52 protein-coding genes, 1 tRNA gene and 1 pseudogene (2 of these 54 only partly in view) are annotated in these 57,117 nt (G+C 62.4%); 32 read left to right on the top strand and 22 right to left on the bottom strand.

The genetic code is table 11. The features are described from left to right. From MB84_RS21265 to MB84_RS31485, 6 genes are all read right to left on the bottom strand, one after another. On the bottom strand, positions 1–16 hold the 5' portion of the coding sequence (locus MB84_RS21265) for a PhoH family protein (RefSeq protein WP_046293110.1). The gene continues 1,052 nt to the left of window position 1, outside the view; the window shows 16 of its 1,068 coding nt (coding positions 1–16); it begins with the start codon at positions 14–16; the stop codon falls past the left edge of the window. A 134-nt stretch (positions 17–150) separates the two neighbouring features. Continuing rightward, the gene (gene miaB / locus MB84_RS21260; protein WP_046289795.1) at positions 151–1,494 is read right to left on the bottom strand and encodes a tRNA (N6-isopentenyl adenosine(37)-C2)-methylthiotransferase MiaB; all 1,344 of its coding nucleotides are present in this window, start codon (positions 1,492–1,494) and stop codon (positions 151–153) included. 224 nt (positions 1,495–1,718) lie between these two features. Beyond that, the gene (locus MB84_RS21255; RefSeq protein ID WP_052652651.1) at positions 1,719–2,672 is read right to left on the bottom strand and encodes a metal ABC transporter solute-binding protein, Zn/Mn family; all 954 of its coding nucleotides are present in this window, start codon (positions 2,670–2,672) and stop codon (positions 1,719–1,721) included. 11 nt (positions 2,673–2,683) lie between these two features. Next, the gene (locus tag MB84_RS21250; protein WP_157122809.1) at positions 2,684–3,547 is read right to left on the bottom strand and encodes a metal ABC transporter permease; all 864 of its coding nucleotides are present in this window, start codon (positions 3,545–3,547) and stop codon (positions 2,684–2,686) included. Continuing rightward, positions 3,544–4,323 (bottom strand): metal ABC transporter ATP-binding protein, encoded by a 780-nt coding sequence (locus MB84_RS21245; RefSeq protein ID WP_052652648.1) that lies wholly within the window; start codon positions 4,321–4,323, stop codon positions 3,544–3,546. The genes MB84_RS21250 and MB84_RS21245 overlap by 4 nt, the downstream gene beginning before the upstream one ends. After that, positions 4,320–4,442 (bottom strand): hypothetical protein, encoded by a 123-nt coding sequence (locus MB84_RS31485; protein WP_281192310.1) that lies wholly within the window; start codon positions 4,440–4,442, stop codon positions 4,320–4,322. Before MB84_RS31485 ends, MB84_RS21245 begins: the two co-directional genes overlap by 4 nt. Before the next feature lie 953 nt (positions 4,443–5,395). On the opposite strand from MB84_RS31485, the gene MB84_RS21240 reads away from it, so the two are divergent. From MB84_RS21240 to MB84_RS21225, 4 genes are read left to right on the top strand one after another with little or no spacing between them, the layout of a single operon-like run. Next, positions 5,396–7,318 (top strand): PrkA family serine protein kinase, encoded by a 1,923-nt coding sequence (locus MB84_RS21240; RefSeq protein WP_046289794.1) that lies wholly within the window; start codon positions 5,396–5,398, stop codon positions 7,316–7,318. Positions 7,319–7,336: 18 nt separating this feature from the next. Then, positions 7,337–8,599: a YeaH/YhbH family protein gene (locus tag MB84_RS21235; protein ID WP_046289793.1), complete on the top strand. Its 1,263-nt coding sequence runs from the start codon at positions 7,337–7,339 to the stop codon at positions 8,597–8,599. A gap of 59 nt (positions 8,600–8,658) precedes the next feature. Continuing rightward, complete coding sequence (locus MB84_RS21230; protein ID WP_046289792.1) at positions 8,659–10,203, top strand: SpoVR family protein; 1,545 nt, start codon at positions 8,659–8,661, stop codon at positions 10,201–10,203. Between the two features lie 10 nt (positions 10,204–10,213). After that, positions 10,214–10,642, top strand: coding sequence for a VOC family protein (locus MB84_RS21225; RefSeq protein ID WP_046289791.1), 429 nt, complete (start codon positions 10,214–10,216; stop codon positions 10,640–10,642). A gap of 61 nt (positions 10,643–10,703) precedes the next feature. Here the strand turns inward: MB84_RS21225 and MB84_RS21220 are convergent, their stop codons facing one another. Further along, positions 10,704–12,071, bottom strand: coding sequence for a GGDEF domain-containing protein (locus tag MB84_RS21220; RefSeq protein WP_046289790.1), 1,368 nt, complete (start codon positions 12,069–12,071; stop codon positions 10,704–10,706). Positions 12,072–12,972: 901 nt separating this feature from the next. On the opposite strand from MB84_RS21220, the gene MB84_RS21215 reads away from it, so the two are divergent. From MB84_RS21215 to MB84_RS29130, 7 genes are all read left to right on the top strand, one after another. Next, positions 12,973–13,707 carry an ABC transporter permease gene (locus MB84_RS21215; protein ID WP_046289789.1) on the top strand — a complete coding sequence of 245 codons (735 nt, stop codon included), beginning with the start codon at positions 12,973–12,975 and terminating at the stop codon, positions 13,705–13,707. Positions 13,708–13,727: 20 nt separating this feature from the next. Beyond that, on the top strand, positions 13,728–14,651 hold the full coding sequence (locus MB84_RS21210; RefSeq protein ID WP_046289788.1) for a glycine betaine ABC transporter substrate-binding protein: 924 nt from the start codon (positions 13,728–13,730) through the stop codon (positions 14,649–14,651). A 49-nt stretch (positions 14,652–14,700) separates the two neighbouring features. Continuing rightward, positions 14,701–15,348 carry an ABC transporter permease gene (locus MB84_RS21205; protein WP_046289787.1) on the top strand — a complete coding sequence of 216 codons (648 nt, stop codon included), beginning with the start codon at positions 14,701–14,703 and terminating at the stop codon, positions 15,346–15,348. Next, the gene (locus MB84_RS21200; RefSeq protein ID WP_046289786.1) at positions 15,345–16,544 is read left to right on the top strand and encodes an osmoprotectant ABC transporter ATP-binding protein OsmV; all 1,200 of its coding nucleotides are present in this window, start codon (positions 15,345–15,347) and stop codon (positions 16,542–16,544) included. The genes MB84_RS21205 and MB84_RS21200 overlap by 4 nt, the downstream gene beginning before the upstream one ends. A gap of 235 nt (positions 16,545–16,779) precedes the next feature. After that, the gene (locus tag MB84_RS21195) at positions 16,780–18,015 is read left to right on the top strand and encodes a mechanosensitive ion channel family protein (protein ID WP_046289785.1); all 1,236 of its coding nucleotides are present in this window, start codon (positions 16,780–16,782) and stop codon (positions 18,013–18,015) included. Positions 18,016–18,147: 132 nt separating this feature from the next. Further along, on the top strand, positions 18,148–18,300 hold the full coding sequence (locus MB84_RS30045; RefSeq protein ID WP_157122808.1) for a hypothetical protein: 153 nt from the start codon (positions 18,148–18,150) through the stop codon (positions 18,298–18,300). Further along, positions 18,288–18,407, top strand: a complete 120-nt coding sequence (locus MB84_RS29130; RefSeq protein WP_425415874.1) for a type II toxin-antitoxin system PemK/MazF family toxin — start codon at positions 18,288–18,290, stop codon at positions 18,405–18,407. The genes MB84_RS30045 and MB84_RS29130 overlap by 13 nt, the downstream gene beginning before the upstream one ends. 125 nt (positions 18,408–18,532) lie before the next feature. Here the strand turns inward: MB84_RS29130 and MB84_RS21190 are convergent, their stop codons facing one another. Beyond that, positions 18,533–19,657 carry an alkene reductase gene (locus MB84_RS21190; RefSeq protein WP_046289784.1) on the bottom strand — a complete coding sequence of 375 codons (1,125 nt, stop codon included), beginning with the start codon at positions 19,655–19,657 and terminating at the stop codon, positions 18,533–18,535. Between the two features lie 265 nt (positions 19,658–19,922). After that, positions 19,923–21,209 carry an MFS transporter gene (locus MB84_RS21185; protein ID WP_046289783.1) on the bottom strand — a complete coding sequence of 429 codons (1,287 nt, stop codon included), beginning with the start codon at positions 21,207–21,209 and terminating at the stop codon, positions 19,923–19,925. Between the two features lie 246 nt (positions 21,210–21,455). On the opposite strand from MB84_RS21185, the gene MB84_RS21180 reads away from it, so the two are divergent. Beyond that, entirely contained in the window at positions 21,456–22,226 is a 771-nt protein-coding gene (locus MB84_RS21180) for a TetR/AcrR family transcriptional regulator (RefSeq protein WP_084009912.1), read from the top strand. Positions 22,227–22,314: 88 nt separating this feature from the next. Here MB84_RS21180 and MB84_RS21175 read toward each other — a convergent pair whose 3' ends face one another. After that, the gene (locus MB84_RS21175; RefSeq protein ID WP_046289781.1) at positions 22,315–23,949 is read right to left on the bottom strand and encodes a methyl-accepting chemotaxis protein; all 1,635 of its coding nucleotides are present in this window, start codon (positions 23,947–23,949) and stop codon (positions 22,315–22,317) included. A 240-nt stretch (positions 23,950–24,189) separates the two neighbouring features. Beyond that, a complete protein-coding gene (locus MB84_RS21170; protein ID WP_046289780.1) occupies positions 24,190–24,780 on the bottom strand; it encodes a helix-turn-helix domain-containing protein in 591 nt (196 codons plus the stop codon). A 154-nt stretch (positions 24,781–24,934) separates the two neighbouring features. Here MB84_RS21170 and kbl point away from each other — a divergent pair, with 154 nt between their 5' ends. Together kbl and MB84_RS21160 are read left to right on the top strand one after the other, a co-directional pair. Continuing rightward, positions 24,935–26,152: a glycine C-acetyltransferase gene (gene kbl, locus MB84_RS21165; RefSeq protein WP_046293106.1), complete on the top strand. Its 1,218-nt coding sequence runs from the start codon at positions 24,935–24,937 to the stop codon at positions 26,150–26,152. A gap of 2 nt (positions 26,153–26,154) precedes the next feature. Continuing rightward, a complete protein-coding gene (locus MB84_RS21160; protein ID WP_046289779.1) occupies positions 26,155–27,132 on the top strand; it encodes an NAD-dependent epimerase/dehydratase family protein in 978 nt (325 codons plus the stop codon). Positions 27,133–27,229: 97 nt separating this feature from the next. Here the strand turns inward: MB84_RS21160 and MB84_RS30040 are convergent, their stop codons facing one another. Beyond that, positions 27,230–27,373 (bottom strand): hypothetical protein, encoded by a 144-nt coding sequence (locus tag MB84_RS30040; protein WP_157122807.1) that lies wholly within the window; start codon positions 27,371–27,373, stop codon positions 27,230–27,232. A 466-nt stretch (positions 27,374–27,839) separates the two neighbouring features. On the opposite strand from MB84_RS30040, the gene MB84_RS21155 reads away from it, so the two are divergent. Then, complete coding sequence (locus MB84_RS21155; protein WP_157122806.1) at positions 27,840–28,733, top strand: hypothetical protein; 894 nt, start codon at positions 27,840–27,842, stop codon at positions 28,731–28,733. A 94-nt stretch (positions 28,734–28,827) separates the two neighbouring features. Here the strand turns inward: MB84_RS21155 and MB84_RS21150 are convergent, their stop codons facing one another. Both MB84_RS21150 and MB84_RS21145 read right to left on the bottom strand, forming a co-directional pair. After that, a complete protein-coding gene (locus tag MB84_RS21150) occupies positions 28,828–30,144 on the bottom strand; it encodes an ABC transporter ATP-binding protein (RefSeq protein ID WP_046289777.1) in 1,317 nt (438 codons plus the stop codon). Between the two features lie 10 nt (positions 30,145–30,154). Further along, positions 30,155–31,894, bottom strand: a complete 1,740-nt coding sequence (locus tag MB84_RS21145) for an ABC transporter permease (protein WP_046289776.1) — start codon at positions 31,892–31,894, stop codon at positions 30,155–30,157. Between the two features lie 534 nt (positions 31,895–32,428). Between MB84_RS21145 and MB84_RS21140 the strand changes: the two genes are divergently transcribed. After that, positions 32,429–33,991, top strand: a complete 1,563-nt coding sequence (locus MB84_RS21140) for a tetratricopeptide repeat protein (RefSeq protein WP_046293105.1) — start codon at positions 32,429–32,431, stop codon at positions 33,989–33,991. A gap of 17 nt (positions 33,992–34,008) precedes the next feature. On the opposite strand, the gene MB84_RS21135 is transcribed toward MB84_RS21140, so the two are convergent. Together MB84_RS21135 and MB84_RS21130 are read right to left on the bottom strand one after the other, a co-directional pair. Then, positions 34,009–35,079 carry an AI-2E family transporter gene (locus tag MB84_RS21135; protein ID WP_046289775.1) on the bottom strand — a complete coding sequence of 357 codons (1,071 nt, stop codon included), beginning with the start codon at positions 35,077–35,079 and terminating at the stop codon, positions 34,009–34,011. Beyond that, positions 35,066–36,040, bottom strand: coding sequence for a LysR family transcriptional regulator (locus tag MB84_RS21130; protein ID WP_046289774.1), 975 nt, complete (start codon positions 36,038–36,040; stop codon positions 35,066–35,068). Before MB84_RS21130 ends, MB84_RS21135 begins: the two co-directional genes overlap by 14 nt. 184 nt (positions 36,041–36,224) lie before the next feature. Here MB84_RS21130 and MB84_RS21125 point away from each other — a divergent pair, with 184 nt between their 5' ends. Beyond that, on the top strand, positions 36,225–36,995 hold the full coding sequence (locus tag MB84_RS21125; RefSeq protein ID WP_046289773.1) for a TerC family protein: 771 nt from the start codon (positions 36,225–36,227) through the stop codon (positions 36,993–36,995). Positions 36,996–37,177: 182 nt separating this feature from the next. Then, the gene (locus tag MB84_RS21120) at positions 37,178–37,552 is read left to right on the top strand and encodes a TFIIB-type zinc ribbon-containing protein (protein ID WP_046289772.1); all 375 of its coding nucleotides are present in this window, start codon (positions 37,178–37,180) and stop codon (positions 37,550–37,552) included. Positions 37,553–37,681: 129 nt separating this feature from the next. On the opposite strand, the gene MB84_RS21115 is transcribed toward MB84_RS21120, so the two are convergent. Next, the gene (locus tag MB84_RS21115) at positions 37,682–38,062 is read right to left on the bottom strand and encodes a tautomerase family protein (protein ID WP_046289771.1); all 381 of its coding nucleotides are present in this window, start codon (positions 38,060–38,062) and stop codon (positions 37,682–37,684) included. Positions 38,063–38,146: 84 nt separating this feature from the next. Between MB84_RS21115 and MB84_RS21110 the strand changes: the two genes are divergently transcribed. After that, positions 38,147–39,004 (top strand): LysR family transcriptional regulator, encoded by an 858-nt coding sequence (locus tag MB84_RS21110; protein ID WP_046289770.1) that lies wholly within the window; start codon positions 38,147–38,149, stop codon positions 39,002–39,004. A gap of 66 nt (positions 39,005–39,070) precedes the next feature. On the opposite strand, the gene MB84_RS21105 is transcribed toward MB84_RS21110, so the two are convergent. The 4 genes from MB84_RS21105 to MB84_RS21090 all read right to left on the bottom strand — a co-directional run bounded on the left by MB84_RS21105 (position 39,071) and on the right by MB84_RS21090 (position 43,492). After that, a tRNA-Met gene (locus MB84_RS21105) sits at positions 39,071–39,147 on the bottom strand. Positions 39,148–39,345: 198 nt separating this feature from the next. Then, positions 39,346–41,004, bottom strand: coding sequence for an MFS transporter (locus tag MB84_RS21100; protein WP_046289769.1), 1,659 nt, complete (start codon positions 41,002–41,004; stop codon positions 39,346–39,348). Between the two features lie 171 nt (positions 41,005–41,175). Then, complete coding sequence (locus tag MB84_RS21095; RefSeq protein WP_157122805.1) at positions 41,176–42,789, bottom strand: sensor histidine kinase; 1,614 nt, start codon at positions 42,787–42,789, stop codon at positions 41,176–41,178. A gap of 13 nt (positions 42,790–42,802) precedes the next feature. After that, the gene (locus tag MB84_RS21090; RefSeq protein ID WP_039393077.1) at positions 42,803–43,492 is read right to left on the bottom strand and encodes a response regulator transcription factor; all 690 of its coding nucleotides are present in this window, start codon (positions 43,490–43,492) and stop codon (positions 42,803–42,805) included. 202 nt (positions 43,493–43,694) lie between these two features. On the opposite strand from MB84_RS21090, the gene recA reads away from it, so the two are divergent. From recA to MB84_RS21050, 8 genes are all read left to right on the top strand, one after another. Beyond that, positions 43,695–44,759, top strand: coding sequence for a recombinase RecA (gene recA / locus MB84_RS21085; protein ID WP_046289768.1), 1,065 nt, complete (start codon positions 43,695–43,697; stop codon positions 44,757–44,759). Between the two features lie 104 nt (positions 44,760–44,863). Then, entirely contained in the window at positions 44,864–45,409 is a 546-nt protein-coding gene (gene recX, locus MB84_RS21080) for a recombination regulator RecX (RefSeq protein WP_046289767.1), read from the top strand. A 308-nt stretch (positions 45,410–45,717) separates the two neighbouring features. Further along, the gene (locus tag MB84_RS21075) at positions 45,718–46,398 is read left to right on the top strand and encodes a DUF2889 domain-containing protein (RefSeq protein ID WP_046293103.1); all 681 of its coding nucleotides are present in this window, start codon (positions 45,718–45,720) and stop codon (positions 46,396–46,398) included. Continuing rightward, complete coding sequence (gene sucC / locus MB84_RS21070) at positions 46,395–47,561, top strand: ADP-forming succinate--CoA ligase subunit beta (protein WP_046289766.1); 1,167 nt, start codon at positions 46,395–46,397, stop codon at positions 47,559–47,561. The genes MB84_RS21075 and sucC overlap by 4 nt, the downstream gene beginning before the upstream one ends. Before the next feature lie 85 nt (positions 47,562–47,646). Further along, positions 47,647–48,528 (top strand): succinate--CoA ligase subunit alpha, encoded by an 882-nt coding sequence (gene sucD / locus MB84_RS21065; RefSeq protein WP_039393073.1) that lies wholly within the window; start codon positions 47,647–47,649, stop codon positions 48,526–48,528. Between the two features lie 162 nt (positions 48,529–48,690). Beyond that, positions 48,691–49,419 (top strand): TerC family protein, encoded by a 729-nt coding sequence (locus MB84_RS21060; RefSeq protein ID WP_046289765.1) that lies wholly within the window; start codon positions 48,691–48,693, stop codon positions 49,417–49,419. Positions 49,420–49,691: 272 nt separating this feature from the next. Next, positions 49,692–50,213, top strand: a complete 522-nt coding sequence (locus tag MB84_RS21055) for a pilin (protein WP_046289764.1) — start codon at positions 49,692–49,694, stop codon at positions 50,211–50,213. A gap of 204 nt (positions 50,214–50,417) precedes the next feature. Then, positions 50,418–52,214, top strand: a complete 1,797-nt coding sequence (locus MB84_RS21050) for a Wzy polymerase domain-containing protein (protein ID WP_157122804.1) — start codon at positions 50,418–50,420, stop codon at positions 52,212–52,214. A 38-nt stretch (positions 52,215–52,252) separates the two neighbouring features. Here the strand turns inward: MB84_RS21050 and thiD are convergent, their stop codons facing one another. Next, a complete protein-coding gene (gene thiD, locus MB84_RS21045) occupies positions 52,253–53,083 on the bottom strand; it encodes a bifunctional hydroxymethylpyrimidine kinase/phosphomethylpyrimidine kinase (protein WP_046293101.1) in 831 nt (276 codons plus the stop codon). A 213-nt stretch (positions 53,084–53,296) separates the two neighbouring features. On the opposite strand from thiD, the gene MB84_RS21040 reads away from it, so the two are divergent. The 5 genes and pseudogenes from MB84_RS21040 to MB84_RS21020 all read left to right on the top strand — a co-directional run. Then, the gene (locus MB84_RS21040) at positions 53,297–53,467 is read left to right on the top strand and encodes a rubredoxin (protein WP_006400971.1); all 171 of its coding nucleotides are present in this window, start codon (positions 53,297–53,299) and stop codon (positions 53,465–53,467) included. A gap of 24 nt (positions 53,468–53,491) precedes the next feature. Then, a complete protein-coding gene (locus MB84_RS21035) occupies positions 53,492–54,958 on the top strand; it encodes a hypothetical protein (RefSeq protein WP_046289763.1) in 1,467 nt (488 codons plus the stop codon). A 211-nt stretch (positions 54,959–55,169) separates the two neighbouring features. Next, complete coding sequence (locus tag MB84_RS21030; protein WP_039393068.1) at positions 55,170–55,739, top strand: YqgE/AlgH family protein; 570 nt, start codon at positions 55,170–55,172, stop codon at positions 55,737–55,739. Next, on the top strand, positions 55,736–56,176 hold the full coding sequence (gene ruvX / locus MB84_RS21025; protein WP_046289762.1) for a Holliday junction resolvase RuvX: 441 nt from the start codon (positions 55,736–55,738) through the stop codon (positions 56,174–56,176). Before MB84_RS21030 ends, ruvX begins: the two co-directional genes overlap by 4 nt. 98 nt (positions 56,177–56,274) lie before the next feature. Beyond that, a pseudogene (locus MB84_RS21020) lies at positions 56,275–57,117 on the top strand (aspartate carbamoyltransferase catalytic subunit) (its annotated part continues 120 nt past the right edge of the window); the annotation flags it as partial.

Raw genomic sequence — 57,117 nt, 5'->3', positions numbered from 1 at the left:
GGACGGGTGCTTTCAAGATAATCCGGTCGGTTGCCTGTTCAGGTCGTTCGATGTTCGATGGCTTACCCATGACGGCGAAACGAGGAAACGGCGGGACGGGGGTGTCATCCGTTGTGCCCCCCGCCAGGTCGTGCCTGTTCGCTGCGTCGTTCAGTGCGTGGTGACCAGCTCGCCGCGCAACGAGTGCGGATAAGCGAAAGTGATCACAACGTCGGTCATCTGCCCGATCAGCGCTGCGCGCTGTGCTTCGGGGGCCGGGAAGTTGACCACGCGGTTGTTCTCGGTGCGGCCTTGCAGCTCGTTCGGGTCCTTGCGCGACACGCCTTCGACAAGAATACGCTGACGTGAGCCGACCATGCGCTGGCTGATGCGTGCGGCGTTCTCTTCGATCACGGCCTGCAAGTGTTGCAGACGGCGCAGCTTCACTTCGCGCGGCGTGTCGTCCTGCAAGTTCGCGGCTGGCGTGCCGGGGCGCGGGCTGTAGATGAACGAGAAGCTGGTGTCGTAGCCGATTTCGTGAATCATCGCCATGAGCTTGTCGAAGTCTTCTTCCGTCTCGCCGGGGAAGCCGACGATGAAGTCCGACGACATCGACATCTCGGGGCGCACCTGACGCAGGCGACGAATGATCGACTTGTACTCCAGCACCGTGTAGCCGCGCTTCATGGCCGACAGCACGCGGTCGGCGCCGTGTTGTACCGGCAAGTGCAGATGGCTCACCAGCTTTGGCACCTTGGCGTAGGTGTCGATCAGACGCTGCGTGAATTCCTTCGGATGGCTCGTGGTGTAACGAATGCGTTCGATGCCCGGCACTTCGGCCACATACTCGATGAGCAGCGCGAAGTCGGCGATCTCGCCGTCGGCCATCAGACCGCGATAGGCGTTCACGTTCTGGCCCAGCAGCGTGATTTCACGCACGCCTTGTTCGGCCAGTCCGGCGATTTCGGTGAGCACGTCTTCAAACGGACGCGAGACTTCGTCGCCGCGCGTGTACGGCACCACGCAGTAGCTGCAGTACTTCGAGCAGCCTTCCATGATCGAGACGAACGCCGTCGCACCCTCGACCTTGGCGGGCGGCAAGTGGTCGAACTTTTCGATCTCGGGGAAGGAAATGTCGACTTGCGAACGGCCGGTCGAGCGGCGCGCTTCGAGCATCTGCGGCAGGCGGTGCAGCGTTTGCGGGCCGAACACCACGTCCACGTACGGGGCGCGTTGCACGATGGCCGCGCCTTCCTGACTGGCGACGCAACCGCCGACACCGATCACCAGATCCGGCTTGATTTCCTTGAGGGCGCGCATGCGGCCCAGATCCGAGAACACTTTTTCCTGTGCCTTTTCGCGCACGGAGCAGGTGTTGAAGAGGATGACGTCGGCGTCTTCGGGGGTGTCGGTCTTCTCGAGACCTTCGGCCGCGCCGAGTACGTCCGCCATCTTGTCGGAGTCGTACTCGTTCATCTGACAGCCGAACGTCTTGATGTAAATCTTCTTTGCCATTGAGTGTGCGCCGTTCGCAGTGATTAACCTGGGGGCGTCCGTATTTGTCCGTTGCCGGATGTTTCAGGGGTTCAGAGGGCCAGTCTTCGGTCGTGCGAGAAATGTGACGACCCAAACGCAAAAGCCGGCATGGCCGACCTGTCCGGACCTCCGTAGCGGGGCCGGTGTGTGGTGCACGCATTATACCGCGTGCACCGGGGGGGAGCGTGGCGGTGCCGGGGGGATTACCGGTTGTCCTTCATCGCTGCGGCGAGCGCCCGGATGTTGTACTGGAACAACTGCAGGTAGGTCGTCGCTTCCGGGTTCTTCGATAAGGCGTCGGAGTACAGCTTGCCGTCCACGGTGACCTTCGCGTCGTGCGCAATGCGTTGCACCAGACGCGGATTGGAGATGTTCTCCATGAAGACGGCCTTGATACCCGTGCGGCGGATCACGCGGATCAGGTTGGCGACGTCCTTGGCGCTGGCTTCGCTTTCCGTCGACACGCCTTCCGGCGCGAGGAACTTGATGCCGAATCGCTGGCCGAGATAGCCGAAGGCGTCATGCGAGGTCAGCACCACGCGGCGCGCCGGCGCAATCGGAGCGAGTTGCTTGTTGGCCCAGACGATCAGGTCGTCGAGCGCGCCGCGATAGTTTCTGGCGCGGTCCGCATAGTAGTTCGCACCTGCCGGGTCGGCCTTCGAGAGGGCGGCGGCAATGTTGTCCGCCATCGTCTTCACGCGCTCGGGATCCTGAAACATGTGCGGATCGGTCACCGTCTTGCCGTCGTCGACCATCGTGCGGGCCTTGAGGCCCTTCGTGACCGTGACCAGCTCACCGGGGTAGTGGCTCGACTTCATCAGACGAGGCAACCAGCCTTCGAAACCCAGACCGTTCACGAAGAACAGCTTGGTGCCTGAGAGTTTGGCGACGTCCGCCGGGGTCGGCTCATAGGTGTGCGTGTCCTGATCGGGACCGACGAGCGTGATGACGTCGACGCGGTCGCCGCCGACGGCCTTCACGATGTCGGACAGAATGCTGAAGCTGGCACTGACGGGCAGGCGCGTGTCCTGCGCGTGCGCCGGGCTGGCGAAGGCGAGGACCAGCGCAAAAATCACGGCGAAAACCGCCAAGGGACCCGCGCCGAGCCACGAATTACCGCGCGACGCGTTGCTGCCCCCAAGACCCAATCCGAACATGTTTTCCTCTCTTAAAGCGCAGACGCCCTGGCCGTGCCGGCACCGCCAGGCGAAACTAGCAGCGCGCCGAGATAGGCGACGCCTGCCGTCAGAACGATGGCCGGCCCGGAGGGGCAAGCCAGATAGTACGAAAGCAGCAACCCGATCACGCTCGACGCGCTGGCGACCAGCCACGCGGTGAGCAGCATGCCGGGGAGCGTGCGCGAGACGAGCCGGGCGGTGGCCGCCGGCAGCATCATCAGTCCCACGGCCATGAGCGTGCCCATCGCCTGGAAACCGGAAACGAGGTTCATGACCGTCAGCACGGTAAAGCCCAGGTGGTAGCGCATCACGCTCTTGCCCTGACCCTGGCCGAGAAAAGTCGGATCCGCGCTGTCGAGCACCAGACCGCGATAGTGCCAGCCAAACCACAGCAGCGTGACGGTCGTGATGGCCGCCACGAGTATCAGCGACGGGTCGTCCACCGCCAGCACCGAGCCGAACAGCAGATTCATCAGATCGACGCTGTTGCCCCACTTCGACACGATGACCACACCGCCCGCGAGCGCCAGCAAATAGAAGCCCGCGAACGACGCGCCTTCATCCAGCCGTGTACGGCGGCTCGACAGACCGGCGAGCAATGCCACGAGCAGACCTGCGATCATGCCACCGCCCGCCATCCACGGCAGCGACAACCCACCGATCAGATAGCCGACCGCCGCGCCCGGCAGCACCGCATGCGACAGCGAATCGCCCATCAGGCTCATGCGGCGCAGCAGCAAAAATACACCCACGGGCGTGCAACCCAGCGACAGGGCCAGACTGCCGACCAGCGCGTGGCGCATGAAGTCGAATTCCGCGAACGGGCCAATGACGAGATCGAGCAGCGCGCTCACCGACGGCCTCCGGGGAAGGGGGCCGGCGCAGCCGTGATCGACGGCGGCGTCGCGGCAAACGCGGTATAGCCGCCTGCTGCGGACAGGCCCGGATGGACGCCACCGCCCGCGCCGTCTGTCGACGGGAACCCGCCCTGAAGGCAGGACGCCGGCGTGCCCGACGTCACCAGACGTCCGGCCATCACGGCCACGTGGGCGAAGCGTTCGAGCACCAACGGCAAATCGTGTAGCACGGTCACAACGGTGCGTCCCTCGTTGCGCCATTGATCCAGCAATGCCAGCAACAGTTCCGCCGACGGCACATCGATGCCGGTCAGCGGTTCGTCCAATAAAACAATCGGGGCGTCTTCGACGATCAGGCGCGCGAAGCGGGCGCGCTGCCATTGTCCGCCGGACAAGGCTTCCAGCGCTTGTGTGCGCTTGTCGGCGAGCCCCACGCGGGCGAGGGCGTCGAGGGCGCGGTCGAACTCGTCGCGGCCGAGACGACGGGCATCGCCCGTGCGACGCCACGTACCGGTCAGCACGTATTCTTCGACGCACATCGGAAAACGATGATCGGTCTCTGGGCGTTGCGACAGGTAGGCCACCGGGCCGTCGCTGACGATCTTGCCCGTCGTGGCCTTTTGCAGACCGGCAAGCGCGCGCAGCAAAGTGGTTTTGCCGCCGCCGTTGGGGCCGACGACTGCGGACAGCACGCCGGACGCGAAGGCGGCGCTCACGTCTTCCAGCGCGACGTTCGGTCCGAACCGGACCGAGAGATTCTGGCAACCGATCACGGGGCGACCCCTTTCAGCGCCCAGCAAACGAGCGCCCAAAGCGGGACGAGCACCAGCAGCGTGAGCGCCGTGCGTTCCCAGCCTGCGAGACGGTAGAGCCAAACGGAGAAACGAATCATGGACAGATGGGACGACGCCCGCACACAGTTTGCAACTGTGTAATAAATGCAACAAAGTTGCATTATTGCACGAATCGTTCCTGGCGCGGTGACGCCCTGCGCTCGGGCGCAAACGCGATGCGCCGGGGTGGGGTCACATCGCGTTACATATCCGCGCAGCAGATTTTGGCGAACGGGCGTAACATGGTTTTCAAGCGCGGTCGTCTGGCACGTTGTTCGCTTCATTCCAGAGATCGCCAATTTGCAAGGAGGAGGTGAGTCCGTCAAGACATCCGTCCGTAGTCGACTTTCCATCTGCGACACGCGTGCTCCAGGGCAGGCACGTCGTACGACCTTCGCGACTTCGCGCAGCCGCGACGCTTCGACAGGAAAGCCTCCCGTTCGCGCCCACGTCTTCGCTGTCGTAGACGTCGCTGCGCCGCCCACTTTTTTTCCCAAAAACATTGCACGAAACGAATCTCGTCGGTGTGTGTAATTCGACAAAATAAATAGGAATACTGAATAAATAAACGAACGTCTCAAACGTTTTTCGATGCAGGCAAACCCGAGTGCGCAATGCGTGGGTGGTGGCTCCAAAGGTCGCTCGAAATTCGACCTATCTCATACGACATGCGCATTGCGTAGAGTGTGTGCGTAACGCGCGGAAACCCTTGTGGCATGCAGGTTATCGAGAATGCTTAGCGCTGCGGCAAATATCTAGCGACAGTTTTTTTGTTTGTGCATATGATGAGTTAACGGTTGCAATTTTCACTGACAAGTTTAAAGTCAACCTAAACCGATTTTGAGTCGTTCATGTGAGGGAGGGGACAGTGCGGAAGGTTTCGCGTCAGTCGCTCCGGCATGCAGTGAGCCAGGTCGAAACCAACGTGCAGTCATCCGGGTCTTAAGCAACAGAGCGGGCATCGTATCGCGGTGTTTTCCGCGGTGTATTCCGATGAGGCGGGGTGAGGCATATGGATATTTTCAGCCACTACACGACACGTTTCGAAGCACGCAGGGAAGAGGAGTACAGCATCCAGGAATATCTGGAGATTTGTAAGAAGGACTCGACTGCGTATGCGACGGCAGCCGAGCGGATGTTGCGCGCCATCGGTGAGCCGGAGCTTATCGATACGCATCACGACCCGCGACTCTCGCGGTTGTTCTCCAACAAGATCATCAAGATCTATCCGGCCTTCCGTGACTTCTACGGCATGGAAGATACGATCGAGCAAATCGTCTCGTTCTTCAAACACGCGGCGCAGGGCCTCGAAGAGCGCAAACAGATTCTGTATCTGCTCGGGCCTCCGGGCGGCGGCAAGTCGTCGCTGGCCGAGAAACTGAAGGTGTTGATGGAGGATGTCCCCATCTACTGCCTGAAGGGATCGCCGGTGCACGAGTCGCCTCTGGGCCTGTTCTCCTCAGAGGAAGACGGCAAAATTCTCGAAGAGGACTTCGGCATTCCGGTGCGGTATCTCAATACGATTCCGTCGCCGTGGGCCACCAAGCGTCTTAACGAATTCAACGGCGACATCACCAAGTTCCGTGTCGTGAAGGTGCGGCCGTCGGTGTTGCAGCAGATCGCGATTGCGAAGACCGAGCCGGGCGACGAAAACAACCAGGACATCTCGTCGCTGGTCGGTAAGGTCGACATCCGTAAGCTCGAAGAATTTCCGCAGGACGATCCGGACGCTTACTCATACTCCGGCGGTCTGTGCCTGGCCAACCGCGGCCTGCTCGAATTCGTCGAAATGTTCAAGGCGCCGATCAAGGTGCTCCACCCGCTGCTGACTGCCACGCAGGAGGGCAATTACAAGGGTACGGAAGGGTTCGGTGCAATTCCGTTCGACGGGATCGTGCTTGCTCACTCGAACGAAGCGGAGTGGCAGAGCTTCAAGGGCAACCGCAACAACGAAGCTTTCCTCGACCGTATCTATATCGTGAAGGTGCCGTACTGCCTGCGCGTGACCGACGAGGTGAAGATTTACGAGAAGCTCGTAAAGAACAGCTCGCTTGCGAACGCCCCGCGCGCGCCGAACGTGCTCAAGATGCTCGCCCAGTTCGCGGTGCTCACGCGTCTGAAAGAGCCCGAGAATTCCAACATCTTCTCCAAGGTTCGTGTCTACGACGGTGAGAACCTCAAGGACATCGACCCGAAGGCCAAGTCGTATCAGGAATACCGCGACTACGCCGGGGTGGACGAAGGGATGACGGGCATGTCCACGCGTTTCGCCTTCAAGGTGCTCTCGAAGGTCTTCAATTTCGACAACACGGAAGTCGCTGCGAACCCGGTGCACATGCTGTACGTGCTCGAACAACAGATCGAGCGCGAGCAGTATGCGGGCGAAGTGGAGAAGCGCTATCTCGCCTACATCAAGGAATATCTGACGGCACCGTTCGTCGAGTTCATCGGCAAGGAGATTCAGACCGCGTACCTGGAGTCGTACTCGGAGTACGGTCAGAACATCTTCGATCGCTACGTGAACTTTGCGGACCTGTGGATTCAGGATCAGGAGTATCGCGATCCGAACACCGGCGAAATTCTCGACCGCACCGCGCTCAACGACGAACTGGAGAAAGTCGAAAAGCCGGCCGGAATTACCAATCCGAAGGACTTCCGCAACGAGATCGTCAACTTCGTACTGCGGGCGCGCGCTAACAACGCAGGCAAGAATCCGCTCTGGACGAGTTACGAAAAGCTGCGCGCGGTGATCGAGAAACGCATGTTCTCGACGACCGAGGATCTGCTGCCGGTGATCTCGTTCAATGCGAAGTCGTCCAAGGAGGATCAGGAAAAGCACGCCAACTTCGTCAACCGGATGGTGGAAAAGGGCTATACCCCGAAGCAGGTTCGCCTGCTTGTGGAATGGTATCTGCGCGTGCGCAAATCCTCGTAGCAAACAATCGGGGCCACTATGTCAGCAATCATCGACAGACGGCAAAACGGCAAGAACAAAAGCGCCATCAATCAGCAGCGTTTCATCAAACGCTATCGCGATCAGATTCGTCGTGCGGTTGCGAAAGCGGTGTCTGGGCGCAAGATCACCGATATCGATGGCAGCGGACAGGTCTCGATCCCGGTCAAGGACATTTCGGAGCCGTTGTTTCACCACGGACCCGGCGGGCGGCGGGAGATGATTCATCCCGGCAACCGCGAGTTCGTGGTGGGCGACAACTTCGAGCGTCCGCCATCGGGCGCAGGGGGCGGCGGCAGCCGCGCCAGCGACTCGGGAGAGGGGGAGGACGATTTCGTCTTCAACCTCTCGCGAGAGGAGTTCCTGAAATTCTTCTTCGAGGACATGGCGCTGCCGGATCTCGCGAAACGTCGGCTTGCGCAGATTCCGGAGTTTCGCAAGGTGCGTGCGGGCTATTCCATCGACGGTACGCCGTCGAACCTCAACGTCATTCGCACGATGCGCAGCTCGCTGGGCCGACGCATCGCACTCACCGCGCCGTATCGCAAGCAGCTGCGTGAACTCGAAGCCGAGTACGCGGACATCGTCTCGCGCGAGGGGGATACGTCGCCCCGGGCCCTGGCGCTCGCGCACGAAATCACGCATCTCCGTACGCGCGTCGAGGCGATTCCTTACATCGAAAAACTCGATCTGCGGTATTCGAACCGGGTCATGCAGCCGCGCCCGCAAGCGCAGGCCGTCATGTTCTGTCTGATGGACGTCTCCGGCTCGATGGACCAGAGCCGCAAGGACCTCGCCAAGCGCTTCTTCATGCTGCTGTATCTCTTCTTGCGGCACAACTACGAGCGCATCGATCTCGTGCTCATCCGTCACCACACCACGGCGAAGGAAGTGAACGAGGACGATTTCTTCTACGCGCGCGAGTCGGGCGGGACGGTGGTGTCCAGCGCACTCAAGCTGATGAACGAGGTCATCGCGGACCGGTATTCGCCGAGTGACTGGAACATCTACGGTGCACAGGTCTCCGACGGCGATAACTGGGACGGCGACTCGCCCATCTGCCGCGACATCCTGATGCAGTCGATCATGCCGGCCGTGCAGTACTTCGCCTACGTGGAGGTGGCGAGCGCCGAGCCGCAGAACCTGTGGAACGAGTACCTGTCGGTCAAGCAGCAGCACTCGAACTTCGCGATGCAACGCATCATGGAGGCGGCCGAAATCTATCCGGTGCTGCACGACTTGTTCAAGAAGAAGGCGGCCTGAAAGCCGTCTCTTAGCGGTACCGCTACCGGTTCGAGCCGGTAACGTAACGAGGGCGCGTTATGGCGTATATATCCACCGGGTCGGAATGGACATTCGAACTGATTCAGCGATACGAGCACGAGATCGCGCGTATCGCCGCAGGCTTCAAGCTCGACACGTACCCGAATCAGATCGAGATCATTACCGCCGAGCAGATGCTCGATGCCTATGCGACCGTGGGCTTGCCCATCGGCTATCACCACTGGTCGTATGGCAAGCATTTCCTGTCGTCCGAGCGCGGCTACAAACGCGGACAGATGGGACTGGCGTACGAGATCGTCATCAATTCGAATCCCTGCATCGCGTATCTGATGGAGGAGAACAGCATGACCATGCAGGCGCTGACCATCGCGCATGCCAGCTACGGTCATAATTCGTTCTTCAAGGGTAATTACCTCTTTCGCACGTGGACCAGCGCCGACGCCATCGTCGATTACCTGCTGTTCGCGCGCAACTACATCACCGAGTGCGAACAGCGCTACGGCGAACAGTCCGTGGAGTTGCTCCTCGACTCGTGCCACGCCTTGATGAACTACGGCGTGGACCGGTACAAGCGACCGAAACGTCTGTCGCTCGCGCAGGAGCAGGCGCGGCAAAAGGAGCGCGAGAACTATCTGCAAATGCAGATCAACGATCTGTGGCGCACGCTGCCCAATCACGCGCTGCACGACGACGATGAAGACGACGGCCTCGATCCCACCGAATCGGACGAGCCGCCATTCCCCGGCGAACCTCAGGAAAACCTGCTGTATTTCTTCGAGAAGAATGCGCCGAAACTGGCGCCCTGGCAGCGGGAGATCGTGCGCATCGTGCGCAAGCTCGCGCAGTACTTCTATCCGCAGCGTCAGACGAAAGTCATGAACGAAGGCTGGGCGACGTTCTGGCATTACACGATCCTTCAGCAGCTCTACAAGGAAAAGCTCGTCAACGACGCCTTCATGATGGAGTTCCTGCACGCGCATACGAACGTCGTCTATCAGCCCTCGTTCGACAGCCCGTACTACAGCGGTCTGAATCCGTATGCGCTGGGCTTCGCGATGTTCCAGGACATCCGTCGCATGTGCGAAGAGCCGACCGAAGAGGACCGTCTGTGGGCGCCGGATATCGCGGGCTCCGACTGGCTGACGACGCTCGACTTCGCCATGCGCAACTTCAAGGACGAGAGCTTCATCCAGCAGTTCCTCTCGCCCAAGGTGATTCGCGATCTGAAGTTGTTCTCCGTGCTCGACGACGATCGTGACAGCCGCTTGCGCGTGACGGCTATCCACAACGATTCGGGCTATCGCGAGATTCGCGAGATGCTGGCGCAGCAGTACAACCTCAGTCAGCTCGAACCGAATATTCAGGTGGCGCACGTCGATCTGCACGGCGACCGGTCGCTGACGTTGCGGCACGTGCAAAGCGAACGCAAACCGCTCGACGACAGTTTCGAAGAGGTGCTCAAGCACGTGGCGCGTCTGTGGGGCTTTACCGTGCGGCTGGAGACGGTGTTCGAAGACGGCCGCAGCGAAATGACGCACGAGACGAAGGTCGAGAAGCGACGGCGCTACGCGCTGAGCGCCTGACGGGGGCGCGATGAAGATTCCGTTCGTCGCGCTCGATCACGTGGTGTTGCGGACCAGCGACGTGGCACGCTTGCAGCACTTCTACATCGAGGTGCTGGGCTGCACGCTGGAGAAGGTGCAGGATGACATCGGACTCGTACAGCTGCGTGCGGGCGACGCGTTGATCGACCTGGTCGACGTCGCTGGGAAGATCGGCCGGCAGGGCGGTGTCGCACCCGGTCCCGAAGGACACAATCTCGATCACTTTTGTCTGCGCGTCGAACCGTTCGATGTCGATGCCATTCGCAAAGGACTGGCGTCGCACGGCGTGACCCTGGGCGACGTGATGCAACGCTATGGTGCGCATGGGGAAGGGCCGTCCTGCTATCTCAGCGATCCGGACGGCAACACCGTGGAGCTCAAGGGACCCGCGACGTCGCCACCGGTCGGCGGGCACTGACGTCATTCGCGACGTCCGGCAGTCTTGCGCAGCGCCCGACGTCTCGCCACCCGTACCCGCATCACGCTGCCATCTGCCCCATCACGCTCTGATCCCGCCCCTTGTGTTTCGCCTGATAGAGCGCCTTGTCCGCCTGATCGAGCATCGCGCTGATCACGAGCGGTTCGCCCGGTTGCCATGAGGCAATGCCGACGCTGATCGTGATCGCCTCGCCGTCGTCGCGCGCCGCTTGCGGCAGCAGATCCGTACTCGCGCGCTTGACGGATTCGCGAATCCGGTCGGCCACGCGTAACGCGGCGTGCTGGTCGATCTCGGGCAAGACCACCGCAAATTCCTCGCCTCCCAGACGGACCGCAAAGTCGCTCGGCAGCCGGATGCAATGCTGGATGGTCGTGGCGATGCGTTGCAGGACGGCGTCGCCGAACGGGTGTCCGTAGCGGTCGTTGACCTGCTTGAAGAAATCGATGTCGATCAGCAGCACGGACAGCGGAATCGCGCGCTGTTGCACGCGTTCGGCGACAAGCCGGATGCGGTTGTCGAAATAGCGGCGGTTATAGATGTGGGTGAGCGGATCGATGAAAACCTTCTCGACCAGATCCGTATTGGTGAGCGCGAGCGATTGGTACTGCCGTGTGATTTCCCACACGAGGGCGAGCGTCGCGACACCCGGCGAGGCTAGTGCAAGCAGACGCGCCGCATACCACTGGTACGACGCTTCGCTCGGCGCCGTGAGCGAGAGCAGCAACTGGCACAGCGAGATCGAGACCACAACCCACACGAGCAGGAACAGCTTATGCGACAGGCGCGTGACGGCCGCGATACGCCACCACAGGGCGATGTAGGCGACGAAGAGCGCGGCGAGCGCAATCGTCTCGATGTCGACGCCGCCGGTCAGATGTGGCGTGACGAGTGTGTGTCCCGCGCCCACGATCGACAATGAAACCGTCACCCAGATGATGAGGACCGTCGCGCCGTAACGCGCCGCTTCGGAGTAGCCGGGGCGCGTGTGCGGATCCGTGCGCGTGCGCGAGAAACTGCGCACGCTGAGCATCACGTACGCGGCGAAGCTCGCTTCGGCGACGAGCCAGAGCCAGAAGGGCGCGCGAGTGACGTGTGCCGAGATGCCGGCAAGCTGATTCGCGAGCAACACGCCTTCGGTAAACATGAACAGTCCGCGCAGCAGAAACGCGCATCCGAACTGCGCAAAGTAGCGCTTGCCGTTGTAGAGATATTGAACGCCCAGCAGACACGCCGTCGACAGATTGAGAATGCCGCCTGCCGAGACGAGAAAGAAGGTCAGCAAAGGATTGACTGCACCTTCGAGTGCGCGCGCGAGGAATCCGGCAAGCGTGAGTGCGGCGCACGCGGCCAAAATGGTGGTCGCGGCGACGCGATTGCCCTGTTCGGTACGGCTGATGGTACTTTTCATAGTTGTTATTCGCCATTCAACGACCTCGTGCCCGCGCACGATCGCTTTCCTACCGTTCAATCACCGCGCCCGCAAACTGTCCCAAGGTCATTGCCTCGCGTTCCCGTTGCGTTTCCCCGATTTTGCGCTAAATGATTGAAAACTAAGATAAACCTCGGAGAATACACGAGTTTTTCCTGGTTGGCACTGGTTTCCGGAGCGGCCCGCTAATTTCCCTTCTGAGGCCAGATAACATGCGGATTACGGACGGTCGGCACGTCGCTCACAGCACCTGAATTCGCTCGTTTCGCGTCCCGGAAAATAAATCGCTGCGACACATCGATCCGCTATGCGAAACATCGGAATTGCAGATTTCGGGACGCCGTAAAACTGCATTTCCTTTGCAACTTTACGATTCGCCGCAACGCCAGTGATGGCGGTGGATTCGAGCGCACGCAATTAGTCTGGACTACGATTCATATGAGAAATGTGTCGTGTAATTGCATGTAAATACGCCGGATTCATGACCCAAAACGTGCTATGAGTTGGCATCGACGCACTATCTGTACTAGAATAAAAAAAGCCAATCGCTGCGGTTGGCCCATAGAAACAAAAGCGTTGCCGGTGTTCCTCGTTGCGCCGGCGTCCGTTACATCACGCAATGAGTCTGTGCAGTAAAACTTTCGCGCGCTTTCAATAAGCGTGTATCGAGAGGCCCAGGCGCCCACGGCGTCGAAAGCTCGTCTCTCATGTCGCATTTCGCGACGCCTCGTTCGTCACCGTTGTCTTTCACAGACCTTCGGACCGAACACACCACAATTCGCAAGGCAGCTAACAGTTGTCATGCTTGTTTGACCGCGTTGTCACGTGGGGCGATAGCTATTGCCGCGCGTGCAGCGCTGCCAACCCATTCAAAGGGAGCATGAACGTGGCGAAGCAGTATCGCATTCTCTATCTGGCCGGTTTCGGACTGCTCGGTGTTGCCGCCGCAGTCACTGGTCTGGTGTATTGGCTGGGCGTGGATTCGCTCGTCAAGTACCGGGGCGACCTGGTGTACTACACCCAGCAGCACCTCAAGCTCGTGGCGATCTCGATGACGTTGGCCATTCTGGTCGGCGTGCCTGCGGGTGTGCTGATCTCGCGTCCGATGTTCGCGAAACATGCCGAGCGCGCGGTGCAGATCTTCAATATCGGCAACACGCTGCCGTCGCTCGCCGTGCTGGCGTTGTCGATGGCGGTACTCGGCATCGGCGACCGCCCGGCCATTCTGGCGCTGTGGCTGGCTTCGCTGCTGCCCATCGTGCGCAACGCGTACGAAGGCCTTCGGCAGGTGCCGCCCGCATTGCGGGAGTCGGCGCGCGGCATGGGCATGACGCCGGCGCAAGTGCTGTTTCGCGTCGATCTGCCCAACGCTATGCCGGTCATCATCGGCGGCGTTCGCACCGCGCTCGCGATCAACGTCGGCACTGCGCCCCTCGCTTTCCTGATCGGCGCGGACAGTCTGGGACAACTGATCTTCCCCGGCATTTATCTGAACGACCAGACCAAGCTGCTGCTCGGCGCGGCCGGCACTGCGCTGCTCGCGCTGGTGCTCGACGGCATCGTCGCCTTCGCCAGCGGGCTCTGGTTCGCGCGACACGGCACGCCGGCGCGCTGAAACATAGGAGACCCCTACGTATGCAAGTTTCTTTTTCTCGTACGCTCGCGGCGCGCGCGCTTCGTCTTCTGAGCGTTGTTGCCGTCACGCTGGGCGTCATGGCGACGACCGCTACCGCGCAGGCCGCCACCCTCACCATCGGCGGCAAGAATTTCACCGAACAGCTGATTCTCTCGGAGATGACGGCGCAGTACCTGCGCAGCAAAGGGTATGACGTCGAACTGAAGAACGGGCTCGGCAGTGTCGTGATGCGTCAGGGCATGGAGAGCAATCAGCTCGACGTGGTCTGGGAGTACACCGGCACCTCGCTCATCGTCTACAACAAGGTCACCGAGAAGCTCGATCCGCAACAGACTTACGAGCGGGTCAGGGAACTCGACGGCAAGATCGGCCTCGTCTGGCTGAATCCGGCCGCGCTGAACAACACGTATGCGTTCGCCATGCCGGGCAAGATGGCGCGTGAAGAAGGCATCGAGACGGTATCGCAGCTCATCGAAAAGTTCCGTGCGAATCCGGACATGCAGTTCGCGTTCGACATGGAGTTCGTCGGTCGCTCGGACGGGCTTGAACCGATGGAGCAGCTCTACGATTTCCATCTTGCACGGCGCAACATCAAGCAAATGGACCCGGGCCTCGTCTACACCGCGTTGAAGAACGAACAGATCGACGCCGGTCTCGTCTACACCAGCGATGGCCGCAACAAGGGTTTCGATCTGAAGGTGCTGGCCGACGACAAGGGCTTCTTCCCGGCTTACGCGGCCACGCCCGTAGTGCGCAAGGAAGTGCTCGATGCGAACCCGAAGCTCGCCGATGAACTCAACGTGCTCAGCGCGAAGATCAACGACGAAAACATGCGCGACATGAACGCCAAGGTCGATATCGACCATCGTGCGGTGTCGCGTGTGGCGAGCGACTTCCTCAAGCAGGAAGGATTGGTGCAGTAAGCGCATATTGCGCGTTGCTGCTCCCGATAGTTACCGATTAAGGAGTCCCATGATTGAATTTTTGACGCACAACTGGCACCGCATTCTGACCCTGACCGGTCAGCATGCGTGGCTGGTGGCCGCCTCGGTGGGCGCAGCCATTGTGGTCGGCGTGCCACTCGGCGTGCTGGTCACGCGATTTCGCTGGCTGTCCGGCGCCGTGCTGGGTCTGGCGACGGTCGTGCTCACGATCCCGTCGATTGCCCTGTTCGGCGTGATGATCCCCGCATTGTCCGTCTACGGCATGGGGATCGGCCCTGCGCCGGCGGTGGCCGCCGTCTTCCTGTATTCGCTGCTGCCGATCATGCGCAACACCAGCCTCGCGCTGCGTCAGATCGATCCTAGCATTCGGGAAGCGGGGATCGGCATCGGTATGACGTTCTGGCAGCGTCTGCGCCTGGTCGAACTGCCGCTGGCCGTGCCGGTGGTGCTGGGTGGCGTGCGCACTGCCGTCGTGATGAATATTGGCGTGATGGCCATTGGCGCCATCGTCGGGGCCGGCGGTCTCGGGGTGTTGATCACCCAGGGCATCAGCCAGAGCGATACCCGGCAGCTTGTCGTGGGTGCGGTCATGGTGAGTTTGCTTGCCATCGTCGCCGACACCCTGTTGCACCGCCTGCAGCGCGTGCTGACACCGAAAGGAATCCGAACCGTATGATCAAACTCCACAACCTCACCAAAAGCTTCGTCCAGAAGGACGGTACGCGTGTGACCGCCGTGAACTCGGTCAGCCTCGAAGTGCCGCCGGGCGAAATCTGCGTCTTCCTCGGCCCATCGGGCTGCGGCAAGACGACCACGCTCAAGATGATCAACCGGCTCATCAAGCCGACCTCCGGGCACATCCTGCTCAACGGCGAAGACACCGGCAAGATCAACGAAATCGAACTGCGCCGCCACATCGGCTACGTCATCCAGCAGATCGGTCTGTTCCCGAACATGACCATCGAGGAGAACATTACCGTGGTGCCGCGGCTGCTCGGATGGGACAAGAAGCGCTGCCGCGAGCGGGCCACCGAACTGATGGCCATGGTCGCGCTCGATCCGAAGCGCTACCTGTCGCGCTATCCGCGCGAACTCTCGGGTGGCCAGCAGCAACGTATCGGTGTGATCCGGGCGCTGGCGGCAGATCCGCCCGTGCTGCTGATGGACGAACCGTTCGGCGCGGTCGATCCGATCAATCGCGAATCGATCCAGAACGAGTTTCTGCAAATGCAGCGTCAGTTGGGCAAGACCGTCATCATGGTCAGCCACGATATCGACGAGGCGATCAAGCTGGCGGACCGCATTGCGATCTTCCGTCAGGGGCGTCTCGTGCAGTACGCGCAGCCGGATGCGCTGCTGGCGCGACCGGTCGACGAATTCGTCGCAAGCTTCGTGGGACATGACCGAATTCTCAAGCGCCTGTTGCTCGTGCGCGCCGAAGACGCCGCTACGCCGCAACCGACCGTCAAGCCGCAGACGACGCTCGCCGAAGCCTACGGCATGATGGACGAACTCGATACGCGTTCGCTGGTGGTGGTCGACGAGAGCGCGCGTGCATTGGGTTACATTGCGCGTCGGGATACGCGACACGCACAGGGCACGTGTGGCGAGCGTGTGCGGGACTTCAAGGCGTCGGCGGTGGCCGGCGACAACCTGCGGGTGCTGCTCTCGCGCATGTACGAACACAATCTGGCATCCCTGCCGGTGCTGGGCGACGACAATCAGTATCTCGGCGAGGTCACGCAGGACTCCATCGCCGACTATCTGAGTTCGGGCAAGACGCGTGGCAACGGTGGCGGCACGATCATTACGCCGTCGCTGCCGGGCGCGCCCAATGTGGTGGCAAGCGTGCCGTTCGGCGCGTCGGTGTAGCGCGCTGCGCGCGGTGCGATGTCGCTGAATGTTCCTGAATAAGGGTGATAGCGCATGAGTTTCGGTGGCGCACGGGAACGACCGCCGCCTGATGCATCCAAGGATGACGGCCCAAGCGGCCGTCATTTTTGCGTTTGCCGGTTGCGTGTTTCGCGCAAGGCGAGGGCGATGCCGACAAATCGGCAAACGGCACCATCGAACAAGCAAAGAAAACAGCAAGACAAGGAGTTGCAGGATGACGTGGGAAGCAGTGATAGCGTGGTTCGACAATGCGCCGTGGGCGCGCATGGCCGGATCGTTGGCGATGCTGATTGCGGCGGCCGCGCTGGTGCAGGGGGTGGCGCAGTTCGTGATCGTGCGCGTCGTACGCCTCGTGGTGCAGAGAACGGCGAATCGCTGGGACGATGCGTTGCTCGCGCATCGCGTCTTCCACCGGGCGGCGCGCATTTTGCCGTACCTCGTGATTCAGTTCGGCATCGGGTGGGTGCCGGATCTACCGGCGAAGGCGGTGATCGTCATCGGCAATGTGGCCCTCGCCACGACGCTGCTCTACGCCACGCTCGCGATCGCGGGCATTCTCGACGCCGCGCAGACCGTCTACGCGATGTCGGAGCACGCGCGCACGCGCTCGATCAAGGGGTATGTCCAGCTCGGCAAGATCGCGCTTTACGTGGTGGCGTCGATTGGCATCGTCGCGACGATCGTCGACCGTTCGCCGTGGCTCCTGCTCTCCGGCCTGGGCGCGATGTCGGCGGTGCTGTTGCTGGTGTTCAAGGACACGATCATGTCGTTCGTCGCAAGCGTGCAACTCACGTCGAACGACATGCTGCGCGTGGGTGACTGGATCGAGATGCCGCAGGTCGGGGCCGATGGCGACGTGGTGGATATCGCGTTGCATACGGTGAAGGTGCAGAACTGGGACAAAACGATCACGACGATTCCGACGTGGCGTCTGATTTCGGAGAGCTTCCGTAACTGGCGCGGCATGCAGCAGGCCGGCGGGCGACGCATCAAACGTACGCTGTGCATCGATGCCGGCAGTGTCGGATTTCTGGATGCGGACGAGATCGGGCGTTTGTCGAAGCTACATTTGCTGGGCGACTATCTGTCGGAGAAACAGCGTTCGATAGCGGATGCCAATGCAGCGCTCGGTGTTGCGGCGGGTGTGCTGGCGAACACGCGGCGTCTGACGAACATCGGCACATTCCGAGCGTATGCGCTGGCCTATTTGAAGGCACATCCGCACATTCACGACGGCATGACGTGCATGGTGCGCTCGCTCGAGCCGTCGGCAACGGGCATCCCGATCGAGCTGTACTGCTTCACGAACACGATCGTGTGGGCGGAGTACGAGCGCGTGCAGGGCGACGTTTTCGACCATCTGCTGGCTATCCTTCCCGAGTTCGGCTTGCGCATGTACCAGAACCCCGCCGGTGCGGATTTGATGCGCTGGGGGCAGCGCGACGCCTGATCGCATTGCCGTCCCAGGGCTTCAGGAAAATTCCGGAAAGCTTTGGCATCTGTTTACTTCGATGTGTCGCGCTGCGACGATATCCAGGAATTCACGCAAGAGGGATGACGGGGTAATGATTCGGAGTGTGAGATGGAAAAGCAGGAAACGGTTTATCAGATTGCCGATATCCCTAGCGATCTGATGAACATCCAGCTTTGGAATTTTGATAGCGAAGAGGACAGGGCGTTATGGGACAGCGTGCACGACGACGTTGATGACGACGAGGAGGCGTGGACGTGGTGAAGCGCGGTGAGGTCTGGGTCGCCTCCTTCGATCCCGCGATCGGGGCAGAAATCAAGAAGACGCGACCATGCGTTGTCTTGTCTCCGTCGGCGATGCATAAGCGGTAGATTGATCCTGTCGATGCGAGTCTAGTTGGCGCAAATGAAAAAAGGGCTCCGCTGGGAGCCCCTTCCGATCTGATTACGGGTGCATCAGCACAGCGCCGCTGTTCTCCTACACCCTAAATTCCACCTCAAACCGCCGACTCGTCCAACGTCGGATAGTCGACATAACCCCGTGCATCGCCACCATAAAGCGTGTCGCGATCCAGGGCGTTAAACGGGCCGCCGCGCTTGAGGCGTTCGACCAGATCCGGGTTCGCGATGAACGGTTTGCCGAAGGCGATCAGATCGGCGAGGTTTTCCTTGCGGGCCTTGAGCGCCAGTGCGAGGTCATAGCCGTTGTTCGCCATGAACGTGCCCGTGAAGAGGCGGTGCAGCTTCTGAAGATCGAAGCCGCCTTCCACTTCGCGCGGGCCACCCGTCGCGCCTTCGACGACGTGCAGATACACAAGGCCGAAACGATTGAGTTGCTCGACGGCGTACGTGAAGACCGGCTCCGGGTTGCTGTCGCCGCAATCGTTCGCCGGGCTGATCGGCGAGAGGCGAATGCCTACGCGATCGGCACCCCAGACGTCGACAACTGCCTGCGTGACTTCCAGCACGATGCGTACGCGGTTCTCGATGCTGCCGCCGTACTGGTCCGTGCGATGGTTCGTCTTGTCGCGCATGAACTGGTCGAGCAGATAACCGTTCGCCGCATGAATTTCCACGCCATCGAAACCGGCGCGCTTCGCGCACTCGGCCGCATGACGATACTGTTCGACGATGCCCGGGATCTCGGACGTCTCCAGTGCGCGCGGGACCGGATGCGGCTCGAAGCCATGCTCCGTGAACGCCTGACCGGCCGGTTGAATCGCCGACGGAGCGACTGGCAGCGCGCCCGCAGGTTGTAGCGACGGGTGCGAGATGCGGCCGACGTGCCAGAGCTGGCAGAAGATCTTGCCGCCCTTGGCGTGCAGCGCGTCCGTGACCTGCTTCCAGCCGGCAACCTGTTCGTCGGTGTAAATGCCCGGCGTAAAGGCGTAGCCCTTGCCTTGCTGCGAGATGTTGGTGGCTTCACTGATGATGAGCCCGGCCGATGCACGCTGCGCGTAGTACTCGGCGACCATCGGGCCGGGCACGTCGCCCTGGCCGGCGCGGCTGCGCGTAAGCGGGGCCATGACGATGCGGTTGCTCAGTTCGAGCGGTCCGAGCTTGTACGACGAGAACAGGTCGGTATCGAGCGCGGCGAGTGGGGTGTGTTGCGAGTCCGTCATTGCTGAAGGTCCTGTGAAAGTGGGAGTTTGCTGTGCTGCACAAAACTCGTACAGGTTACGTCAATTTTTCTGGCCTTGCTGAGGACGCAATCGTCGCAACGGCCAACGTGCCGCCATGAAAAAACTCGCCGGTCTGCCTGCACCAAAACAGGGAGACGCGGCGAGTTGTCGTGGTGTTTCGATGCAGGCGGGTTTTTGATCGATTCGTCGTAAATTTCGCGACTAACAGGCCTAAACGTACCGAAACGTGCCGAAATCAACCGATTCAGGCTTTCGCGCCCACCGGACGCTTCGGCGCATGCGGGGCGATTCGCAACACCATGAATGCGCCGATGATGCACACGCCGCCCGAGAGCATCGACGCCATCGTGTAATTGCCGAGCGTTGCACGCAGCGAACCGGCGACCAGGGCTGCCGTCGCAGCGCCAAGCTGATGGCCTGCCACGATCCAGCCGAACACGATCGGGGCCATCGTCTTGCCGAACACGTCGGTCGTCAGACGCACCGTAGGCGGCACCGTCGCGATCCAGTCCAGACCGTAGAACAGCGCGAAGAGCGGAATGCCGAAGAAGTCGAAACCGAAAGCATAAGGCAGATAAATCAGCGACAGCCCACGCAATCCGTAGTACCAGAACAGCAGCACACGGCTGTTGTAGCGGTCGGAGAGCCAGCCCGACGCCGTGGTGCCGATAAGATCGAGAATGCCCATCGCCGCCAGAATGCCCGCGCCCTTCACTTCTGAGATGCCATAGTCGCCGCACATCGCGATGAAGTGCGTGCCGATGTAGCCGTTCGTGCTCGCGCCGCAGATGAAGAAGCTGAAGAACAGCAGCCAGAAGTCGCGCTTGCCGGCGGCCATGCGCAGTGCCGAGAGCGCCGCCGTGAGCGGATTGCCGTGCGCGAGTTGCACGTCGGGGGCGTCTTCCGGTGCGCCGACTGGACGCAGGCCGACCGACCCCGGACGTTCCGGGACAAGGATCGCGACCAGCGGCAGAACGATCGCGGCCACCGCTGCCACGATCAGTACCACCGGACGCCAGCCGTAGTTTTCCGTGATCGCGGCCATGATCGGCAGAAACACCATCTGTCCGGTCGCCGAGCTTGCCGTGAGAATGCCCATCGCCAGACCACGATGCGTGTGGAACCAGCGGTTCGAGACCGTGGCGGCGAGCGTCACGGCTGCGACGCCGGTGCCGCCGCCCACCATCACGCCCCAGATCAGCACCATCTGCCACGGTGCGGTCATCAGCGACGAGAGCGCCGTGCCCGACGCGAGCAGCAGTAGCGCGACCATCACCGTGGGACGGATGCCGAACCGTTGCATGGCGGCCGCCGCGAACGGGCCGGTCAGCCCGTACAAGGCCAGGTTGACGGAGATCGCCAGCGAAATCGTGGCGCGGCTCCAGCCGAAGTCGTGTTCGAGCGGCACCATCATGACGCTGGGCGTCGCGCGAATGCCCGCCGAAGCGAGCAGGACCAGGAAAATCACGCCGACGACGATCCACCCGTAGTGGAAGCGTCCATCGATGCGCCTTGCAAGTGCAGCCTTCATGACGGAGATCCTTGCTGTGATTCGGTCTGGTCCGTTTCAAGGGGGATCAGACGGTTATAAAGACCGAACCGGGAACGTTTGCGGGAACCGCACGGTCTACGTTCATCGATAGACTTGTGACTGAGCGGTAACATGAGGTTGCCATGTTATGAACCGATCGGTAACATGTCAAGTATTCCTTTTTGACGGCAGGGCTTTTGCAACGCTCGCGTCAATGGCAAACCATAGTTCAGGGAGCGCCGGATCATGGCCAAATCGTCAACATCTTCCGTACCCGTCGACGTTGTCTCGCCGACCGGTGGGGCAGACGCGGTGACAGCGGGTGCCGAAGCGGCGGGCGAGCGCGTAAGCGCGCCGTCCAATGCGGCCCCGGCGGCGACCCGCCGCCGCAGTGCTGCGTCTCGTGCGGCCAAGCCGGGGCGGCACGTCACGCCTGCGCCGATTGCGCAGCAGCATCTGCTCGACGCGGCCGTCGAGTTGTTCCATTCGGAGGGGGTGCGCGCCGTGGGCGTTGACGCCGTCGTCAAGCGCGCGGGCGTCAACAAGATGAGCCTGTATCGCCAGTTTGCGTCGAAGGACGATCTGATTCTGGCGTATCTCGACCATATGCAGACGGCGAGTCTTGCGCGCATCGACGAGAGCATCGCGAAGCGCCCGGGCGAGCCGCGTGCGCAGATTTTGCAGATTTTCGTGGATCTGGCGCAGCGGGCGAGCCGTCCCGGCTATCGCGGGTGCCCGTTCGTCAATGTGGCGGCGGAATTTCCCGATCCGGACCACGCGGCGCGTCATTCGGTCGTGAATTACAAGGCGGAAGTGGTGAAGCGTTTCACCGCGCTGGTGACGGCGGCCGGGCTCGCCGAACCGGCACCGCTGGTCGATGCGCTGTCGCTGATTCTCGAAGGCGCGTATGCCGCCAGTCAGACCTTTGGGCCGGGCTCGGCACCGCTACGTATCTTGCCGACGGTGGCGCGTCAGATCATCGACGCGGGCATGGCAGGCGCGCTTGGCGCCGCCTGACCACGGTGGCCAACGTCAATGGAAACGACGGCGAGCAGCGGACGGCGGTCGCCGACACGCGACGACCGTCGTCACAATGCCGCCGACCTCAGGCCGCCAGGCGCTGCATCGCCACTGCAGCGGTGCCGCGTGTCATCGGCGCATTCATCCCTTCCGACGTCGCTGCACCGTTCGTGCTCCCACTCATGCGGAAAGCGGCAACCGCCTGATCGAGCGCACGCGCCTGATCTTCCATGGACGCCGCCGCTGCGGCCGCCTGTTCCACGAGTGCGGCGTTCTGCTGTGTGACTTCATCCATCTGCGTCACGGCACGGCCGACTTGCTCGATGCCGTGACTCTGTTCTTCCGACGCCGCCGAGATCTCGCCCATGATGTCGGTGACGCGTCGCACCGCCTGCACGACGTCGTGCATCGTCTGGCCTGCCTGCGCCACGAGCACCGAGCCGTCCTGCACGCGGCCATTCGAGGACTCGATCAGTTCCTTGATTTCCTTCGCGGCGGCGGCGCTGCGCTGGGCCAGCGTGCGCACCTCGCCAGCGACGACGGCGAAGCCACGTCCTTGCTCGCCAGCTCGTGCGGCTTCCACCGCTGCGTTCAGCGCAAGAATGTTCGTCTGGAAGGCGATGCCGTCGATCACACCGATGATGTCGACCACCTTGCCCGAGCTTTGCGAGATGCCTTCCATCGTAGCCACCACGCGATCCACGACCTGTCCGCCGCGCACCGCGATGGCGGACGCGTTCTCCGCAAGCTGACTCGCCTGACGCGCATTGTCGGCGTTCTGACGCACGGTCGACGTCAGTTGCTCCATCGACGACGCCGTCTCCTCCAGCGCGGCCGCCTGCTGCTCCGTACGCGCCGACAGGTCCGTGTTGCCTTCGGCGATCTCGCGCGCGGCAAGCGTGATGGCGCTGGTGCCGCCGCGAATGCGTCCGATCATCTGCTGAAGATTGCCCTGCATGCGCTGCATCGCATGGAGCAGGCTGGCACTGTCGCCCTGACGCAGGCGGACTTGCGTGAGCAGATCGCCGTCGGCAATGCGCGTGGCGATATCGGCCGCGTACTCCGGTTCGCCGCCAAGACTTTGCTGAACGTTACGGATGATGAGCAGCATGACGCCCGACACCGCAAGACCGATGACGGCGAGCATAGCCCCCCAGCGCAGCAGCGCGCCGACGAAGGCGGCATTGATGTCGTCGACGTAGACGCCGGTCGTCAGATACCAGTCCCAGGGCTGGTACACGCCCACGCGGCTGATCTTTTCGACGGGCTTGTCCGAGCCGGGCTTGGGCCAGAGATAGGAGACGAACGGGTCGTTAGTGCGTGCGGCAGCGACGATGTCCGAAAACATGAGCTTGCCCGAAGGATCTCGGAACTGGCTCATATCTTTGCCTTCGAGCTTCGGATTGACCGCGTTCAGCACGATCACGCGCTGCGAGTTCAAGATACCGAAATAGTTTTCGCCGTCGTAGCGGATCGCGCCGATTTGCTCGCGGGCGGCCTTTTGCGCGTCCGCGACGCTCATTTCGCCGCGCTCGGCGCGCGCGGCGTAGTGCTTGGCCAGACTCAGCCCGGCATCGACCACGTGGGTCAGTCCCGCCCGGCGCTCGGCCAGCATGGTGTCGCGCTGCGCCCATGCGCCCCAGATCGCCATCGCCAGCAAGCTGACCCACATCAACGCGACGGCAGACCACAACTTCGCTTTCAGACTTAATCGCTGCATTACTTCGTCATCCCCACTGATTCCGCTTTGGTGTTGCACATGCGGTGGCTGTACGTGTCGGGGGTTTCCCGTCCGTGCAGTCCGATTGTCGACCGGTTGTCGGCACCCTCGCAAGAAGGTGCGGACCGAACGTGTGCTAACGGCAGTCCCGGGAAGGACTTGAGCTTTGCGGGGGCACGCGAACGCTTGCCAACCCTTGCAGCGAACGGCGAAGAGCGGAGATGAGCGGTGTCAGCCGTGTCAGCCGTGGATGACGACCATCAGGCCACGCGCGACCGATTTGCCGACGTTGCGAATCGCGTGGGCGCGGTCGGCGGGGTAACGGGCCGTCTCGCCCGGTTTGGCGCGGCGCGCGACGTGTTCGACCTCGATGTCGACCTGCCCGTCGAACACGGTGAAGTGCTCGCGCGTGCCCGGATCGTGCGGCTCGGAGACGAGCGCCGCGCCGGGTTGCAGCGTCAGTTCGTACCACTCGAATTTGCCCGCCAGTTCCATCGGCCCGAGGATCTTCAGCTGATAGGCCTGCTCTGCGCCCGCGAGCGTCGGCGTCTCATGCTTGCCGAAGATGCGCACCGGCTCCGGGTCGCCGGACGGCGCACCCAGCAACTGGTCGAGACGCACACCCAGCGCGTTGGCGAGCCGCCAGGCCACGGCGATGGTCGGATTGGCCTTGTCGCGCTCGATCTGGGAGAGCATCGACTTGGAGACGCCGGACGCGCGCGAGAGCGTCTCCAGCGTCATGCCACGTTCCTTGCGCAACTGCTGAATCATGTCGCCCACGGGCGGCGGGGCGATCGGAGGCGCCGCAGAGGCTGCGGGAGTACTTGCCATATGAATTCCGGGATATTAGAATGTTTCAATATATTGAAACTAGTTCAATATAAAGTATAGTTTCCGATAAGTTGGATGCCGTGATGGCTGCATGGTAGCAGAGCGCGTTCGCCCTGCACCGCTGAAACCGCTGAACGCATAGGAGATGCGCACGATGACCGCACAAACCCCGGAAGCCCGCGAGGGCTTCTACCGTCAACTGACCGAACGACTCGAAGACACGCGCCGTCAGGGGCTTTTCAAGCAGGAACGCGTGCTCATGTCGCGGCAGGGGCCGGAGGTCATGTGCGACGACGGTCAGACGCGCATCAACCTGTGCGCCAACAACTATCTGGGACTCTCGGGCAGCGAATCGCTGGTCAAGGCGGGGCAAAAAGCGCTGGAAGACTTCGGCTTCGGACTGTCGTCGGTGCGCTTCATTTGCGGCACGCAAGGCCCGCATAAGGAACTCGAAGCCCGCATCGCCGCGTTCCTCGGCACGGAAGACGCGATCCTCTACGCTGCGGCGTTCGACGCCAACGGCGGCGTGTTCGAGCCGCTCTTCGACGAGCAGGACGCCATCATCTCCGATGCCCTGAACCACGCCTCTATCATCGACGGCGTGCGGCTTTGCAAGGCGCAGCGTCTGCGCTACGCGCACAACGACATGGACGACCTGGAGCGCCAGTTGCAGGCGGCTGCCGGGGCGCGTCACCGCATCATCGTCACGGACGGTGTGTTTTCGATGGACGGCACGATTGCGCAACTCGACCGCATCGTGGCGCTGGCCGAGCAGTACGGCGCGCTCATCATGATCGACGAGTGTCACGCGTCCGGCTTCATGGGGCCGACGGGACGCGGCACGCACGAGCATCATGGCGTGCTGGGCAAGATCGACATCATCACCGGCACGCTGGGCAAGGCGCTCGGTGGGGCGATGGGGGGCTTCACGGCGGGGCGTCGCGAAGTGATCGAGACGCTGCGTCAGCGCTCGCGCCCGTATCTGTTTTCCAATAGCCTCGCACCGGCCATCGTCGGCACGTCGCTGGCGGTCTTCGACGAACTCGAACACTCGTCGTCGCGCCGCGAACAACTCCATGCGAACACGGCCTTTTTCCGTCAGGAAGTCGCTGCGCTGGGCTTCACGATCAAGCCGGGCACGCATCCGATCGTCCCCGTGATGCTGTTCGACGCCACGCTCGCCCAGCATTTCGCGCAGCGGCTGTACGAACTGGGCGTGATCGCCACGGGCTTCTTCTACCCGGTGGTGCCGCAAGGTCAGGCGCGTGTGCGCGTGCAGCTTTCGGCGGCGCATACCCGCGAACACCTCACCCGTGCGCTGGCGGCGTTCGCTCAGGCCGGTAACGAACTCGGCATTCTCAAGCAAGGTTGATCATGGAACGAATTCTCATCATCGGCGCCAACGGGCAGATCGGCAGCGAACTCGTCGAAGCGCTGGCCGCGCAGTATGGCAACGAGAATGTCGTTGCCACCGACATCGCCCCGGGGCCGTCGCGTCATCCGGTGCATTACGAAACGCTCGACGTACTCGACGCGGCGCGTCTGGCCGCGCTGGTCGAGCGCTTCGGCATCACTCAGATCTTCCATCTGGCGGCGCTGCTCTCGGCCACGGGCGAAACCCGTCCGCTGCAAGCCTGGACGCTCAACATGAACGGCCTGCTCAACGTGCTCGAACTCGCACGTGAGCATCAGAGCAACGGGAGGAGCCTGCGCGTGTTCTGGCCGTCGTCGATTGCGGCGTTCGGGCCGCACACACCGGCTGTGGAAACCCCGCAGCTCGCCATCATGGACCCGACCACGATGTACGGCATCAGCAAGCAGGCGGGCGAGCGGCTGTGCGAGTACTACTTCACGAAGTTCGGGGTGGACGTACGCAGTCTGCGCTATCCGGGCGTGATCAGCTTCAAGACGCCGCCCGGCGGCGGCACGACCGATTACGCCATCGACATTTTCCAGGCGGCCCGCCGTGGCGAGGCCTACACGTGCTTCCTGAAGGAAGACGCTACGCTGCCGATGATCCATATGCCGGATGCCGTGCGCGCCACACTGGAGTTGATGAACGCCGACGCCTCGCGCCTGCGCGTGCGTTCGTCGTACAACGTGGCCGGGGTGAGTTTCGACCCGAAGACGCTTGCGGCTGCGATTGCGCGCCGCGTGCCGGGGTTCACGGTGAAGTACGCGCCGGACTTCCGTCAGGCGATCGCCGAGACGTGGCCGCACACGCTCGACGACACGCATGCCCGCTACGACTGGGGCTGGAAGCCTGCCTTCGATCTGGACGCCATGGTGGACGACATGCTCGCCAACGTGCCGCTCGACTGGCACGCGCCCGCGTTGGGAAACGCGGCCTGAGCGAGTGAGGAGCCGACGGGACGGGGCGTGCGAGAAACGGCGCTACGCCCTGCCGTGACGTTGCGATGCCGTGACGCTTACTTCGACTGACTTCGGCTTACTTCGGGTGATGCACCGCGTAGTAAGCGAGCGCGGCAAGCACCGCACAGGTCACGGCGAACATGCGACGGCGCCAGCGGTAGGCGGGGGTGAAGCTGATAGCGCGTGCGCGGCCTTCTTCTTTGGAGTGGTAGTAGCTCATATTGCACCTTCTCGTATCTGGTACACGGTCTTCGCCGCAAAGAGAACCTGCTCCAGCCCTTGTCCATGCGCCCCCCGGCACACGACACGCAGGTTCTGAGTCGATTATGCGACCGCACAAAAACGACCGCTAATCAGTATCTATACCGATAGGTGTGGCCTTTTTGACACGGTCTCCCATCGGACGATTCGTTTCGACGAAGACCTCGAAAGCGGACGCCCGCGTCGGTTTCGTGCCTTTCCCCGCCTTGATCGTCAATCGCCACGGCCTGCTGGCCGGGGTCCCGCCTGCCAGTGCCGAGGCATTGGCTCGACGAACGTATCTCTCGAAAATCGAGGTACGCAAAGAATCCACATTTCCCCGCTTGCGCCCCACGAGGTGCGCTGAAACAATGCCTGAAAACGGTGGCCACGCCGATGGCCGCTTCCAAATCGTCGTTGCGATCACGCCTGGGGAGGGTCGTGCCATGACGTCGAACACGCGCCGCACCATCGTTTGCGGCCTTGGCGGTCGCGTCTTCGGACGCACTGCATTCGTCGTTACCGCTGCTGGCCTCGCCAGTCTTTTCGCGGTGAGCGTCCATGCGCAGGAAGCCATGCTGCGCGCCAACAATCAGGTCTGGGTCGGTGTCGGTGCCCAGCGCCTGAACTACTGGGAAACGATCGCCCCCGGCAAGAGCGACTCCGAGAGCGGCACGACCGCAGCCTTTGCGTTGACGGCGTCTACCCAGCGGCAGTTGTTCGGCATCTCCAATCTGTACTTCGGCGCTCAGGTGCGGGTGGCGCACGGCAACGTGAACTATGGCGGTTACTTACAGGACGTCGCCGGTCGCGTGATCCAGCCGAATTACGGAATGACCACGCGCTCGACGGCAACGGACGTCACGCTCAAAGCCGGTAAGGCCGTCCCGTTCCATCTCGGGACGTGGAATGCGCAGGTGATTCCGTACGTCGGCTACAGCTATCGAGACTGGATTCGCGACAGTAGCCGCGATCCTTACGGGTTCTACGAGCGCTATCGTCATCACGTGGTCGGGGGCGGCATCATGGGGCAACTCGAACTGACGCCGAAGCTCGTGGCGACGGCAGATATTCGCGCCGGTGCGATGGTCGGCTCGTCGATGACACTCGCTGGCTCGCAGAACACCTTCAATCTCGGCAACAAGCCGGTCGTGGTAGCGGGCTTCGGACTGGATTACGCGGTGGCGCGCAACTTCCACGTGAATGCGAGCTACGAGTGGTCGCGCTTCCAGTACGGACGTTCCAGCGTCACGCAAGTCAGCCCCGGCGTGAATGCCTATGAGCCCGATTCGAAGACGATCAACCAGACGTGGATGATCGGCGCAGGCTACGCATTCTGAGGCGAACTAGCGCTCACGACAGCGACCGTGGAAACAGCAACGCCGCGCAGTCAGTGGGACTCGCGCGGCGTTGTGTTTTCAGGGCTGGCGGTACTCAGGTCGCGCCTTCCACGTCCTCAAGACTGAACGTTTCCGTGTGGTCGTTGTACGAGAAGATCTCGGCGTAACGGCCCCAGTTGATCGCGGTGTCGAGCGTTTCCTGCGCGAGATCGTCCGACATCGAGTCTTCCAGCTCCTGCTCGAAACGCACGCGCGGCGCGCGCTGTCCGCGACGCTCCTGCAACACCGCACGAATCTTTGCGGCGAGCGGCACGTGGCGCAGCAGGTGTTCGGCGAACAGCACCTTACGCTCCTGCGTGCTGACGTCCACGAATCGCTTGCCTGCGGCCGTGAGCAGAATGTCGCCTTCCTTGAGTTCGGCAAAGCCCAGCTGATCGAGAATTTCGGCGACGGGGAAGAGATCGTCGACCTCCAACAACAGCGTCTGCGCGATATCGGGCAAGTCGGCACGTCCGTTGTACGGCGGCACCGCCAGCGCCTCGAGCAGACCGGCCATCAGGTTGGTCGACACTTCGTGCAGCGGGCTGGAGAGCTCCAGCGGCATCTTCTGCGTGGTGTGCGCGTTACGACGCGAGGTCATCAGCGCGTAGATGTCGTCCACCATCTTGCGGAAGGCGGGATCGAGGCGGTTGCGGCGATGCGGGAACGGCACCTTGATCTCGGCGACCACGCGGCCCGGATTCGACGACAGCACCAGAATCCGGTCGCACATGAACACGGCTTCCTCGATGTTGTGCGTGACGATCAGGATCGACTTGATCGGCAACTGACGCTGGCTCCACAAATCGAGCAGGTCGGTGCGCAGCGTTTCGGCCGTGAGCACGTCGAGCGCGGAGAACGGCTCGTCCATGAGCAGGAGCGTGGGGTTGACGACCAGTGCCCGGGCGAATCCCACGCGCTGGCGCATGCCGCCGGACAGTTCGCGCGGATAGGCATTCTCGAAGCCGTCCAGACCGATCAGGTCGATGGCGGCCAGCGCGCGCTTGCGGCGCTCCTTCGGCTCGACGCCGAGCGCTTCCAGTCCGGCTTCCACGTTTTGCAGCACGGTGAGCCACGGGAACAGCGCGAAGGTCTGGAACACCATTGCCACGCCTTCCGGCGGGCTCTCGAGCGGTTCGCCCATGTAGCGGATGTCACCCGAGCTGGGCTGAATCAGGCCCGCGATGATGCGCAGCAGCGTCGATTTGCCCGAGCCGGAGCGGCCCAGCAGGCCGACGATCTCGCCTTCATGCAGTTGCAGGTTCACGCCGTCGAGGACCTGACGCTCGTCACTGCCCTTGCGGAAGCCGCGACTGACGTTGGCGAGCGAGAAGATCTCTTTTCCGGACATCGTTTGAGTATCGTTCGGCATCACGGTCCCTTCAATTCAGACGAAGCTTGTTTTCAGCGATGGCGTACATCGGACGCCACAGCAAACGGTTGAACAGCACGACGAACAGCGCCATGACCGCGATACCGAGCAGAATGCGCGGATAGTCGCCGGCGGCCGTCGTTTGTGCGATGTAGGCGCCCAGACCGTGCGCGGCGACCTTGTCGTCGCCCCACTGCACGTATTCCGACACGATGGACGCGTTCCACGCGCCGCCCGACGCCGTGATCGCCCCCGTCACGTAATAGGGGAAGATGCCTGGCAGCATGACCTGACGCCACCACTGCCAGCCGCGAATGCGGAAGTTGGTGGCGGCTTCCTTGAAGTCGTTCGGGAACGCGGTCGCACCGGCGATGACGTTGAACAGGATGTACCACTGCGTGCCCAGCACGATCAGCGGCGAGAGCCAGATGTCCGCATTCAGATGGAAGTGGACGATCAGCACCACGAAGATCGGGAACAGCAGGTTGGCCGGGAACGCCGCGAGGAACTGGGCGAGCGGCTGAATGCGCTCGGCGAGCTTCGGACGCAGTCCGATCAGCACCCCCAGCGGCACCCAGACCACCGACGCAATCGCGATGAGCACGACGACGCGCACCAGTGTGATCAGGCCGAGGCCGAACACGCGCAGAATCTCCGGGCCGCCGACTTCGCTCAGCACGAACGTGACGATCTTCCACGCGGCGAACACACCGAGCACCACGAGCAGCGCGGCCCACAGCCAGTCGATCACGCGCGAGAGCGACGACTTCGACTCCGAGTGGATCGCGGCGGGCAGCGAGATCGGCATACGCATGCGGGCGATGGTGCGCAGCAGCTTGCCCAGCGGACGCAGCAGCAACTGAATGGCGCGCGTGCGTTGAATGACGTTAAGCACCCACGATTCGGGCGCGGCCTGCGAGACCGTGTCTTCCAGGCGGAACTTGTCCGACCAGGCGACCATCGGGCGGAACAGGAACTGGTCGTAAATGACGATGACCACGACCATCGCCAGAATCACCCAGCCGACTGCACCCAGATCGCGCTGGAGGATGGCGGTGGCGAGATACGCCCCGATGCCCGGCAGCGTGACCGTCTTGTCGCCCACGGTGATCGCCTCGGACGCCACCACGAAGAACCATCCGCCCGACATGCTCATCATCATGTTCCAGATGAGGCCCGGCATGGAATAGGGGACATCGAGCTTCCAGAAGCGCTGCCACGGCGAAAGACGCAGATTGACTGCGACTTCGGACAGATCGCGCGGCTGGGTACGCATCGACTGGTAGAACGAGAATGTCATGTTCCACGCCTGACTCGTGAAGATCGCGAAGATGGCGGCGCATTCGGCGCCAAGCACGCGTCCCGGGAACAGGGCGAGGAAGAAAGTGACGGTAAATGAGATATAGCCCAGCACCGGCACCGACTGAAGAATGTCGAGCATCGGCACCAGCAGCTTTTCCGCGCGGCGGCTCTTGGCCGCGAGCGTGCCATAGACCAGCGTGAAGATCAGCGAAGCGATCATCGCCGCGAGCATACGCAAGGTGGTGCGTAGTGCGTACTCGGGCAGATTGGTCGGGTCCAGCGAGATGACTTCGGTATGCAGATCGGCCAGCGGGGCCCAGGTCTGTCGGATGCCCGACGAGCTGACCATCAGAAAGCCGATGATGATCGGGAAAGCGATGAAATCCCAGCGGTTGGGCAGCAGGCGTCGCGCGGTGGCGGGGATGAACGGACGGGCTACGCGCGTCATCAGGACCTCGTTCGGAGGAGGGTTCGGACGGACAACAGGGCTGAAGCGTCGTAGTGCAGCACGGCAGCGACGTTGCGCGTGTGCAGGGACGGCAGCGGATGCTACCAGATCGCCCCGTAAAAAGATGTTAAAGCGGGCGTCATACGTTGGCAAACGTCGTCGCCGACAGGCGACTGTGGTATTTATGCTGCACTGCGGGAAGTCTGGGTTTCGTCAGTCGATACCGATTGGAGGCGGCACTTTTGCGCTTCTAAAAAATGCGCTTTCAAAGGCGTTTTGTTCGACGGCGCATGCTGCTGCCCGAACCCGGTCGCACAAGGCAGATCGCGACAATTGGTTACGTTTAAGTTGTGAACTTATGAGAGGTTGTGCGGACCAATCCGCGCGGCTTGCTTCGCGCCGTGCGGTCGTGTAGTGTGCACCGCTTGCTCGGGCCACGGCGCCAGTCGCTGCGGGCGGTTTCCCCGCTTGCGGCGTTCGTATGGCTTGCCGGCCCCTCTCCCTCCCATTCCAAGACAAGCAAGGATGCGCCGCATGACGACGCCATTAGACGCGCGTTGCGAGCGTGCACGACAACTCAGTGCCGCCGGCTGGCTCGACGAGGCGATCGCCGAGTTACGACAAGTTCTGAAACAATCCCCCGAATTTCTTCCCGCGCTCGAAGGGCTCGCCTATGTCTCGTTGCGCACAGGCGCTTTCGAGGGCGCGGCCGATGCCTTCGACCGTCTGCTCGCGCTCGTGCCGCGTCCGGGGGCGCAAGCGACGTTTGACGCTGCGATGGCCAGCCTGCAGGCCGGGCGTCCGATGCGCGCCGAAGCGCTGTTCGAAGCGACGGTACAGCAATCGCCCGACGTCATCGGCACGATGCACACGGTCGGTCTGACGTGGGCGCAGGCGGGCGACAACGCGCGTGCGCTCGTCTGGTTCGAACGTACCTCGGCCAAAGCGCCTGCACTGTGGCAGGCGCATTTCAACCGCGGTCGAGCGCTCGGTGCGCTGGGTCGCTTCGACGAAGAGATCGCTGCCTACCGGCTCGCCAATGCCATTGCGCCGCAGCAGCCGGACCCGCTGGTGAATCTGGGCGTGGCGCTGCGCGAGCAGCATGCCTTCGCCGATGCGCTCCAATGCCTGCGCGATGCCGTCAAGCTGTCGCCGGATCACGCGGGCGCGCGGACCAACCGGGCGCAAACCAATTTGCTGCTGGGCGACTTCGAGCACGGCTGGCACGACTACGAATGGCGCTGGCAGGACGGTGGCCAAAAGCGACGTTTCAACGATCGTTTGTGGGACGGCAAAGCGCCGCTCGCGGGTAAGACGGTGTTCGTCTACAGCGAGCAGGGCTTCGGCGACACGTTGCAGTTCGTGCGCTTCGTGCCGCGTCTGGTGGCGATGGGGGCGACGGTGGTGCTCTCCGTGCAGGCACCGCTGGTCACGCTGCTGGGCGGCTTCGCGCGCGGCGTGACAGTGCTCGGCGAGCACATGCCCGTGCCGTCGTTCGACTGGCAATTGCCGCTGCTTAGCCTGCCGCATCTGCTCAAGGTCGCGGGAGATGTGGCGGTGCATACGCCCTATCTGCGCTCCAGCGCCGGACGCGAGATGGTCTGGCGTTCCGCCCTCGGGGCAAAGCCGGAAGGGGCAGTGCGTGTTGGATTTGTGTGGCGCACGCGTGCGTTCCCGCCGCATCGGGACATCGCACTGAAGCACTGGGCCCCGCTGTTTGCCACGAACGCCCAATTCTATTCGTTACAGGTCGACGCCACGGATGAGGAGCACGCCGAACTCGCGAGCTACCGAAGCGCGCACGGCAACGTGCACGACATCGGCGCGAAGCTCAGCGACTTCGCGGAGACGGCGGCCGTCATCGCGCAAATGGATCTGGTGATTGCCGCCGACACGGCGGTGGTGCATCTGGCCGGTGCGCTGGGCAAACCGGTGTGGGTACTGCTGAACTACACGCCGGACTGGCGCTGGCAACTGACACGGCGCGACAGCGACTGGTATCCGTCGGTTTCGTTGTACCGGCAGCCGTCGCGCGGGGACTGGGACGGCCTGATGGCACAAGTCGCGACGGACGTCGAAGGTATCCTGCAGCAGTAATGCAGCGCTGATTCCCATCAGCCTGCATCGACCGCCTCATCGTCATCGCGCAGACGCGTGTAGATGTTCCAGCTCGCGATGAAAAGCGCGGCGATGAGCGGCCCGATCACGAAACCCGTCAGGCCGAAGAGCGACATGCCGCCGAGCGTGGAGATCAGCACGACCCAGTCGGGCAGCTTGGTGTCCTTGCCCACGAGGATCGGGCGCAGCACGTTATCGACCAGGCTGACGATGGTGCCGCAGAACGCGAACAGGATCACCGCCTTCCAGATATGCCCGGCGAGCAGCAGCCAGATGCCCACGGGCACCCACACCACGGCAGCGCCCACGGCCGGAAGCAGCGACAGAAAGGCCATCACCACGGCCGCCAGCACGTAGCCCTGAATGCCGAGCACGGCGAAGATGAAGCCGCCGAGCGCGCCTTGCGCCACCGCTACCGCGATGTTGCCTTTGACCGTCGCGCGGACCACGGTGGTGAATTGCCGGATCAACTGCCCCTTGTGACGCTCGTCGAGCGGCAGGGCGCGTCGAATCATCGCGCCGAGCGCTGTCCCGTCGCGCAGCAGGAAGAACAGCAAATAGAGCATCACGCCGAAGCTCATCAGCAACTGCGCGGTGTTCTGCCCAATGCTCACGAGGTACACCGCAACCAGACGCCCGATCTGTGCGGCCCCGTCGCCCAGTTTTTGCTGAATGGCGTTGACGTCCTGCACACCGGCCAGATCCATGATCCGGTGAACGCTGGCGGGCAGGCGATCGAGCAATTGCTGGAAGGACACCGTCAGTTGCGGCAGATCGGTGCGAAAGCGTACGAGCGCCGTGCTGATTTCCTGCGTGAGCATGCCCACGACGAGCGTGAGCGGCAGAATCACGATGAGCAGAATCAGCGCGAGCGTGGTGAGGGCGGCGAGATTGGGGCGTGCGCGCATACGAACCAGAATGCGGCGCTGCACCGGCTGGAACAGCACGGCGAGAATCGTCCCCCAGAACACTGCGCCGAACAGCGGAAACAGAATCCACCCGAACACGATCGTCACGACGAACAGCATGAGGTGGAAGAACTTGCGCTGGTCGCTACGACTCGACATGAGGTTTCCTTACAGATGACGACGGCCCGGATGGCGCGTCAGTCCTTCTTATATCAGAACCGGACGGCACCCCGTTCGTGGTGACTCGCATACCCTCGACGATGCGGGTGACGAGCGGGTGGCCTTCGCCGCGTCGCGAGCGGATCGCGTGAATGTCCTCGTGGACGTCGTCCGGACGGCCCAGCCAGCGCAGACCGCGCAGCAGCGAGACGTCGCCGGCCCCGGCTTCGCTCAGCGGGAACACACCCATGCCGCGCGTGGCGAACACCGCCATCAGCGCGCTGTCTTCAAATTCGCCCACAATGTTCGGACGAATGCCCTGTGTCTCGAACCACTGGTCGAGGCGGGCGCGCAGGGCCGAGTGTCCCGTCGGCAATAATACGGGCAGGGACGCAAGGCATTGTGGGAACGTGTCGCGCGAGACGTTGCGCACGCGCGATGCCGGTCCGTACCAGTCGACAGGCGACTCCACCAGACGCTCGCTCGCAAGCCGCAAGGTCGGGTTGTACGGCGCGGGCTGGCTGGCAAGCACCAGATCGAGCTCGTGCAGGGCGAGTTCGGCGAGCAACTGTTCGTGCTCGCCTTCGTGGCATACGAGTCGCAGCGATGGGGTGTCGAGCACCGGTGCGAGAATGGCGTGGGCCGCGAGTTTCGAGATGCCGTCGGCGAGACCGACGGCGAGGCGTGCCACACGGCCGCTTGCGGCTGCGCGGACTTCGTCGGGAATCGACTGCCCGAGACGGAAGATTTCCTCGGCGCGTCGGAAAGCGGCCTGTCCGGGTTCGGTCATGGCGACGCCGCGTCCGGCCGGTTTGAGTAACTGGTGACCCAGCGACCTTTCCAGCTCACGGACCTGCGCGCTGATGGTCTGGACGGCCATGTCGAGGCGGTCGGCGGCTCTGGCAAAGCCACCTTCCTTGACGACCACCCAGAAGTAGTAAAGATGGCGGTAGTTCAACATAGTGATAAAACTTCGGAAAAACCGAACTCAACTGAAGTATATAGCTGGTTTTTACGAAGCGTGAGTTCGACGATGATGCTGTCCTGAGCCCGCACCCTACGTTGTGTGCGGGAGACGAAAGGGGATGACCGGTGCCGGATGGCGACGGTGGTCCCGATAACCATACGGAAACTCTGGCGCACATATGGACTATCTACTTGCTTTGGCGGTCGACCCGGCGGTGTGGGCGGCGCTTGTCACGCTGGTGGTCATGGAGGTCGTGCTCGGCATCGACAACCTGATCTTCATCTCGATCCTGACGAACAAATTGCCGCTGGCGATGCGCGCACGCACGCAGCGCATGGGTATCGGATTGGCGCTGGTCATGCGGTTGGCGTTGCTCGGCACGGTGGCCTGGATCGCCAAACTGACGACACCGCTCTTCGAATTGTTCGACCACGGCTTCTCGTGGCGTGATCTGATCCTGATCGCCGGTGGTCTCTTCCTAGTGTGGAAGGCGACGAAGGAGATGCATCACCACGTGGCGACGGGAACCGAAGACGAAGCGAACGGCGACGCGTCGGGCACGCTGGCGACGATCACCGCACGCGCGGCCGTGATGCAGATTCTGGTGCTGGACCTGGTGTTCTCCATCGACAGCATTGTGACGGCAGTGGGCATGACCGAGCACATCCCGATCATGTTCATCGCGGTGATCGCAGCCGTGACGGCGATGCTGTTCATGGCCGGTCCGCTCTCGCGCTTCATCGCGGCGAATCCGACGGTGGTCATGCTGGCGCTGGGCTTCCTGCTGGTGATTGGCATGACGCTGATCGCCGAGGGCTTCGGGTCGCACATCCCGAAGGGTTATATCTACGCGGCCATGGCGTTCTCGGCCTTCGTCGAAGGGCTGAACATGATGACGCGTCGTGCCAAGGCGCGACGTGACGCGCAGAAAGCGCGCGTGCTGCACTAATCGATACGTCACCGAGAGGTGAACAAAGGCGGTGCCGGTGAAAGTCGGCACCGCTTTTTTGTTTACGCGGACGGGTTGAGCGTTCGGTTTTTTCGAACTTGAATGAATGGAAATACAGGTTTTTTCGTTGCGATGCGCTCGATACATTGAGGACGTTGTCCTTTACGTAACGGAGCGAAGCGATGAAGTGTCCTGTATGCGGTGTCCCGGATATGTTGATGACCGAGCGTCAGGGGGTGGAGATCGATTACTGCCCGAAGTGTCGTGGCGTGTGGCTCGATCGTGGCGAGTTGGACAAGCTGATCGAGCGCACGGACGGGACCCCCGCGGCGTCTGCGCAAGCCGTGCAAGGCGGCCACGGCGGGCGGGGTGGATTTGGACACGGCGGGTACGACGCACGTGAGCATCGGGCGTCCCGTGAATATCGTGACGATAATGACATGCGCGATGACGACGACAGACACCGCAACACCCATCATGGCCACGACGACCGCCGTCGCCACTACGACCGTTCGCGCAAGAAGAAGTCGTTGTTCGAGATGTTCGACTTCGATTGACCGACGCGCGGGGCGGCTCGAAAGCGAAGTTGATCTTAGAGAAGAACCCGGCGGCCCGAAGCGGACCGCCGGGCTTTCATTCCGCTACGTGGACGACGGCATATTGGGTTGTGCGCCGATCCGCCAGCCTCACGCGTACTGCGAGAGGCCCAGTCCCAGCGACCAGTTTTCTTTCTCGACTTCGACGAGATTCACGAATACGTCCTCGGGGCGGATGCCGGGATTCTCGCTGAGCAGCTCGGCAATCCGCCGGAACAGCGCCTTCTTTTGTTCCTTCGTGCGGGTGTTGTTTGCAGTGATCTGGATGAACACGAGGTCGTCGCTTCGCGCCACGTCGAGATAAGTCGCCCCGTAGCGGAAGTTCGCTGCGTCATGCTCGGTCAACGCCATGAACTGGCCGTCTTCGGGAACCGTGAAGGTTTCCCGCAGCGCGCGATAAACGCCATCGAATATGGCTTGTCTGTAAGCCTCGGTCTTTCCCGTACGCATTGAAATGTGAGCGAGTGGCATCGTGAGTTTCCTCGGTGGTTGACCCGCTCCATAGTATCTATTCTGATAATCTATTCATTCTTATTTCAATGATAACAATTTGAAATGACTGAGCGTTCGCTTGATCTGGAGGCGGTTCGCGCCTTTATCCGTATTGTGGAGCTTGGCAGCTTCACGCGTGCTGCCGAGGCGTTGCGCACGACGCAGGCGGCGGTGAGCCTGAAGCTCAAACGGCTTGAAGACAGATTGGGTTTCCGGCTTGTTGAACGCACACCCCGGTATGTCGAGCTTTCGGCGCAGGGCGCCACCTTTCTCGACTACGCGCGCAAGCTCATCGATGCCCATGACCGTGCGGTCGCTGCGGTAGCGGGCGCGCGCCAACGTCTCACCATCGGCATCAGTGACCATGTCGCAGGGCCGGAACTGCCTGCGTTGATTGCCCGGATGAACGCACAGGACCCTCAGCTTCTGATCGAGATCAGAATCGGAACGTCGGCGGATCTGCTTCAGCGTTTCGACCGCAGAGAACTCGATACGGTGCTGGTACGCATGCATGTTGGCCGGACCGACGGGGAGGTCGTCACCGAAGAGAAGTTCGGCTGGTTCGCGACACCCGGTTGGCAGCACCGCACGGGGGAGCCGTTGCCGCTTGCCACGATGGCTGAGCCTTGCGGCGTACGCGCAGTCGCTGAGCAACTGCTCGACGAGGCGGGTATTCCCTGGACGGAGGTATTCGTTGGCGGAGGTGTGATGGCGGTGGCTGCTGCGGTGATGGCCGGGCTGGGGGTGGCGGCGCTGTCGCCGCGGATGGTGCCGTTTGGCGCGGTGGACGTCGGGCCCAGACTGTCGCTACCGGAGTTGCCGCGTCTGCCCATTGTGCTGCACACCCGCGTGAAGGACGGCCGGGCGCGCGGTGCGCTGGCCGAACTTGGAGCGGCCTTTCGGGGAGCCGTACGAAGCTGATCGAGCGGTGCGTGGCGCTTCGCGGGCAAAAAAAAAGGCCATGATTTCTCATGGCCTTTTCAAATTTGGTGGCGAATCAGGGACTCGAACCCCGGACCTGCGGATTATGATTCCGTCGCTCTAACCGACTGAGCTAATTCGCCGTAGGAAAAATAGTATATGGGGAAGGCTATAGCCTGTCAACAGCTATTTTGCGAAGGCTATGAAAATAGTTCGGGCGGCTTTCGTGGGCGGCGCATGACCCGGGGCCGACCCCATCCCACAAACGACAACGCCGGGACTCGAAAGCCCCGGCGTCGTTAAGACAGATCTACCTTCCGCCTGTCCGACAGGTTACCCCATCAGTCGTTGGCGTAGATGTCGACGTCCTTCGTCTCCTTGATGAAGAGCATGCCGATCACGAAGGTGATGAGCGCGATCACGATCGGGTACCAGAGGCCGGAGTAGATGTCGCCCTTAGCGGCCACGATGGCGAAGGCCGTGGCCGGGAGGAAGCCCCCGAACCAGCCGTTACCGATGTGATACGGCAACGACATCGACGTGTAGCGAATGCGTGTCGGGAACATTTCCACCAGCATCGCCGCAATCGGGCCGTACACCATCGTCACGAAGATCACCAGAATCGCCAGCAGGATCACGACCATCGGTTTGTTCATCTGCGCCGGGTCGGCCTTCGGCGGATAGCCGTCAGCCTTGAGCGTGGCCGACATCTCCGTCTCGAACGCCTTGGTCTTGTCCTTCGCGTCCGCTGCCTTGCCGTCGACCGACGAGATCACCTTGTCGCCAATCTTTACCGTGGCCAGCGTGCCTGCGGGTGCGGCTTGGTTCTGATAGTTCAGACCGGCGCGCGACAGGTAGCTCTTCGCGATATCGCACGAGCTGGTGAACTTCGACGTGCCCACCGGGTTGAACTGGAACGAGCATTCGTTCGGATCGGCGATGACCGTGATCGGCGAACGGGCGGTGGCGGCTTCAAGCGCCGGGTTGGCGTAGTGCGTGAGCGCCTTGAAGATCGGGAGGTACAGCAGCGCAGCCAGCAGGCAGCCCGCCATGATGATCGGCTTGCGACCGATCTTGTCCGACAGTGCGCCGAAGAACACGAAGAACGGGCTACCGATCAGCAGACCCAGCGCGACCATGATGTTCGCGGTGTTGCCGTCGACCTTAAGCACCTGGGTCATGAAGAACAGCGAGTAGAACTGGCCCGTGTACCACACGACGGCCTGACCCGCAGTCAAGCCGACCAGCGCCAGAATCACGATCTTCAGGTTCTTCCACTGACCGAACGATTCCTTCAGCGGTGCCTTCGATCCCTTACCTTCTGCCTTCATGCGCTGGAAGGCCGGCGATTCGCTCAGTTGCAGGCGAATCCACAGCGACACGAGCAGCAGCACGATCGACAGGATGAACGGAATGCGCCAGCCCCAGTCGCCGAACGCCTCTTCACCCATCGCCATACGGGTGCCGAGAATCACGAGCAGCGAGAGGAAGAGACCCAGCGTCGCGGTCGTCTGAATCCACGACGTGTAGAAGCCGCGACGGCCATGCGGTGCGTGCTCCGCAACGTACGTGGCAGCACCGCCGTATTCGCCGCCGAGAGCCAGGCCCTGCAGCAGACGCATGGCGATGAAGATCACCGGCGCGGCGATGCCCCAGGACGCATAGCCCGGCAGCAGACCGACGACCAGCGTCGACAGACCCATCAGCGTGATGGTGACGAGGAACGTGTATTTACGACCGACGAGGTCGCCGATGCGACCGAACACGATGGCGCCGAAAGGACGCACCGCGAAGCCCGCAGCAAACGACAGCAGTGTGAAGATGAAGGCCGCCGTCGGGTTGATCCCGGAGAAGAAGTGACGGCTGATGAACGCGGCCAGCGAACCGGCCAGATAAAAGTCATACCACTCGAACACCGTGCCCAGCGACGACGCGAAGATGACCTTGCGTTCTTCTTTGGTCATCGGCGCATGGGTGGTGGCTGCCGTTGTAGTAGCCATGCGGTTGTCTCCTGTAATGTAAGCACGCCCCTGGGACGCACCCGGGCCGTTGCAACTGATTATTGGAGGACAACCTTACCGCCGTCTGACGCCAAACTGACTCGAACCTTACGTGGCTAGGGACTTACCCTCGACTTTGGTCGAAAATTGGCCGTATTTAGCGGATTTACGTCACGCATGAGGGTTTTCGATAGGCACCTCGGCGAGCGGTAACGTCACTCGAATGAGTGTGCCGGTTGCTTCGGGGTGCTGTGCATCGACATGATCGAGCACGCTCACATCGCCACGATGAATCTGCACGATTTCGCGCACGATCGCGAGACCCAGTCCGCTGCCGTCGCTGTCGCTGCCGAGAATGCGATAGAAGCGCTCGAACACGCGCGGTCGCTCCGCCGCAGGAATGCCTGGCCCTGTGTCTTCGACTTCCAGGTGCACGAAGCCGTCGGACGCCTCGTGACGCAGCCGCACCGTCACCTTGCCGCCGGCCGGCGTGTAGCGGATCGCATTGTCGATCAGGTTGTTGAGCAACTCGCGCAACATTACCGGCTGCCCGGACAGATGCACCGGAAACGGCGGCTCCTCGAAGCCGAGGTCGATGCGTTTGGCGAAGGCTGCCTGAAACCAGTCCTGCATGGCGCTGCGCGCAAGCAGACTGAGGTTGAGCGGCGTGAAGGCGGCAGCGTCGTTCGCACTGTTTTCGGCGCGCGCAAGTGCGAGCAACTGATTGACGAGACGCGCGGCCTGTTCGGAGCTCATCGCGATTTGCGAGAGCGAGCGGCGCAGTTCGTCGGGAGATGTCTGACGTAACGCCAGTTCAGCTTGCATGCGCAGGCCTGCGAGCGGTGTCTTGAGCTGATGTGCAGCGTCTGCAATGAAGCGTTGCTGGAGTTTCATGTTCTGCTCAAGGCGTCCGAGCAGATCGTTCAGCGAATTGACGAGCGGCGCGATTTCCGGCGGTGCCTGTCGCGCTTCAAGTGGCGAAAGATCGTCGGGACGGCGCGCGCGAATGTGCTCCTGCAACGCATGCAGTGGCGCAAGACCGCGCGACAGTCCGAACCAGACGAGCACGATGGCCAGCGGCAGAATCACGAACTGCGGCAGGATCACGCCCTTGATGATTTCGTTAGCCAACTGGCTGCGTTTGTCGAGCGTCTCCGCGACCTGTACCAGCGCCATGCTGCCCGGTGGCTGCATGCGCGGCAGATCGACATAAGTGAACGCAACGCGAATGTCGTTGCCGCCTACGGTTTCGTCGCGAAACTGGACCACTCCGGGTTGCGGACGGTCGTCTTCATGAGGCAGCGGCAACTCTGCCGTACCGCCCACGAGTTCGCCCTTCGCGCCGAGCACCTGATAGTAGATGTTGTCGGTCGCGTCGGCGCGCAGCAGATCGCGCGCGGGCATGGGCAGCGCGAGCGTGACCTGGCCGCGATCCGAATGAACCTGCTGGGCGAGAACGTAAGTATTGGTCTCCAGCGCGCGGTCGAACGGGCCGTTGGCAATCGATTTCGCGACGAGATACGTCACCGCAATACTCATCGGCCAGAGCAGCAGCAACGGCGCGAGCATCCAGTCGAGGATCTCGCCGAAGAGCGAGCGCGGCGGCGGCTCGGCCTCGCGCTCCAAGGGCGCGCCGAAGCCCGGACGTACGAAGGGATCGGCGTAAGGGTCGAAGGGGTCGGCGACGTCTGCGGACAGGTGGCGCGGGTCGTCCTGATCGGCGTGGGACGCGTTGTCCGACGACGCAGGCGCGGCGCGATGGGGGTGACGAAAGCTCAGGCGCATCGGACGAGCCCGATCATGCTGCGTTGGCGGGGGCCGCTGCCGGCTTCTCCAGACAATATCCCAGCCCGCGGATCGTGGCGATGCGTACACCGCTCGGCTCGATCTTCTTGCGCAGCCGGTGCATGTACACCTCGATGGCGTTGTTGCTCACCTCCTCGCCCCATCCGCACAGATGGTCGACGAGCTGTTCCTTGGAGACGAGCCGTCCGGTGCGCAGCAGCAGCACTTCGAGCAATTCGAGTTCGCGCGCGGACAGATCGAGCATCTGCTCGTTGATATAGGCGGTGCGACCGACCTGATCGAAGCTCAGCGGTCCGTGGCGGATCACCGTCGAGCCGCCACCTGCGCCGCGGCGGGTCAGTGCCCGCACGCGCGCTTCGAGTTCGGCGAGGGCGAACGGCTTGGCCATGTAGTCGTCGGCACCGAGATCGAGGCCCTTCACGCGGGCGTCGACGCTGTCGGACGCGGTCAGGATCAGAACGGGCAGGTGGGAATTGCGGGCGCGCAGACGGCGCAGGACTTCGTGACCGGGAAGACGAGGTAGACCGAGGTCGAGAATCAGCAGGTCGAACGTCTGGGCGGACAGCGCGGAATCGGCTTCGAGCCCCGTTTTGACGTGATCGACGGCGTAGCCTCCCTGACGCAGCGAGCGGGTCAGGGCGTCGGCCAGAATGCTGTCATCCTCTGCGATGAGAATTCGCATGGGCGTGATAGGCTTGTGTAGGCACCAATGCCTGACGGCACGGGTGTGTCTCCTGTGATGTTGCGGCGCGTGGTTCGCGGCTTTTTTTGTCGTTTCGGCGCTTTCGGACAACAGGCACTTGCAAAGAGCACTGGTTTTTTATACAGTACCGGCAGTCACGCCTCACTCGAGCCGTCTCGCTCATCATATCAAAGGACGATTCATGGAAGAAAGCAAGAAAGGGTCTGCCAATCTGTCGGCCGAGAAAGGCAAGGCGCTCGCCGCCGCCCTCGCGCAGATCGAGAAGCAATTCGGCAAGGGCTCGATCATGCGTCTTGGCGACGGCGAGGTCGAAGCGGACATCCAGGTCGTCTCCACGGGCTCGCTGGGTCTGGACATCGCGCTGGGCGTCGGTGGTCTGCCGCGCGGCCGTGTGATCGAAATCTACGGCCCGGAATCGTCGGGTAAGACCACGCTCACGCTCCAAGTCGTGGCGGAAATGCAGAAGATCGGCGGCACCTGCGCGTTCATCGACGCAGAACACGCCCTCGACGTCGGTTACGCCAACAAGCTGGGCGTCTCGGTGCCGGAACTGCTGATCTCGCAGCCGGACACGGGCGAACAGGCCCTGGAAATCGCCGATGCGCTGGTGCGCTCGGGCTCGATCGACCTCATCATCATCGACTCGGTGGCGGCACTGGTGCCGAAGGCCGAAATCGAAGGCGAGATGGGCGATTCGCTGCCGGGTCTTCAGGCACGTCTGATGTCGCAGGCGCTGCGTAAGCTGACCGGTACGATCAAGCGCACGAACTGCACGGTGATCTTCATCAACCAGATTCGGATGAAGATCGGCGTCATGTTCGGTAACCCGGAAACGACGACGGGCGGTAATGCACTGAAGTTCTACTCGTCGGTGCGTCTGGACATCCGCCGTATCGGCTCGATCAAGAAGGGCGACGAGGTGGTCGGTAACGAAACCCGCGTCAAGGTCGTCAAGAACAAGGTGTCGCCGCCGTTCCGCGAAGCGATTTTCGACATTCTCTACGGTCAGGGTATCTCGCGCGAAGGCGAAATCATCGATCTGGGTGTCAACGCGAAGATCGTCGAGAAGGCCGGCGCCTGGTACAGCTACAACGGCGAGAAGATCGGTCAGGGCAAGGACAACGCGCGTGAATTCCTGCGCGAAAATCCGGAAATTGCCCACGAGATCGAGAACAAGGTACGTGCATCGCTGGGCGTGACGGCGATCAACGAAACCGGTGAGATCGAAGCAGAAGACGAAGCCTGATCGTTTGATTGGCGTCTGAGTTGTTGGAGCGGCAGCGCGAAGCCCTATGGTGTCGCGCTGCCGTTTTGCATTCTTGCTGCGCAAAGCAGCGCTACGATGAACTCATGATCAATCGACGTCCTCCCCGTGATCCGAATGCACCGCCGCCCCCACCGGGCGACGAGGCCGTCGCGGTCAAGCGGTCTCGCAAGCCGACGCTGAGTCTGAAAGGGCGCGCGCTATCCTATCTGGCACGTCGCGAATACAGCCGGGCGGAACTGCGTCGCAAGCTCACGCCTTACGCGGACGCCGAGGATCCCGAAGCGCTTGATCGTGTGCTCGACGCGCTTGAGCAGGAACGATGGCTGTCGAATGAGCGGTTCGCGGAAAGCGTGGTGAACCGGCGCGCCTCGCGTATGGGCACGACGCGTATCGTCGGTGAGCTCAAGCAGCATCAGGTCGACGCCGAAACCGTCGCCGCGATCTCCGAACAATTGCGGGAGACCGAACTCGCCCGCGCGCGGGCCGTCTGGCAAAAGAAGTTCGGCGAAGTCGCGGCAACGCCCGAAGCGCGCGCCAAGCAGATGCGTTTTCTGGCAGCACGTGGTTTCTCGCGTACCGTTATCAGCAAAATCGTGCGAGGTGCGGATGAGTTTTTGGACGACGTCTGACACCGATGCCATCACTTCGTTATGGATGCGTGCGCATTCATCGGCGAAGCGGTCGCCGTGTGAGACTTCACGCAACCCGCGTGAATGCTCGCGTGACACGACGATGAATCTCGTGTGACGCATGGCGTCTCGCTTATCGCGTTATGGCGTCGCACCATGCGCGCCTGTCACTCGGAATTTTGATAATCCGACCGATGGGTCGGGTAATTCCGCCTTATGCGACGGGCTTCTGCTGCGCTGCGGCAGACGGCGCTGTCGCCTATGCTAGAATCAAGATCTTTCTGCGTTCATGCATTGCACACTTCCGCATGCCGCTCTCCGCGCCTGCCCCTCGTACCTTGCGTCACCGTCGCACGATCGCTGTTGAAGCGTTTTCGCGCGAGGATGGCCTATGGGACATCGAAGCCCGACTCACCGATCACAAGGATCGGGATTTTGCATTGGCAACGGGCCTTCGCAAGGAGGGTACGCCGATCCACGAGCTATGGCTGCGGTTGACGATCGATGAGGATTTCGAAGTGCATGACGCCGAGGCCGTCTCCGATTGGGTGCCTTATCCCGGTATTTGCGATCAGATCGGCCCCGAATATCGTCAATTGATCGGTCTTAACCTGCGGCACGGCTTCCGGCGCGGGGTTCGCGAGCGCCTCGGCGGCGCGGCGGGCTGTACCCATCTCACAGAACTTTGCAGTGTCCTGCCGACGGCAGCGATTCAGGCGTTTGCCGGCGTGGTGATTGATACCCCCGACACGGCAGCGGCCACGGATGTCGATAATTCGGCACCTCCTTTCCAACTCGGACATTGTCACGCCCTGCGGTTTGATGGCGAGGCGGTGCGCCGGTTTTACCCGCGCTGGTTCAACGGCCGCGCAAACGATCGAGCGAACGAGCCCACGACGCCCGTCACATCAGAAGCGGTGCGCGATGAGGCCTCGACTCGCAAGCTCGAACCCAAACTTCCAACTCAGCAAGAAGGGAATCACGCATGAAGATTCATGAGTATCAAGGCAAGGAAATCCTCCGGAAATTCGGAGTCGCGGTGCCCCGCGGCATTCCGGCGTTTTCCGTGGACGAGGCCGTGAAGGCAGCCGAAGAACTCGGCGGTCCGGTTTGGGTGGTCAAGGCCCAGATTCACGCAGGCGGTCGCGGCAAGGGCGGCGGCGTGAAGGTTGCCAAGACGATCGAGCAAGTGCGTGAATACGCCAGCCAGATCCTCGGCATGCAACTGGTCACGCACCAGACCGGTCCGGAAGGTCAGAAGGTCAATCGCCTGCTGATCGAAGAAGGCGCCGACATCAACAACGAACTGTACGTCAGCCTGGTGGTTGACCGCGTCACGCAGAAGATCGTGATGATGGGTTCGAGCGAAGGCGGCATGGACATCGAAGAAGTCGCCGAAAAGCACCCGGAACTGATCCATCACGTTGTGATCGATCCGTCGGTTGGCCTGACGGACGCGCAAGCCGACGACTTCGCCAAGAAGATCAGCGTGCCGGAAGGTTCGGTGCCGCAAGCGCGCACGATCCTGCAAGGTCTGTACAAGGCCTTCTGGGAAACGGACGCTTCGCTGGCCGAAATCAACCCGCTGAACGTGAGCAAGAACGGCACCGTCACGGCACTGGACGCCAAGTTCAACTTCGACTCGAACGCCCTGTATCGTCATCCGGAAATCGTCGCTTACCGCGATCTGGACGAAGAAGATCCGGCTGAAGTCGAAGCCTCGAAGTTCGATCTGGCCTACATCTCGCTCGACGGCAACATCGGCTGCCTGGTGAACGGCGCCGGTCTGGCCATGGCCACGATGGACACCATCAAGCTGTTCGGCGGCGAGCCGGCCAACTTCCTGGACGTGGGCGGTGGCGCCACGGCAGAGAAGGTGACCGAAGCGTTCAAGATCATGCTGAAGAACCCGAACCTGACGGCCATTCTGGTCAACATCTTCGGTGGCATCATGCGCTGCGACGTGATCGCCGAAGGCGTGATCACGGCGTCGAAGGCTGTGTCGCTCAAGGTGCCGCTCGTCGTGCGCATGAAGGGCACGAACGAAGACCTGGGCAAGAAGATGCTCGCCGAATCCGGTCTGCCGATCATCTCTGCGGACAGCATGGAAGAAGCTGCCCAGAAGGTTGTCGCGGCTGCCGCAGGCAAGTAACCAGAACAGTCGAAGCCATTGCGGCGTGCCGCTCCCGAAAGGCTGAGCGCACACCGTCAGGCAACAGGACGAAGGAAATCAAGCAATGTCGATTCTGATCAACAAAGATACCAAGGTCATCACCCAAGGTATTACTGGCAAGACCGGCCAGTTCCACACCCGTATGTGCCGCGAATACGCGAACGGCAAGAACGCGTTCGTCGCTGGCGTGAACCCGAAGAAGGCTGGCGAAGACTTCGAAGGCATTCCGATCTACGGTTCGGTCAAGGACGCCAAGGAGCAGACCGGCGCGACCGTGTCGGTGATCTACGTGCCGCCCGCAGGCGCTGCTGCCGCCATCTGGGAAGCCGTCGAAGCCGACCTGGATCTGGCGATCTGTATCACGGAAGGCATTCCGGTGCGTGACATGATCGAAGTGAAGGACCGTATGCGTCGCGAAGGTCGCAAGACCCTGCTGCTCGGACCGAACTGCCCGGGCGTGATCACGCCGGACGAACTGAAGATCGGCATCATGCCGGGTCACATCCACAAGAAGGGTCGCATCGGCGTGGTCTCGCGCTCGGGCACCCTGACGTACGAAGCTGTGGGCCAGCTGACCGCTCTGGGTCTGGGCCAGTCGAGCGCCGTCGGTATCGGTGGCGACCCGATCAACGGTCTGAAGCACATCGACGTCATGCAAATGTTCAACGACGATCCGGAAACGGACGCCGTGATCATGATCGGTGAAATCGGTGGTCCGGACGAAGCCGCTGCCGCTGAGTGGATCAAGGGCAACATGAAGAAGCCGGTCGTCGGCTTCATCGCAGGCGTTACGGCGCCCCCGGGCAAGCGCATGGGCCACGCCGGCGCGCTGATCTCGGGCGGTGCCGATACGGCCGAAGCCAAGCTGGCCATCATGGATGCCTGCGGCATCAAGGTGACCCGCAACCCGTCGGAAATGGGCCGTCTGCTCAAGGCAGCGCTGTAATTCCCGCCGGACGACCCAGTCGTTGCCGTCGCCGGAACCGGCGGCGGCGCGTCGGGTCTTGAAAGAGGGAGCCCGGAACATCGGGCTCCCTCTTTTGTCTTTGTGCCGTGATTGGCATCATCCGTCTGACTGGTTTCAAACGTTCCCCGAGGATTTCCGCGCATGCTTGCGTTTTTTGCCGAGCTGAACTGGGCCGCCGTGCTGCAGATCATCATGATCGACATCCTGCTGGGTGGCGACAACGCTGTGGTGATCGCGCTCGCGTGCCGCAATCTGCCGGCCAAGCAACGCCTGCAAGGCATTGTCTGGGGCACGATCGGGGCAATCGTCCTGCGTGTGATTCTGATTGCGTTTGCCGTGACGCTACTCGCCGTGCCTTATCTGAAGGCCATTGGCGGGTTGCTGCTGCTCTGGATCGGTACCAAGCTGCTGGTGCCCGACCATGATGCGCACGACAGCGTCAAACCCGCCGACAAGCTCTGGACGGCGGTCAAGACCATCATCGTGGCCGATCTGGTGATGAGCATCGATAACGTGATCGCCATTGCCGGGGCTGCGGAAGGCGCGGCGGACCATCATCAATTGCCGCTGGTCATCTTCGGTCTGCTCGTGAGCATTCCGCTCATCGTCTGGGGCTCGCAACTGGTGCTCAAGGCGCTCGATCGGTTCCCGGTCATCGTGATGGCCGGGGCGGCGTTGCTCGGATGGATCGCCGGCGGTCTGATCGTCTCGGACCCGGGCATCGGTCATCTGCTGCACCTGCCAGGTGATGCGGCGAAATACACGCATTATGTGGCGTCGGCCATCGGTGCGCTATTCGTGCTGATCGTGGGGCTGGTGCTCAAGCGGCGCAGCGAGGCACGTCAGATGCGTGCAACCTCTTCGAAATAATCAGGTCCATTGCCGGGACTGAGGGGCTCGGCCGGGGCTTTCCCATGGTCGATGAATGACCGGTCGGTGTCCGATGCGTGAGCGACCGACGCACGACCGGGCGGTCTCTACGGGTGAATCTTCCGGCTTAGCATCGGACGATTCCGGGGACCCATCAGGCACGCGCCGATTTTGATCTGCGGCAGGGCATTCGCGTAAGGGGCTATGTCATACTCCGCCCACTTCCCCCCGATGTCCCTTTTGTTTTCATTGCTTTTGCAGGGAGTTACACAATGCGTCGTTTCGGCCACCGGACTACCGGTCTCGCCAAATCCCGGGGTTTCACCCTGATCGAACTGATGATCGTGCTGGCGATCATCGGCGTACTGGTTACGGCAGGGGTTCCGTATCTGCAAAATTATCTCGTGCGCGCACGTGTCGTCGAAGGATTGGGCGCTGCGGCGTCCGCCAAGGCGCTCGTGAGCGAGAACGCCATGCACGGCGCGCCGTTCAACAGCGGCTGGCAGGCGCCGAGCCCGACGGACAACGTGAGCGGCGTGAGTATCGATTCGGTGAGCGGCAACGTCACGGTGGCTTACACGCAACGCGCGGGTGACGGCGCGATCGTTCTCGTGCCGACGAGCGCTGGTGCATCGGGCACCCCTGCTGCACTCTCCGTCGGCAAGGCGCCGGAGGGGCAGATCGTCTGGACGTGCTACGCGCAGGGCCGCGAAGGCGCGCCGGGCGGCGCGACGCTACCGGGCAAGCTGGCACCGCCCGAGTGCCGTGGCGAAACGGCGGCCAAGTCGGGCTGAGTCGGGCTGAGTCGGGCTGAGTCGGCGTGGTGCACGCCGAATGACGCGGTGTTGCATTAGGCAATACGACGTCCGGCGACGCGCCCACGATAGATTCGACGACGGCTTCATGACGCGCGTCAGGCATGAAATGGCTGCCCTCGGGTGGCCATTTTTTCGTTATGCTTGCGCATCTTCCAACCGGTGCATTGCACGGCGGCGATCTTGTTTCCTCCTCTGCTTCTATCGATAATCGGGCTCACGCTGGCCCTGATCTGGGCGCTGCCCTACAACCTTGTCAAACACACGTATCCGATCTCGACGTTCTATTCGGAAGCGCTGACCTTTTGTCTTTTCGCACTGCTAGGCGCATTGTCGATGGTGGCGGTCTGGCAGCGTGACGGACGTGCGCTGCGCATGCCGCGTGTCACGTGGATGCCGCTGGCGTTTATCGCCGTCATCCTCGTGCAGCGCGCCATGATGCCGACCGAGTTACCGCAACTGATGATGACGGCGTTGCTGTATGGGGTCGCGATGATCGTCGCCGTGAACACCGGGTACTGGCTGGCGCAGTTGGGGTGGCGCGGTGCCCTCATGCGCTGGAGCGCGGTGGCCCTCACGCTTGGCGGGTTGTACGCCGTGGGCGCCCAGATCGTGCAAGCGTTTCATCTCGAAGCGAATGTGCCGTGGCTCGTGGCGAAGTACACGGTCACCGCGGCACGCCGTCTGTTCGGCAACATGTATCAGCCGAATCATCTGGCGACGTATCTGTCGATGGCGAGCGCAGCCGCGTTCTATCTTTGGTATCAGCGAAAGCTGCCCGCCTGGACGTTGCTGCTGATCCTGGCCATTTTCGACATTGGCATCTGTCTGACGGGCTCGCGCGCGCCTTGGCTGCAACTGGCGTTGCTGTGTGCGTTCGGGCTGTGGCTCGTGTGGGTGGAGCGTGTGGACGAAACGCGCAATATGCGTCGTTCGATGCGCTGGTTTGTACCCGCCGCCATTCTGCCGGTGCTGGGGCTGATGACGATGGTCGTTGGCTGGGCGAATGTGAATTGGGGGCTGCAACTCGACGGGAGTGCCGTTGCGCGCATGCAGCAGGCGGGGCAGGTGGCCGGGCGACTGAATCTTTGGCAGTACGGACTGGCGATCTTCCGGGAGCACTGGTTCTTCGGAGCAGGCTGGTCGAATTACATCGATGCACAGTTCGCGCTGGTCGACAGGCTGGGACCGGTCGAAATGGCAGACAACGCGCATAACGTCTTGCTCGACCTGCTGGCGAAGACTGGCATCGTCGGCACGCTGGCGGTGTTGTTGCCGCTCGCGTTCTGGTTTGCGCGTGCGGTGCGTGGCCTGAAGTCGGCACCGATTGCGTTTGCGTTCATCTTGCTCGGTATGCTCGCGATGCATGCGATGCTGGAGTATCCGCAGCACTATGCATTCTTCCTGCTGCCCGGGTTGTTCCTGCTCGGCTTCTGCGAGACGAAGCCGATCGATAGCGTGTCGCCGACGGCGACCGGAGCCATCAATGGTGTGATCGTGCTGTTCGCGTGCGTGGCGATTCCGTGGCTGTATCACGACTACCAGCGCGTCGAGGTGGCGTATCGCGCAGGCAAGATCGAGACGTATCGCACCGATCCGGCGCTGTTCTTCGCCCCCTATGGGGATTACGCCGTGACTGGCGCGTTGTACCTCAGTCGCGATCAGCTCGACGAGAAACTGGCCGCCCATCGTGAAGCGCTGGCGCTGGGCGCCGGGCCGACGATGATCAAACGCTACATCGTGTTGCTGGCGCTCGCCGGGCGCGACGACGAGGCGCTGCAGGACATCCAGCGTCTGAAGAACTACAACACACTGATCTTCGAGGGACAGTACGCCTCGCTGGTGCGCATGTTGCGCGCGCAGGGAGACGACCTGAAGCCGTTCGTCAAACGTGTCATCGATGCCTGGGGACGGCCGAAGGGCGAGTCCGATCAGGACGCGATGGTGATGCCGACCGACGGGACGAACCGTTCGTCTTAAGCCTTCGTCGCCCCGTCGCCTACCGGCGGGGCTTAAGCCTATACGCCGCTATCGTCCTGCTCGGTTTCTTCGGTGCGCGCCCAGAAGAAGCGGTCGGGGAAGTGACGCCCCATGCCGGGGCGGAACGCATTTTCGAGCACCTGTTGCAGATACTCCTGCGCTTCGCGCACGGCCTCGGGCACGGCGAGTCCGTTGGCGAGCATGGCGGTGACGGCGGCGGCGAGCGTGTCGATCGCACCGGCGACGTTGTGGGCCGGACGGTCCCAGGCGTCTTCGCGGACGACACCGCCATCGCTGTAGAGCGTATGAGTGAACTGCGGGGCGTTGCCGTCGCTGATCAGCACGAACTCGCAGCCGTTTTCCAGCAGGATCGAGACGGCTTCGTCGAGGGCCAGATTTTCGTTCTCCGTGATCGTCTGAGCCAACGCAACAGCGCTCTGCGGACTCACGACCAGCACGCTTGCTTGGGGCACGAGCAGGCTGGCGGTGGCTTCTCGCAATTCGTCGGTCGAGAGCAGGTGTTCGCCCGCCAGCCCGAAGTCCGGCGCAACGACGAGAGGTGTTTCGTCATAGTCCGCCACGATCTCGGCGATGGCGGCGACGTTATCGGCGTTGACTGCGCTGCCGACCTTGAAGGCGGCGACCGGCATGTCTTCGAGCAACATGCGGGCCTGATCGCCGATCCAGTCGGGATCGATGGGTTGCACGTCGTCGCACGAACGCGAGTCCTGTGAGGAGTAGCCGGTGAGCACCGACACGCCGTAGCCGCCCATGCTGGCGAAAGTGAGCAGGTCGGCCTGCACGCCGGTGGCCGAAGTGGGGTCGGAAAGCCCGAAGGTCAGGAGAATGGGTGGGGATTCAGTGTGCATGGAGGCAGGATAGACGGCGATCTGGTCAGGCTTTGGGTTCGTTGGTACCATCACGCCTTAAATGCCCGTTTCGGAGCGCTCGAAAGCGCCGTGGGCAGCGCCCGCCGGACATTGCACCGGCAGGGTTCCCACAAGACCGTCCGGCATCTCTGCCGACGGGCCCCGAAGCGGTTGACAAGCCATTGTAACGGAACGCTCGTCGCTGAAGAAAGAATGGAATACAAGAGCTGGATGTGCCTCATTTGCGGCTGGATTTACGACGAAGAGGCAGGATTGCCCGACGAGGGCATTGCGCCCGGTACGCGCTGGGAAGACGTGCCGATCAACTGGACCTGCCCGGAGTGCGGCGCCCGTAAGGAAGACTTCGAGATGGTGCAGATCTGAGGCCGCACGGCCAGGAGATGGCCCATGGTGATGTCTGAATCGTCCGCATTGTCCGGATCGTCTGGATCGTCCGGATCGTCCGAAGTGCCGCAATCGTCAACCGATTCCGTCGTCCCTGCTGCAGCGAACGCCGCGCGTGATGCACGGGATGCGCCGTTGTGGCGCCTGCCGGAAGTCGCAGAAGCGCTGACTGAAGCGTCCGATGCCTGGTCCAACGGCCCGGCGGCGGCGCTCGGCCCGCTAAGGCGCGCGAATCGGCTGCTTCAGACGAGCGGTCACGCCGACTGGGCGTTGCATGGCGAGCGCCTTGTGAAGGCGATCGCCGAAGCCGCCTATGGCGAGCCGGGCAGTCAGGACGCGCAACGCAATGCGCTGCGGCAGTTCGAGCGCGATATCTGGCAGGCGGGGGCTGTGACGCCACCTGCGGCGTCGTCGTCGCCGACATCTTCTCCGTCTTCTGCATCCCCGAGTCCCGACGGTTGGCCTGGCGCACCTACGCCGGGCGAGCTTCGTATGGCGGGATGGGCGATCGCTCAGCCGCGTCTGCATGGACTGCCCGCAGGCACGGCTCCGTTGCGCGCAGATGTCGAGCGCGTGCTCCTGCGTCTGCTGCGCCCGGACGCCGACACCCTCGACACCACGGCGGCGCTGGGGCAACTGGCCGATCTCGCGGCGGATCTGCACCGCGCCGGAGCGACCGCGCCGCTCGACTACTGGCGTCTGGCGGCAGCCTGGCTGCGCTTTGCCCGTGCGCCGCTGTCGCTGGCCGACAAGCGGCAGATCGGGCGCATGAACATGGCGCTGCGCAAGCAACTGACGCGTCCGGCCGTACCGGCCGAGGGCGGTGCAGCCGACACCTCGGCAGCCCCGGCACCGGCATCGGCTGCGAGCGGAGCCAAGGCGGCGTCGGAATTCGTCCCCGGGCACGATTTGCTCGAAGCGCTGGCGACCTGGCATGCCGAAGCACCGGATAGCTGGCTCGGCACGCTGCTGGCCGATTTCGGCGTATTGCGCCGTCCCGGCCATCTGCCCGAGCCATTGGCCGACGCTGCGCAGGCCGGCCAGAAGCAGGGGGCGGGCGCGAGTTCGCGTGACTGGCTGCGCATCGGACCGCTGGCGGTCAGGCAAGACGTCTGTCAGACGTTCCTGAGTCTGGCGGATGAGGCGCTTCCGAATCTGAACGATCCTGCGGTGGCCGCGCAAGTGGCGCAGTATTCTGCGGCCATCGGGCTTGCCCCGGTGGCGCGGCTGGCGGCCGCAGTGGCCGCTACGGGCGAACGGCTGGCCGCATCGCCCCCGGCGGAACCGGGAGGACCGGCGGCATTGGCCATGACGGTCAAGGCGCTGCGCGGCATGCTGCATCAATTCGCGGCGGACACCTATCCCGAGTCGCGTCCCGACCTGATCGCCGAGATGGCCCTGTGGCGTGAGCGTGCGCTTGACGCCAGCGTGTTCGGGCAGCGGCTAGTCACCGGGCGTGACGTTCCGTGATACAGTCGGCCCAAAGGCTGCCGCTGGCGGCCGATGGCCGTATCACGATGCGGAAATAGTTCGTCCGCTGACCGGCCGCGGCAAGTGACGCGGGGCCCCTTAGGGGTGTCAGCGTCGGCGCTGCGGGGCGCGAAACCGCAAATTCGCGAAATCGCGAAATCGCCGTACCGGGCGGCAGTCCGTCAAACAGGTTCCGATAAATTTTGGCCCTATGCCGAACGACCGTATCAACCTTACGAATCAGTTCCTCATCGCCATGCCGGGCATGGCCGATCCCACGTTTTCCGGAACCGTCGTCTATCTGTGCGAGCACAGTGAAAAGGGCGCGATCGGGCTGGTGATCAACCGTCCGACCGACATCGATCTCGCGTCGCTTTTCGAACGGCTCGATCTCAAGCTGGAAATCGATCCCCTTGCGCATCAACCGGTCTTCTTCGGCGGCCCGGTGCAGACCGAGCGCGGCTTTGTGCTGCACGACGCCACGGGCACGCCGTACAGTTCGTCGCTGTCGGTGCCGGGCGGTCTGGAGATGACCACCTCCAAGGACGTGCTCGAAGCCGTCGCCAACGGCCAGGGACCGAACCGCTTTCTGCTCACGCTGGGCCATTCGGGCTGGAGTGCCGGGCAACTGGAAGACGAAATCAGCCGTAACGGCTGGCTGACGGTGGCGGCCGATCCGGGCATCGTGTTCGATGTGCCGCCGGCCGAGCGTTTCGACGCTGCGCTGGCGCTGCTTGGCGTCACGTCGTCGATGCTTTCCGCCGACGCGGGTCACGCATGACCGCTGGCAAGACGGCGGGCAGTTCGACGGTGCTGGGTTTCGATTACGGCGAGCGCCGTATCGGCGTTGCGATCGGTAATCTGATGCTGCGCGAGGCGCGCGCCCTCACGGTCGTCGCCAATCTGAATCGCGACGTTCGCTTCGCCGAAATGGGCAAACTCATCGCCGAGTGGCAACCCGAGCTGATCGTCGTAGGCCTGCCGTGCCATCCGGACGGCACGCCGCACGAGATGACCCAGCAGGCCAAGCGCTTCGGCAATCAACTCAACGGGCGGTTCGACGTGCCTGTCGTCTGGGTCGACGAGCGCTATTCGTCCGTGGCCGCTGCGGCGGCGCTGGCCCAAGCGGGCATCAAGGTCTCGCAAAAGACGTCGCTCGACGCCGAAGCCGCCCGCATCATCCTCCAGCAGTACTTCGACGAGCATGTGCCTGCCTGACATCCCCACGCCTCACGCGACGCAGACCACCGCGGCTGCGTCGGTCATTCACGGCACGGTCACGGAACGCGCCCATGGCTAACGGCATGCTCGGTCGTCGCGGCCATCCCCAACTCACCCGCAATGGCGAACTGAAGCATCTGCTGACGGTCGAGGGGTTGCCGCGTGCTGTGCTCATGCACATTCTCGACACGGCGACGCAGTTCGTGAGCGTGAACGATGCCGACGTCAAGAAGGTGCCGCTGCTGAGCGGCAAATCCGTCTTCAATCTGTTCTTCGAGAACTCGACGCGTACGCGCACGACGTTTGAAATCGCGGCAGCGCGCCTGTCCGCAGATGTGCTGAATCTGAATATCAATGCGTCGTCGACGAGCAAGGGCGAGACGCTGCTCGACACCATCGGCAACCTGTCGGCGATGCATGCGGACCTGTTCGTCGTGCGTCACGCGCAATCGGGTGCGCCGTATCTGATTGCCGAACATTGCGCGCCGCACGTCCACGTGATCAACGCAGGTGACGGACGCCACGCGCACCCGACGCAGGGCTTGCTCGATATGTACACGATTCGCCATCACAAGGGCGAATTCCAGAATCTGACGGTGGCGATCGTGGGGGACATTCTGCACTCGCGCGTCGCCCGCTCCGACATTCACGCACTGACGACGCTCGGCGTGCCCGAAGTGCGCGCCATCGGCCCGCGCACGCTGCTGCCGACGGGCCTTGAGCAACTCGGGGTGCGCGTGTTTCACGACATGGACGAAGGGTTGCGAGACGTCGACGTCATCATCATGTTGCGGTTGCAGAACGAACGCATGAACGGCGCGTTGTTGCCGTCGGCGTCCGAGTACTTCAAGTATTACGGACTGACGCCGGCGCGTCTGGCGCTCGCGAAGCCCGATGCGATCGTGATGCATCCCGGACCGATGAACCGAGGCGTGGAG

Source organism: Pandoraea oxalativorans, from assembly GCF_000972785.3.
Taxonomy (GTDB): Bacteria; Pseudomonadota; Gammaproteobacteria; order Burkholderiales; family Burkholderiaceae; genus Pandoraea; species Pandoraea oxalativorans.
This window is presented reverse-complemented; position numbering and strand designations above follow the sequence as displayed.

Excerpts from the sequence above, each read along its gene's own strand:
- miaB (WP_046289795.1), bottom strand. The coding sequence starts at position 1,494 with ATGGCAAAGAAGATTTACATCAAGACGTTCGGCTGTCAGATGAACGAG.
- MB84_RS21255 (WP_052652651.1), bottom strand. The coding sequence starts at position 2,672 with ATGTTCGGATTGGGTCTTGGGGGCAGCAACGCGTCGCGCGGTAATTCG.
- MB84_RS31485 (WP_281192310.1), bottom strand. The coding sequence starts at position 4,442 with ATGATTCGTTTCTCCGTTTGGCTCTACCGTCTCGCAGGCTGGGAACGC.
- MB84_RS21240 (WP_046289794.1), top strand. The coding sequence starts at position 5,396 with ATGGATATTTTCAGCCACTACACGACACGTTTCGAAGCACGCAGGGAA.
- MB84_RS21235 (WP_046289793.1), top strand. The coding sequence starts at position 7,337 with ATGTCAGCAATCATCGACAGACGGCAAAACGGCAAGAACAAAAGCGCC.
- MB84_RS21230 (WP_046289792.1), top strand. The coding sequence starts at position 8,659 with ATGGCGTATATATCCACCGGGTCGGAATGGACATTCGAACTGATTCAG.
- MB84_RS21225 (WP_046289791.1), top strand. The coding sequence starts at position 10,214 with ATGAAGATTCCGTTCGTCGCGCTCGATCACGTGGTGTTGCGGACCAGC.
- MB84_RS21220 (WP_046289790.1), bottom strand. The coding sequence starts at position 12,071 with ATGAAAAGTACCATCAGCCGTACCGAACAGGGCAATCGCGTCGCCGCG.
- MB84_RS21215 (WP_046289789.1), top strand. The coding sequence starts at position 12,973 with ATGAACGTGGCGAAGCAGTATCGCATTCTCTATCTGGCCGGTTTCGGA.
- MB84_RS21210 (WP_046289788.1), top strand. The coding sequence starts at position 13,728 with ATGCAAGTTTCTTTTTCTCGTACGCTCGCGGCGCGCGCGCTTCGTCTT.
- MB84_RS21205 (WP_046289787.1), top strand. The coding sequence starts at position 14,701 with ATGATTGAATTTTTGACGCACAACTGGCACCGCATTCTGACCCTGACC.
- MB84_RS21200 (WP_046289786.1), top strand. The coding sequence starts at position 15,345 with ATGATCAAACTCCACAACCTCACCAAAAGCTTCGTCCAGAAGGACGGT.
- MB84_RS21195 (WP_046289785.1), top strand. The coding sequence starts at position 16,780 with ATGACGTGGGAAGCAGTGATAGCGTGGTTCGACAATGCGCCGTGGGCG.
- MB84_RS30045 (WP_157122808.1), top strand. The coding sequence starts at position 18,148 with ATGGAAAAGCAGGAAACGGTTTATCAGATTGCCGATATCCCTAGCGAT.
- MB84_RS21190 (WP_046289784.1), bottom strand. The coding sequence starts at position 19,657 with ATGACGGACTCGCAACACACCCCACTCGCCGCGCTCGATACCGACCTG.
- MB84_RS21185 (WP_046289783.1), bottom strand. The coding sequence starts at position 21,209 with ATGAAGGCTGCACTTGCAAGGCGCATCGATGGACGCTTCCACTACGGG.
- MB84_RS21180 (WP_084009912.1), top strand. The coding sequence starts at position 21,456 with ATGGCCAAATCGTCAACATCTTCCGTACCCGTCGACGTTGTCTCGCCG.
- MB84_RS21175 (WP_046289781.1), bottom strand. The coding sequence starts at position 23,949 with ATGCAGCGATTAAGTCTGAAAGCGAAGTTGTGGTCTGCCGTCGCGTTG.
- MB84_RS21170 (WP_046289780.1), bottom strand. The coding sequence starts at position 24,780 with ATGGCAAGTACTCCCGCAGCCTCTGCGGCGCCTCCGATCGCCCCGCCG.
- kbl (WP_046293106.1), top strand. The coding sequence starts at position 24,935 with ATGACCGCACAAACCCCGGAAGCCCGCGAGGGCTTCTACCGTCAACTG.
- MB84_RS21160 (WP_046289779.1), top strand. The coding sequence starts at position 26,155 with ATGGAACGAATTCTCATCATCGGCGCCAACGGGCAGATCGGCAGCGAA.
- MB84_RS30040 (WP_157122807.1), bottom strand. The coding sequence starts at position 27,373 with ATGAGCTACTACCACTCCAAAGAAGAAGGCCGCGCACGCGCTATCAGC.
- MB84_RS21155 (WP_157122806.1), top strand. The coding sequence starts at position 27,840 with ATGACGTCGAACACGCGCCGCACCATCGTTTGCGGCCTTGGCGGTCGC.
- MB84_RS21150 (WP_046289777.1), bottom strand. The coding sequence starts at position 30,144 with ATGCCGAACGATACTCAAACGATGTCCGGAAAAGAGATCTTCTCGCTC.
- MB84_RS21145 (WP_046289776.1), bottom strand. The coding sequence starts at position 31,894 with ATGACGCGCGTAGCCCGTCCGTTCATCCCCGCCACCGCGCGACGCCTG.
- MB84_RS21140 (WP_046293105.1), top strand. The coding sequence starts at position 32,429 with ATGACGACGCCATTAGACGCGCGTTGCGAGCGTGCACGACAACTCAGT.
- MB84_RS21135 (WP_046289775.1), bottom strand. The coding sequence starts at position 35,079 with ATGTCGAGTCGTAGCGACCAGCGCAAGTTCTTCCACCTCATGCTGTTC.
- MB84_RS21130 (WP_046289774.1), bottom strand. The coding sequence starts at position 36,040 with ATGTTGAACTACCGCCATCTTTACTACTTCTGGGTGGTCGTCAAGGAA.
- MB84_RS21125 (WP_046289773.1), top strand. The coding sequence starts at position 36,225 with ATGGACTATCTACTTGCTTTGGCGGTCGACCCGGCGGTGTGGGCGGCG.
- MB84_RS21120 (WP_046289772.1), top strand. The coding sequence starts at position 37,178 with ATGAAGTGTCCTGTATGCGGTGTCCCGGATATGTTGATGACCGAGCGT.
- MB84_RS21115 (WP_046289771.1), bottom strand. The coding sequence starts at position 38,062 with ATGCCACTCGCTCACATTTCAATGCGTACGGGAAAGACCGAGGCTTAC.
- MB84_RS21110 (WP_046289770.1), top strand. The coding sequence starts at position 38,147 with ATGACTGAGCGTTCGCTTGATCTGGAGGCGGTTCGCGCCTTTATCCGT.
- MB84_RS21100 (WP_046289769.1), bottom strand. The coding sequence starts at position 41,004 with ATGGCTACTACAACGGCAGCCACCACCCATGCGCCGATGACCAAAGAA.
- MB84_RS21095 (WP_157122805.1), bottom strand. The coding sequence starts at position 42,789 with ATGCGCCTGAGCTTTCGTCACCCCCATCGCGCCGCGCCTGCGTCGTCG.
- MB84_RS21090 (WP_039393077.1), bottom strand. The coding sequence starts at position 43,492 with ATGCGAATTCTCATCGCAGAGGATGACAGCATTCTGGCCGACGCCCTG.
- recA (WP_046289768.1), top strand. The coding sequence starts at position 43,695 with ATGGAAGAAAGCAAGAAAGGGTCTGCCAATCTGTCGGCCGAGAAAGGC.
- recX (WP_046289767.1), top strand. The coding sequence starts at position 44,864 with ATGATCAATCGACGTCCTCCCCGTGATCCGAATGCACCGCCGCCCCCA.
- MB84_RS21075 (WP_046293103.1), top strand. The coding sequence starts at position 45,718 with ATGCCGCTCTCCGCGCCTGCCCCTCGTACCTTGCGTCACCGTCGCACG.
- sucC (WP_046289766.1), top strand. The coding sequence starts at position 46,395 with ATGAAGATTCATGAGTATCAAGGCAAGGAAATCCTCCGGAAATTCGGA.
- sucD (WP_039393073.1), top strand. The coding sequence starts at position 47,647 with ATGTCGATTCTGATCAACAAAGATACCAAGGTCATCACCCAAGGTATT.
- MB84_RS21060 (WP_046289765.1), top strand. The coding sequence starts at position 48,691 with ATGCTTGCGTTTTTTGCCGAGCTGAACTGGGCCGCCGTGCTGCAGATC.
- MB84_RS21055 (WP_046289764.1), top strand. The coding sequence starts at position 49,692 with ATGCGTCGTTTCGGCCACCGGACTACCGGTCTCGCCAAATCCCGGGGT.
- thiD (WP_046293101.1), bottom strand. The coding sequence starts at position 53,083 with ATGCACACTGAATCCCCACCCATTCTCCTGACCTTCGGGCTTTCCGAC.
- MB84_RS21040 (WP_006400971.1), top strand. The coding sequence starts at position 53,297 with ATGGAATACAAGAGCTGGATGTGCCTCATTTGCGGCTGGATTTACGAC.
- MB84_RS21035 (WP_046289763.1), top strand. The coding sequence starts at position 53,492 with ATGGTGATGTCTGAATCGTCCGCATTGTCCGGATCGTCTGGATCGTCC.
- MB84_RS21030 (WP_039393068.1), top strand. The coding sequence starts at position 55,170 with ATGCCGAACGACCGTATCAACCTTACGAATCAGTTCCTCATCGCCATG.
- ruvX (WP_046289762.1), top strand. The coding sequence starts at position 55,736 with ATGACCGCTGGCAAGACGGCGGGCAGTTCGACGGTGCTGGGTTTCGAT.